Genomic DNA, 53,519 nt, shown 5'->3' with positions numbered 1-53,519 from the left:
CGTCGCGAGCGCCGTGCCGTACGCGGTGGCCGCGCCGACGCTCACCGTCAGGACGTGGTGCACGCTCGCCACGTGGCGGCATTGCAGTGCCTGCACCGCCGCGCGAATCTGCTCGCCGATGCACCGCGCGCCGGCCGAGTCGGTGTCCGGCAGCAGCACGGCGAACTCTTCGCCGCCGTAGCGCGCGGCCGTGTCGCCGGGGCGCCGCACGTTTTGCGCGATGCAGCGCGCCACGCCGATCAACGCTTCGTCGCCGGCCGAATGGCCGTACAGGTCGTTGAAGTCCTTGAAGTTGTCGACGTCGATCAGCAGTAGCGAGAGCGGCCAGCCGTTGCGCTGCGCGCGGCGCCATTCCTCGCCCACGTGTTCCTCGAACGCGCGGCGGTTGTTCAGCCCGGTCAAGCCGTCGGTGCGCGCGAGTTCGCGCAGCTCTTCCTCGGCCGCGCGACGCAGGCGCAACTGGTACGCGAACAGGATCGCGAGCGCGATGATCGTTACGTCGAGCCCGGCGATCAGCGTGCCGATGATCCACGCGCGCCGCCGCCATTGGACGTAGATGTCGTTGGTCGACAGCGCGACGTCGAGAATCAGCGGATAGATGTCGATATGGCGGAACGCGTACCAGCGCTCGACGCCGTCGATCGCCGCCGTGCCGAAGAAGTCGCCGCTCGGCTGCTGGACGAAACGGGAATAGTTCGCGGTGCCGGTCAGGTTGATGCCGATCGTTTTCAGATCGTAAGGACGGCGCATCAGCATCGTGCCGTCGTTGAGCATCAGCGCCATCGAGCCGCTCGGCCCGAGCTTCATGCCATCGAACAGGCGGTGAAAATACGTGAGGCGCATGGTGCCGACCACCACGCCGCCGAAGCTGCCGTCCGGCTGCGTGATGCGCCGGCTCAGCGCGATGCGCAGGTCTTTATCGCTGACGCTACCTTCGGGGCCGAACGGATGGCTGATGAAGAGGCCGGCATCCGGCTTATCGCGATGCACCTTGAAGTAATCGCGGTCGGCGAAATTGCCCGGCTGCGGCTCGGTCGTACGCGAATCGAAGCGCACGTTGCCGCGGGCGTCGAGCACGAACACCGAGCCCATGTCCTTCGCGCTGATCGAGCCGTCGAACAGCACCATCTGGCGAATCGTCGGCGGCAGTTCGAGCACGCCCGGCTGTTCGAGTCCGTCGATCACCGCGCGCAGCGACAGGTCGTAGATCTCGAGATTGCGCGACACGTCGCGCTCGACCAGCAGCGAGACGTTGTCGACCGAGTCCTGCGCGCGCCGCAAGGCGTCGTCGCGCATCTGCGCGAGCAACCAGACGGCGATCGCGAGAATCGCACCCGCTAGCACGATGCTGATCGCAATCACGGCGTTCGGTCGGCGCGTCACCATTTGCTGTTCGTTTTAAACCTGCGCTCGACCACGCGCGTGAACGGTATTGGCCGCGTCCCGCGCGAATCTCCGGAGTACGCGTCCCCTGAACCGGTAGGGTAGCAGACGCGAGCGCCCGCCATGACGCGAAGACGCATGATTTTGCGAACTGGCGCCGGGGCCGGCCGTGGGCGGCAAGCGCGCCAAGCCACGCAAAGGCCGTGCAAGGCCGCGGCGGCCCGCCGTCGGGGGCTTCGGGCGACCGTCGGGCCGTTTTCGGGCCGTTTTCGGGCCGTTTTCCGGCGCTCGCCCCGCCACCTTCCAGCCGCCTGACTGAGCGCCTTCCGGGCCGCCCGCGCGCCTGTCCGGCCGCCGTCGAATTATCCGGATAGCGAATGCAAATTGGCCGGATAGTTCGCCTCGCCACTTGGGTATTCAATCGAGCCTGTCACGTTCAAACGATTGGACACAAGGAGAGAGACCTCATGAGCGAAAAGCGTAGCGCCAGCCAATGGCGCGAATTCGTTAGCGGCTGTCTGGACTTCCGCCCGGCGGAAGGCGTCTACCGGATTGCCCGCGAAATGTTCACGGAACCCGAGCTGTTCTCGCTCGAGATGGAGTACATCTTCGAGAAGGCCTGGATCTACGCGTGCCACGAAAGCGAAATTCCCAACAGGAACGACTTCCTGACGATGCGCGCGGGCCGCCAGCCGCTCATCATTTCGCGCGACGGCGCCGGCAACCTCAACGCGATGATCAACGCGTGCCAGCACCGCGGCGCCACGCTCACGCGCATGACGAAGGGCAACCAGTCGACCTTCACGTGCCCCTTCCACGCCTGGTGCTACAAGAACGACGGCCGCCTCGTGAAGGTGAAGGCACCCGGCGAATACTGCGACGACTTCGACAAGTCGGCGCGCGGCCTCAAGAAAGCGCGTATCGCGAGCTACAAGGGCTTCGTGTTCGTGAGCCTCGACGTCGACGGCACCGACACGCTCGAAGACTATCTCGGCGACGCGCGCCTCTTCTTCGACATGATGGTCGCGCAGTCGCCGACCGGCGAGCTCGAAGTGCTGCCCGGCAAGTCGACCTACACGTTCGACGGCAACTGGAAGCTGCAGAACGAAAACGGTCTCGACGGCTATCACGTGAGCACCGTGCACTACAACTACGTGGCGACCGTGCAGCATCGCATCGAATCGAATGCGAAGAACGGCGGCAGCGGCGAAAGCGCGAGCGGCACGCTCGACTACAGCAAGCTCGGCGCCGGCGACCACGAAACCGACGACGGCTGGTTCGCGTTCAAAAACGGCCATAGCGTGCTGTTCAGCGACATGCCGAACCCCGAAGTGCGCCCCGGCTACGCGAGCGTGATGCCGCGCCTCGTCGACGCCTACGGCCAGGGCAAGGCCGAATGGATGATGCACCGGCTGCGCAACCTGAACGTCTACCCGAGCCTCTTCTTCATGGACCAGATCAGCTCGCAGCTGCGCATCGTGCGGCCGCTCGCCTGGAACAAGACCGAGATCATCAGCCAGTGCATCGGCGTGAAGGGCGAGTCGGCGAAGGATCGCGAGAACCGCATCCGCCAGTTCGAAGACTTCTTCAACGTGTCCGGCATGGGCACGCCCGACGACCTCGTCGAATTCCGCGAGCAGCAGCGCGGCTTCCAGGCACGGCTCGAACGCTGGAGCGACATCTCGCGCGGCCATCACAAGTGGGCCAGCAGCGCGACCGCGAACACGACGCTGCTCGGCATCGCCCCGAACCTGACCGGCACCGAACTGACCCACGAAGGGCTCTACGTGAACCAGCACGGCACATGGCGCGACACGATCCTCAAGGGCCTCGACCAATCCATCGCATCGCAGGGAGAACAGGCATGAGCCAGCTCCAGCACGCCATCGAGCAGTTTCTGTATCTGAAAGCCGATCTGTGCGACCGGCAGCAATGGGACGACTACCTCGAACTATTCGATCCGCAGAGCGTGTTTCACGTGCCGCAGTGGGATTCGGAACACGTCTACACGACCGACCCGAAGCAGGGCATGTCGCTGATTTACTACTCGGACCGCTCCGGTCTCGAAGACCGCGTGTTCCGTCTGCGCACCGGCAAGTCGGCCGCGTCGACGCCGCTGCCGCGCACCATGCATCAGATCAGCAACGTGCGTCTGAGCGAGCGCGCGGATGCGGGCGTCGAGGCCAACGTGAACTGGTCGACGCTCTACACGCGCCACGGCTCGACCGACTACTTCTACGGCCGCGCGGTGTACGACCTGCGGCCGTCGGGCGATAGCTGGAAGATCACGCGCAAGCACGTGCTGCTGCTGAACGACCACATCAACGCGGTGCTGGACTTCTACCATCTGTAAGCGGGAGCACGACGATGAAACATAAAGTCGCATTGAGCTTTGCCGATGGCAAAACCGCGTTCTTCGACGTGAGCCCGAACGAGCTGCTGCTCGATGCGGCACTGCGCCACGGCGTGAACATTCCGCTCGATTGCCGCGAAGGCGTGTGCGGCACCTGCCAGGGCCGCTGCGAATCGGGCGACTACACGCTCGATTACGTCGACGAGGAAACGCTCAGCGAGGCCGACCTCGACGAGCGCAAGATCCTCTCGTGCCAGACGCGCGTAAAGTCGGACGCGTCGTTCTATTTCGACTTCGATTCGACGCTGTGCAAAGGCGCGGGCACGAGCACCGTGTCGGCGCGCGTAGTCGGCGTCGAACTCGTGTCGGCGACGACCGCGGTTCTGCGTCTCGATGCGAGCGCGCATGCGCGTCAGCTCGATTTTCTGCCGGGGCAATACGCGCGCGTGAAGGTGCCCGGCACCGAGGACTGGCGTTCGTACTCGTTCGCGAATCATCCGAATACGCGCAACGATTTGCAGTTCCTGATTCGCCTGCTGCCCGACGGCGTGATGAGCAACTACCTGCGCGAGCGCTGCAAGGTCGGCGACACGGTCGAATTCGAGGCACCGCTCGGCGCGTTCTATCTGCGTCAGATCGAGCGTCCGCTCGTGATGGTCGCGGGCGGCACGGGACTCTCCGCGTTCCTCGGCATGCTCGACGAGATTGCGGCGAAGCGCAATTGCGCGCATCCGGTGCATCTGTACTACGGCGTCACCAATGCGGCCGACCTGTGCGAAACCGGGCGCATCGACGGCTACAAGGCGAGCATCGAGGGCTTCGCGGTCGAAACGGTCGTGATGAATGCCGTGCCGGAATGGTCGGGCAAGACGGGGCTGATCCCCGAACATTTCGACCGTTCGTTCCTCGAAGCAAATGGCTTCGACATGTACGTGTGCGGCCCGCCGCCGATGGTCGAAGCGATCAAGACCTGGCTCGCCGAGCAAGGCATTCAGGACTACCGGCTGTACTACGAGAAGTTTGGCGAGAGCAACGCACGGTAAAGTGCGTGATGTGACGCGGGTTCTTCCGTCGCGCTCCCGCTGCGGCTCTGTTTGCAGTTGTGTTTGAGTGTGTGTTTCTTTTGCGTCCCGTTCCGTCGTCGCAAGGCGATCGGACGGGACGATTCCATTTGGCAAAACGCTGACGGCGAATGCGCGAGTGTCAGGCGAACTCGCGGCCGGCGAATCAGCCCCGCTTCACTGGCACGCGCGCCGCGCGCTTGAGCGTATCGGACGGCGACTCGCCGAACATCACCTTGTACTCGGTCGAAAAGCGGCCGAGATGCGACATCCCCCAACTCAGCGCAACCGATGAAATATTGCGCACCGAACGGTCTTCGAGAATATCGCGCCGCACCGATTCGAGCCGGTAGCGCTTCAGATAGGCAATCGGCGCACAGCCGAAATACTGCCGGAATCCGTCGAACAGCTTGAAGCGCGACACCCCCGAGGCGCGCTCGATCTCTTCGAGCGTGATCGGCTCGCGCGCGTTGTCGTGAATGAACTGGCGCGCCTTGATCAGGTAATGCGGCGGCGTCACGGCCGACGCATTGGCGAGTTGCGCCGAGTAGTTGTGCGGCTGCGACAGCAGCAGCCCCTTGAGCAGCGTCAGTTCGAATTCGCTCGACATATAGAGCTGCCCGAGCGCCCCCGCGCGTTCCATCTCGCCGGCGAGAAACTTGACCATGCGCCACCACGTGCCCTGCTCGCCGGCCGCCGCGTCCATGTCGGGCTGGAACACGAGCGGCGCGTCGAGCGGACGTTGCAGCATCGTCTGCAGCACCTGCTGAAGCGCGGCGCGCGGAATCGCGACATGCAGCTTGCGGCAATTGCCGGTGATGGCCAGGTCCTGCGACTCCTGCGGACTGACGATCAACCCGCAGTCCTGATCCGACAGCCATGTCTTGCCGTGCGCGGCCAGTTCCTGCTGCCCGACCATCGGCAGGCTCACGCTATAGCAGTTCAGCGGACTGTTCTCGCGCACCGCGACCGTGACGTCGGTGCCGTACTCGACAAAGCCGAGCGTCGTCGCCATCGACCGCAACACGGTGCCCGACTGGTGAAACCGCAGCCGCTCCGGCCGGCTGACCTGCAGACCGTGCGGACCGCAGATCGAAGCCATCCATTCGCGCGCGCCGTCCAGGTCGCTTAGCGCGGCGCGAATATCTCGACTGACGGAATCCGGTATTGATCGCATGGGTGGAAACGAACTAGCCGGCATTCGCGCAGCGACGGGTTCGTTCGTCGGGAGGCAACCACAAGCGCGCGAAACCGGGGAACGAGGGGTTTCAGCAAGACTACCTCAACCTCGGCCGATCGGCGTAAACGAACACAAACATTGTTCCTGGGCAAAAGAACACAAACAAACGCTGCACGGCGATGGAACCGGACGAAGCCCCCGCGCTCCTCGACTTCAACGCCCGCCCCGCTGCAATCAGATCGAAAGGTCGGGTTTTCATCATGCGCCTAAATAGAAGCAAGGCCGCACAATTTTCCACCTCCTTCAGCCATCGCGGGCAAGCGTGCGCAAAAAATTCCGATCTCTATCAAGTCCGGCGGCATCCGATCCGATAACCGGTAAATGGGATGCCCTCGCCGGTCAGCGCTCACGCGCAATGCCTGCCGGGGTATGACGTCAAGCCGTCGGGAAGTACGGCGTCCTCGTAGAAACGTTCCCATGTCCGGACCTGAGAGTCCATACGAATCGCTCGATGTTTCGTTATTGGAGAGAATAAAAGTGATCCTCAATCGCCTCACCATCAGAAGCAAGCTCATTGCCGGCTTCGGCATGCTTTCCTTGATCGTCGTCGCCGTCTCCGGGCTTTCGCTGAAAGCGCTAAGCGACTCGACCGATGGTTTCACCAACTACGTGCACGGCATCAATGCGCGCGCGGACATGGTCGTGCAGGTGCGAACGGCGATCGACCGGCGCGCGATCGCCGCGCGCAATCTCGTGCTCGTGACCAAACCCCAGGACGTCGAAATAGAAAAGGCCGACGTGATGCGCGCGCACGAAGACGTGCAGGCGCACCTGAAACAGTTGAACGAGATGATTGCGAACGCGACCGATACGTCGGAGAAGGCGCGCAGTCTCGTCGCCGAGATCAATCGCATCGAGGCGGCGTATGGTCCGGTCGCCACGCGCATCGTCAATCTCGCGCTCGCCGGCAAGCGCGACGACGCGGTCACCGACATCGACGACAACTGCCGCCCGCTGCTCGCCCAGTTGATCCGTGCGACCGATACCTATGCCGACTACACGCGGACCCGCCAGGAGCAGTTGATCAACGACTACGCCGAGCACTATCAGAATCAGCGCAATCTGCTGATCGCGATCTGCCTCGCCGCCATCGCGCTCGCGATCGTTTCGTGCTGGCTGATCTCGCGCGCGGTGACCGGACCGCTCGGCTTTGCGATCGACGTCGCACGCACGGTGTCGCAAGGCGATCTGCGCACGCGCATCAGCGCCGACGGCCACGACGAAACCAGCAAACTGCTCGGCGCGCTACGCGAGATGAACGAGCGGCTCACCATCATCGTCACGCGCGTGCGCGACAGCAGCACGAGCATTGCCGGCGCGGCACGCCAGATCGCGGCGGGCAACATGGACCTGAGCCAGCGCACCGAACAGCAGGCCGCCTCGCTGCAGGAAACGGCGTCGAGCATGGAGGAACTGACGTCGACGGTCAGACAGAACGCCGATAACGCGCAGCAGGGCAGCACGCTGGCGGCGAACGCGTCGTCGGTCGCGCAGAAAGGCAGCGTGGTGGTCGGCCAGGTCGTCGACACGATGCAGCAGATCAGCGATAGCTCGACGAAGATCGCGGACATCACCGGCATGATCGAAGGCATCGCGTTCCAGACGAATATCCTCGCGCTGAACGCGGCCGTCGAAGCGGCTCGCGCGGGCGAACAGGGACGCGGCTTCGCGGTGGTCGCGAGCGAAGTGCGCAGCCTCGCGCAACGCTCGTCGAGCGCGGCCAAGGAGATCAAGGATCTGATCGCGAACTCGGTGGACCGCATCCGCGACGGCTCGGCGCTCGCCAGCGAAGCGGGCAAGACGATGAGCGAAGTCACGCAGGCCGTCGCGCGCGTAACCGACATCATGGCGGAGATCGCGGCAGCATCGAGCGAACAGAGCCGCGGCATCGAGCAGGTGAATCTCGCGATCACGCAGATGGACAACGTCACGCAGCAGAACGCCGCGCTCGTGGAAGAAGCCGCGGCCGCATCGCGCTCGATGGAAGATCAGGGGCAGCAGTTGAGCGAAGCGGTGGCGTTTTTTCAGGTGGTGAATAGCGGCGGGATGGGGGCGGGTGCTGCGGCTCCGGTTTATGGGTCTGCGCATGCGTCCGGTCATGTGTCGGCTCATGCTCCGGCGTTGGCTCAGCGTAGCGCGATGCCGAGGCGGGAAGCGTTGGCGACAACGCAACGGGCCACGCGAGCGACGGGCGTGGCGCCGGTCGCGGCATTGGTGGGGGCGAATGGTGTGGGGAGTTCGGTTGGGGTGTCGGCGGTGTCTGTTGCGAGCGCTGATGACGGGTGGGATAAGTTCTGAGTGAGGTTTGCCGCGCGGTCTGCCTGAGGAGTTAGGGATCGGTGCGGCTCCGCGGCAACGCGTTGATAGGCGGTTGCCGATTTCCGTGTGTAGAAGTGCAAAAACCGGCGCGAGGCCGGTTTTTGCACTTAAGGAGGCGATGGAGAAAATGCCCCCGGCAGTCGACGGAACTCATGATTCCGGAATGGAAACAAAAACCCCGCGAGCCTTACGCTACGCGGGGTTTGCGGAATTCTACGTGAGACACGAAGCAATTTCTTGCACTCAGTTCGAACCTTCTTTTTGCACCCCAACTACGGTAGAACAGGGGATCGAACTAATTGAGGAAATACACCGGGGAACCAAGTTTCTGCACTTTATCGAGCCAAGCCAGATTTCGTTGCACTTTGTTCCTGAGAGTCATACTCCGGGTCGTCGGACGACTGGATTCGCGGAAGTGGCCCGCGATTATTGAAGCTGTTCACAAATGCGAGCGTGCATGCGGGCCTGCTGACGTGGGGCTCGTTAAAGTGCGTCTGGCATTCGTGTCGAGAACAGGGAAAATCTCCGTGGGTGGCTCGCGCAATTGCGTCCGGCAGAGCTTCTCGAGGCATCCTGCCGCGTGAAATCGCCCCAGATCTGCGCCAGCGCCGTCCATCACGGTCATCACGCGGAGCCTAGTCATGAAATCGGCTCGAACCTGCGCCGCCTGCGGAGCGGCGTTCACCCCTCTGCGGCACGTTCCCAATCAACGGTACTGCTCAGCCGAAGCCTGTCAGCGAGCTCGCCGACGCGCGTGGCAGCGTCAGCGCCTTCGCACGGATTCTGACTACCGCGACAACCAGGCCCGGGCACAGGCGGACTGGCTGGCCCGGCATCCAGACTATTGGCGCCAGTATCGTGCGACCCATCCAACGTATTGCGAGCGCAATCGCGTCATGCAGCGCAAACGGAATGCGCATCGGTTTTGCCAGCCAATTGCAAACATGAACGCGTTGCAGCCCTCGCGGCCACTCACGTCCGGGTTCTACATACTGCGCGACGCGGTAGAAGCCGGCATTGCAAAGATGAACGCGTGGACAGTGCACATCGCTGTGCTATCGGCGCCGAAGCTTGTCCCCACATAATTGCAAAGAGATGACCTGATCGACTTCGGTTTATTGCCTGCTACCTTCGTTCTGTACCCGCGCATTTGATCGTCGTGGCGCTGCGGAGAAACCATTTTCTGCCGGACCGCAGCGATCCCTCTGACCGACAGTGAACGCGAGCGGGGAACAAATGACGGCGTCAACGCTGGCTGGAGCAGGACCGTGGCACTCGATCACACAGACGACGCAGACAACGCACAGGCGCAACCGCTGCGCGCAGCCGAATACGTGCGCATGTCGACTGAACATCAGCAGTACTCGACCGAGAACCAGCGCGATCGGATTCGTGAGTATGCGGCCCGACGCGGACTTGAGCTCGTGCGCACCTATGCCGATGAAGGCAAAAGCGGCCTGCGGCTCGACGGTCGACAAGCCCTGCAGCAGTTGATTCACGACGTCGAAAATCATGTCGCGGATTTTCAGGTCATCCTGGTCTACGACGTCAGTCGCTGGGGACGTTTTCAAGACGCCGACGAAAGCGCCTACTACGAATACATCTGCAGGCGTGCCGGCATCCAGGTGGCCTATTGCGCCGAGCAATTCGAGAACGATGGATCGCCTGTATCGACGATAGTCAAGGGCGTCAAGCGAGCCATGGCCGGCGAGTACAGCCGTGAATTGTCGACGAAAGTGTTCGCAGGTCAGTGCCGACTAATCGAGCTTGGCTTCCGGCAGGGTGGCCCAGCTGGTTATGGAATGCGACGCGTGCTCGTTGATCAGCATGGCCTCATGAAGGGCGATTTGCAACGCGGAGAGCACAAGTCGCTACAGACGGATCGCGTCATTCTGATGCCGGGGCCGCAAAGTGAGATCCGGATCGTCAATCTCATTTATGACTGGTTTATCGACGAATCGTTGAATGAGTACGAGATCGCTGCGCGCCTAAACGGCATGCGCGTCCGTACCGACCTCGATCGTGAATGGACCCGCACAACTGTAAGGGAGGTGTTGACCAACGAGAAGTACATTGGCAATAACGTCTACAACCGCGTGTCATTCAAGCTTAAGAAGGCGCGGGTGGTCAATCCGCCTGAGATGTGGATCCGCAAGGACGGCGCATTTCAGTCGATTGTGCCGAGCGAAGCGTTTTACACTGCGCAGGGCATCATGCGGGCGCGCGCCCGGCGCTATTCATGCGAGGAACTGATCGAGCGCCTGAAAAACCTGTATCGTAGCCGTGGCTTTCTCTCCGGTGTCGTGATCGACGAAACAGAGGGAATGCCGTCTTCCTCCGTCTACGCGTATCGGTTTGGCAGCCTGATCCGAGCATACCAGACCGTAGGCTTCACGCCTGGCCGTGACTATCAGTATGTCGAGGCGAACCGGTTTCTGCGGCAGCTTCACCCGAAAATCGTCGCTGAAACTGAAAACAAGATCACGGACCTCGGTGGAGCTGTAACCCGAGATTCAGCCACAGACCTTCTCACCGTCAACAACGAGTTCACCGCCTGTATCGTCCTCTCCCGTTGTCAGGCTCACGGCGATGGTCGCAATCACTGGAAGGTGCGCTTCGATACCAGCCTACTGGCAGACATCACCGTAGCGGTTCGACTCGATCACGAAAATTCGGCGGCGCTCGATTATTACCTTCTGCCTCGCCTAGATTTCGGCCAACCCCGCATACAGCTGGCGGATCACAACCCGATCGAATTCGAAAGCTATCGCTTCGATACGCTGGATTACCTGTACGGAATGGCGCAGCGTGCTCGCCTGAGGAGAGCAGCATGATCCAGCATCAGTCGTCAGGTGAAGTCCGTATGATTCCCGTTGACCAGATCGAAGTCATCAATCCCCGTGACCGCAATAGCCGAGTCTTCGACGAGATCGTCGGCAATATAAAGATCATCGGCCTGAAGAAACCGATTCTTGTCACGCCGCGTGCGACCTCCAGCGGTATTGAGAAATATCTGCTTGTGTGTGGCGAAGGAAGGCTCAAAGCGTATCGCTCCCTTGGTGAATCAGCGATTCCTGCCCTCGTTGTGAATGTGAGCGATGAAGACGCGTTCATCATGAGTCTCACTGAGAACATCGCACGCCGGCAATGCCGGCCGCTGGAGCTGCTTGCCGGCATACGGCAGTTGCAGGAGCGCGGCTACGCGCCGAAGACGATCGCGGAGAAGACGGGGCTCACGCAACAGTACGTACAAGGAATACTGACGCTGCTGCATCACGGTGAGGAACGGCTCGTTATTGCTGTCGAAAAAGGGCAGATTCCACTGAATGCTGCTCTCACAATCGTCGGCGCCGGCGACAACGATGAGGCGATTCAGGGTGCTCTTCAGGAGGCGTACGAATCAGGAAAGCTTCGAGGCAGGCAGCTGATGGACGCACGTCGCGTGATCGAGCGACGAAAAACGCTTGGGCGCTTGGCCAATCGGAACATGTCGCGCAGTGTCACCTGTGTCACGACTTCGAGCCTCGTACGCACTTATCAACGCGAAGTGGAGCGGCAGAAGGCGATGGTCAGAAAGGCCGAATTTACGCAGCAGCGACTTCTCTTCGTGGTGGGAGGCCTCCGGCAACTTTTGGCCGACGAGAATTTCGTGAACCTCCTCCGCGCGGAAGGACTGAGCACGCTGCCTAAATATCTGGCTGAACGCGTCTGGCCCGGTGGGAGCGCAGCATGACAGGCGTGACGTTGGGCTTCATTCCCGAGCCGCTATCCGTTTCAGTCACCAACATACTGCCGTCGCGTCGAACGCCGACCGGCGTGGTCGAATCGCGGAAATTCAAACAGATCAGAGCCTCAATCCAGGAGGTCGGCCTCATCGAACCGCTTTCCGTGACCTCAGCCGATCAGACTTCAGGCCAGCATGTACTGCTCGACGGACATCTTCGCCTGATTGCGTTGCAGGACCTTGGACAGACCACGGCGAGCTGCCTCGTATCCACGGACGATGAAAGCTATACGTATAACAACAGGATCAACCGGCTTTCAACGATCCAGGAGCACTATATGATCCGGCGTGCGGTTGAGCGCGGTGTCTCACCGGAACGATTGGCAAAAGCCCTCGCAGTCGACGTGTCCCAGATCATTAAGCGAATGACACTTCTGGACGGCATATGTACGGAGGCAGCATCGCTTCTCGGTGACCGCCAGTTCTCGCCCGAGCTTGTGCGCGCCCTTCGAAAAATGAAACCGACGCGACAACTCGAATGCGTCGAACTGATGGTCGCAGCGAACAATGTCAGCGTGTCGTATGCAGAAGCGCTGCTCGTTGCAACACCGGCTTCGCGTCTCGTCGAAGGTAAAAAGCCCGCAAAACTGACGGGCGTGAGTCCAGAGCAGATGGCGAAGATGGAACGCGAGATGAGCAATCTGCAGGGTCAGTACAAGATCGTCGAGCAGACCTACGGGCAGGATGTCCTGAATCTCGTGCTGGCCAAGAGCTACCTCACCAAGCTTCTGGAAAACGAGCCCGTCCGTCAGTACCTGTTGCAGAATCAGGCGGATCTGCTGAAAGAATTTCAGGCTATCGTCGAAACGGTTTCCTTGGACCAGCCGCAGCTTGCCGTCGCCGCCTAAACCAGGCCAATGCAAACGTAATGATGGCGGCACTACTCCGTAGGTGGCGTATCATCTCTTCACCACCTTCGACGCGGGAAGGGTGATGAGGAATCGCTACGTAAGCCTGTCGAGTGCGCAGTCCGGCATCGAGCGACTGGTCACCAAGCTGACTGCCAAACGCAGCTTCGTTGTCTGCCGCGCGGGCAGGCCTGTTGTGAAGCTCGTACTTCCTGAACCACCTCGACGACAGGCGCGCCGCGTAGCTAACCCGCGGCGACGGAAAAGGCAACGGTAGGTCGCGTCATATTGGCCGTCAGTTCGAGCACATTTGCACGCTGGTGGGTATTGGCAAGAGGGAACCTGTATGAGCAAGACCCCAACAGGAAAGGATTCCGGCACTAGCGACAAATCATTGCCGACGGTTGTGGTCCGCCGAGGACGATCACGTGGCATGCCTGCTATCACGCCACAAATGAAGGAGCGCTTGCGTGCCGCAGCAAAGATCTCAAAACGAAAGACGTTTCCCGAACTGCCGGACTGGCGCATCAAGCCATAGCGAGAGGTGCAAGCGCAGGTTTTCATGTTGACTTGCACGGAGGCCTGATCAACGTGCGCCGCGACCCAGTCGAAAATATCTTCTCGGCGTCTAGGCTCCGAAAGCGGCATTGTGCCGATGAGGCAAAGATAAACGTCTCTGCCCTTGCCGACTGCCTGTCAGGCACTGGAGGCTCGCAAGGCGATGGCACAGCGTGCGCCGCTTAAGATCGCAGGCGTGCGAAGCTGCCGCGCGCATTTATAAATTCTGAGCCGTCCATTGTCTGCCTGACGAATGGCTTTCGCGTAGCGAGCGCGATGTCGCACGCCGAGCCGGTCGCGTCTCTCCTATAAGGCTTCGCGGGCTGCCAGGAATGCCTCAATCCTTTCGTAGCCAAGCGCCCAAGGTGTCCCTCGCGCGCGTACGCGGTCGCCCCCATGAGCTACCGATCAGGCTTTGAATAAGGCAACAGCACTTCCAGCGACACGGCACGCCGCTCGCGCATTGGGGGGGCACCGATCCTTCACATGCGAGATGAAAAAAGCAGAAGGCATTCGGAGCTTTCTGAACGCTTCGCTTTGGACGGTCCTTGCAGAACCGAAGGCGTGGCTCGTCCCTCCCTCGCACTCAGACGTTCCACGGCATGCTATGAAGAAACGTCTCTCGCTCCTCCTTAGAATGGAGAGGAACGTTTGCATAGATAGCGTGAGACATGTTGCTCAGAAACTCCCGAGCTTCTTCCTTGGATACACGACCAGGATCGAAACCGGCTGCACGCAGCTGTGCCTCCACGTCGCGCTTTGGACACCTATCCGAGAATAGCTTCGCGTTAATCTGTGCGGTGTTGAGCTCGACGGTCAAAGCGCTGAAGTCAAGTTCGATTAATTCCTGGAGTATTTTCTGTTTCTTTGACGGCTTCCAATCCCTAAACGTGAAGTTATATAGCGGCTTGAAATGCGAGATCAGAGCCGCTTCGGCTAGACTAATTCGGTTCCTTCGACTCGTCATAGCATTTTGCACAGATGAAAAATGGGCCGACTCTTCTTCATCTGTTGCTTCTGGTGTCAACGAGAAATCCCCAGCAGTACTGATGATATTTCTTTGATATTCACACTTAAACAGCAGCGTAAGAATTTCCTGGTCAGGACAGTACGCAAGCGTATCCGCTAGTATCCGTTGCAGCGTCGTATGCGCAACCAGCCGATGTATCGCATGGCGCTCCCCCTTTCCTCCCCAACTTTGTCCGATATACAGCACGTCAAGGTCCAGCTCTTTCGCAAGCGAATGGCTGCATTCGCCAATCCAGCGATATATCGGCATATCAAACTGCCCCCATTGCCCACCGATGTGTACCATTGTTCCACCGTCGCGAGCCAAGACGGCGGTCCCCTCCGGGAATCTTTTTTTGCTCGCGAACGGAGTTCTCTCATAGTCGAAACCGTTGTGCACCCTGAAATCTCCGTATATGTGACCGTCACTGATCCGCAGCGTCATAGGATCGCAGGTGATCCTCTGGCGCCTGACAATCGCATACAGGTTGCAGCCTTCGAGCAAAGCTTGAAGGTTCGGGTCTGTCTTTGACGTTTTCGCTAATTGATGTAAGTGGGATGGCGCCGTCACGGTGGCACCAGTCGAATAGAGATGCAGTCCGGCTTCTGCCAGGTATTTTCGTCTCGACATGGTCCTTAATGGGTGGGGTTCGAGCGCTCCAAACGGAGCAGCTCAAAAGAATGTTGGGCTAGTGAAGCAGGCGGCTTGGACGAGGGACACCTTGATGGCTCCGCCGTCGCACGGCGCGTTTCCCGCAGTGATTAACATTCTTACGGCCACTTTCGTATGATCTTTAGGGCCGAGCGCTAAAACGGTGCTCTATCAATAACGCGGCAGAACGACACCGGCTGCAGCTTCCCTCCGCGAAGGAAAGTGGGCGGCGCCAGAATGCGGTTCAGATCGTACTCAGCCGAGCCTGAAGCCACTGCGCCAACGTCGCAACACGCTGCCGACAGAGATCGGTACAGCCTGCTAAAGACTGCGCTGCAAATTGCCGATAACCCGTTATTCCACTCGGGGAAATCGCATGCAAGTTGGAAAACCCGGCCTATTGGCATTCGTCACATTTGCAGCTCTATCCGGATGTGCATCTTCGCCACCGCCGTCCGCTTACGTCGGAGGGCTTTTCTCGGCCCCATCAAACGATCCGGCCACCAAGCGCCTGAGTACTGCGTACAACGATCTGGTCCCGGCCGGACAAGCGAGTATCGTCACACCTGGCCTTTTCACGATTCGAGAATGCAACGCCGGTCGATGCGCAGAAGGTGTTGTCAAGCCGGTGATCGATTTGACGGTCGAAAAGATTGCGCAAGGCAAGGCGACCGTCCGGGCCTTCGTGCACGGCGACATTGGCAAAAGCCAAGTAATCAGGTCGCAAACCCCTGTATCGACCTCGGAGATCACTCAGACAGTTGACAACGGCGTACCGCTAATCGTTGACCAATTTTCGGTTGTCCGTGTAGTGACGGTCACTCTCGGTCAGATTCATCAAGTTCCGTTGCCGCACGATCTTCGTGCCCACATTTGCGTCTCCGTCCAAGGTGAGAACGGAATGCACGTTGGCTGCGATTTTTCTCGATTGCAAACAGATGAGAATTTCGAAGCTTCTACGCCGATGCTGTAGATCGTCGCAGAGCGGATGATAACGATCGAACAGTTGCCGACGAAAAATTCACCAACTGGAGCCCGTTACATTGATCAAAGATGTCGGTCTATCCGCAAGGCCACCTCTCAGTTTGCGTACGACGTGTGGCGACGCGCTCCCTGATAGCGTCAACGTCGAGATGGAAGACGGATGCGGCCTATCCCCGGTATCACATAACGCCCGGCGCTGAGACGAGAAAAAAGAGAAGCGACGTGCATTTTCGCGGCAATGCGCCAAGGAGCAGAGCCTCGCAAGACATAAATGCGGCCGGTCGCCAGTTGCACGCAGTAGCCATAAGACCAGTTTTCACTCGGAACGTCACGACCGACAACCAAGCTCAACACGCACATTGATCGGCCTTTTACCGGAACCGGGTAGTCGATCCACGCCCGCGTCTGATAGTCCCCCACGCGATCAATCCAGGTTACCACGCCGGTCGAGTCAAAGTATCCTACTGAAAGAACCTCCATGTCGTAGGAGCTATCGTTATTGATTCCCAACGCAATGCAGTTGAACTCCACCGGCGTTATCTCTAAGCGAACGCGATGAGCGTCCTTTCTGAAGGTAAAGTAAAGGGACAGGAGTGATATGCAAAGCGCAGCTGAAGAAAGAAAGATTGTCATGATCTGATTTGACAAGACCTACTATTTTGTCTTTTAGGGCCCTGACCGCTGCATCAACAGTAGTTACAACGGGCGGACTATCACCCTACAACCCGCGATTGGCGTCCATTCGCAACATCGCGGAGGGCACGACTGCCGAAGACAGTGACACGGAAACCCGATACCTCACATGCCGTCGCGATCGACATCTCGACCTAGCATGCCAAGTGGGCCGACACTATCAGAGAAGTATGCCGAACCGCCCCCAGAAATAAAAGCCGCAGACTAAAGCCATCTATTGCAATGAAGATGAATGGCCTTACAAGACGTCGCGCGGCATGAGTTGGCTCGTTTTGGACGGCGTTCCGACGTCGATCTTGCGCCGGCCGAGCTATCGTTTCACGTCAGTATTCTCGGTGCGCGCCACATAAAGCGCAGAGGTTCGCCTGTACGTGCGAAGTGGGCCCGCCACGCACACGCGGAGCCTGGTCATCGTGACGCCGACCCGCGCCTGCCGTTCATCAAATTCATATCCTCGACGGAAATCGGCCTAGCTGGCGCCGCGACGATGCCCTTGAGCGCTTTGATGCGCCGATTGGCAGGAATGAGCTCATAGCGCCCGGTTTCATCGTTCCGGACGAAGTCGATTCGGTCGCCAGCGGCAAGTCCGAGTTGGCTGCGGACTTGCCGAGGAATCGTAACCCGTCCTTTCATCCCCACAGTTGCGGATGCCATACCACCTCCAATAGTTGCGTTTATTACCATACGCTGTTTTTAGATAGGCGCTCATCTTGCGCCCGTGATCGGGCAAGAGTGCGTCAGCGATCAGCTCAGACACAAGTCAGCGCCAGAAAAGGCTCCGAATCGCTTCGTCGCTCAGTTCACCCGTTTGACCATTCACCTCCCTGCATACTTGCGGAACGTATTCGCTGCGGTCCTCTTTCACAAGCGCAAAAAAGCGAAGTTCAGCACTCTCACCTCACAAGACAATTAAAATTATCAACCGGGGTGATTTCAACTCCATCACTATAGTTTGAATCAGGCCCCTCACTGATTTAAATTAAAAAACGCTCAATAATCGACCAAACCCTTTACCATCAATGGTTCCGAGCCCTTCGACAAGTTCAAATCCAAAAAAGGTTGACGTGTTGCGCTCGGCCATAAATATCCGCTAGATTTGATACCTTCGCTCCCGCGAATAATGTAGCGGGCACCAAACACTCCTGAATGGAGGCGTCTATCGCGATAGCAAGTTAATCTGGCCCCATTTCGAGAGGCAGCCCCGATACGGGACGGCTGAGGGTTGCCGAAATGCAAACGGCCCACGCTCCTGGCAGAGCGCGGGCCGTTTTGGGAAAAATGCGTTGCCCTAGGTCGGGACAGCTCATTTATCCCGCGTTTTTTCCTGTCTGTCAACAGGAATCTCTTCGTTCGTCCGTTTCCTGCCGGATTTCCGTCCTGCAGCGGACTTCTTTTATCTTGCTGTCCCCAATGGCTCCTTTAACAGGTACCAGGGGACAGCTACGCCGGAGAAACGCAAATGAGCTGGTTTAGTCAAATCCGTCGCACCGAAACCGCCAGTAAGGGGCAGACCCGCATCGCGCTGAGCGGTGACCCTTCCGCATTTGTCACCGCCTTCGGGAGGCCCGCATGCTGACCGATATCGAACTTCACGAGCTGTTCGAGCGACTCGGCACACAGGAAGCCCATCGACGAAAAATCCAGTGGATCCGAACGAACGCGCCTGTTCGCGCCGTTGACGGCGGCCGCCGAAGCCACCGTGTTCGCTATGCCAGTCACAAGATGGGGTTCGTGATCGAATGCGAAGCAAAGATCACGGAGTACTCCGCAGCCGTCACGTGGGACTTCGACGACGAAACACTAGAATTCTATGGCCAGCCTGCGTTCCTCCAATTGACGGCTCAATTGCCAAATGGCCGGCGGTCCAGCTGGACCTACACGCCCGATTTTTTCCGGATCACCCGGAGCGGGTTTGAGTTCGTCGAATGCAAGACCGGCAAAGAACTGTCGGGGTTGGTCCAAAAGCGCCCTCACGCCTACTCGATCGACGATAGAGGTGACTGGCGCTATCCACCGGCTGAGGAGCATGTCAATAGCGACTACGGCGCGTCTTTCCGAATTCGCCCCGCGAGCGAAAACAATCTTGTTCTGATCGAGAACCTCGAGTACCTGCGCGACTACATCCTCAAGCCTGCCCAAAGTGACCCTGTACAGCAAGCTAGGCTGCGCGATTACCTAGCCGCACGGCGGTGGGCCACCGTATCCGACATATTAAGCGACAACCCAGACATCGCAGATACCCTCAACGCCGATGTTGTCGAGGGCCGGATCAATTTCGATCTCACGGCCCAACGCATCACCGATCGCGAGCATGCACTGGTATTTCGCGATGCGTCGTGCGCTTCGGCATACCGAGTGTTCGCCGCATCGCAGACGAACAACCCGCGTGACCACGTCATTCTGTCACTAATGCCGGGAACTGGCTTCGGCTGGGACGGCAAACGTTGGGAAGTCATCAATCGCGGGGACACAGAGATCGCCTGTCGTTGCGTCGATCCGGACGTCATTAATGACAACAGCGTCATCGTGCTGCAGCACGGCGTATTTGACGCGCTTGCAAGGAAAGGCCAGATCGTTCCGATTGAACGAACACAAGATGACGATGCTCAAAAAAATGCACTTAACATACTACAGCAGGCAAGTGATGCTCAGCTCAAGGTCGCGTACGCACGTTACAGCATCTTGTTCTCACCGAACATCTCTGCATCTGCCCGGCAGTACTCACGACGTGCACGCCAATATTGGCTCGCAAGCTATCGCAACGCTGAACGTACGACAGGATACGGGTTCCTCGGTCTGGTTCCAAACTGGCAACACACACAGGGAAACCACGAGAGAAAGATTCACACCGATGTTCTCGGTATTATCGCCAACGTCTTCCATACTGGTTGGGTCGACCCCAGGCAAAAAACCAATTCCGCATTGTTCGGCAAGGTGATTGTCTTGTGCGAAGAGAAAGGCTTGCGGGCGCCCAGCCGCAACACCTTCGTCCGCGAGATTCAAAGACTGACAACCCGATCTTCAGTGATGAAGCGGTTCGGTGGGCGAGTAGCGTACGAGATGGCGCCGATCCCGACTATTCCCGACGGGCATCTAACCTACGCAACGCCAAGACATGGCACACACCCGTTCCACATCGGCCACATCGACCACACGCCCCTTCCAATGCGTCTGAGGTCGATGGACGGAAAGACCATCCGCCAGAGCGCGTGGCTAACACTCCTTCTCGATGCGTATTCCCGTAAGGTGCTTGCGTTCTATGTGACGTTCGACTCGCCCTCGTACCGATCGAACATGATGCTTATCCGTGACTGTGTAAAACGGCACGGCCGTGTTCCCCAATTCATCGTTGTTGATAAAGGAAAAGATTTCCAGTCGATCTATTTCGATCAGCTTCTTGCCGCTCTCCGATGTCATAAGCTTGATCGCCGTACATCTCAACCACGCGATGGCAGCGTTATTGAAATCATTTTCAACGTCAGCCAAAACGATTTCATCTATAACCTTCGCGGCAACACCCAGGCCGATCGCGAGTATCGCAAGAAAACGAAGTCTGTAGATCCAGTTGCGCTTTCCGTGTGGACGCTCCATGAATTGATCAGCCGCCTTGGCCAATATTTCGATCAGGTCTACCAGCGGAACCATCACTCGACTCTGGGTTGCAGTCCAGACGAAATTTTCGCGCACGGTCTAGCACTATCTGGCACACGCTCTCATGCAAGGATCCCTTACTCGAAAGCATTCATTTTGCTGAGCTTGCCATCGACCAACAAGGGAACGGCTAGGGTGACTACACACGGAGTCAAGATTAACTACGTGTATTACTCATGTGTCGCCCTGCGCCTTCATTCGGCCCTCGGGCAGGTCGTCCCAGTTCGGTATGACCCATACAACATGGGAATCGCATACGCCTACATCAACCATCGTTGGCACGAATGCCAATCGGAATGCTATCTGGTATTCAAAGACCATTCGGAAAGGGAAATGCAGATCGCGTCCGAGTATCTGCGGGCGAAACACCGTATGGCCGGGCACCACTACCCAGTCAACGCGAAGCGACTCGCGAACTTCCTCACCACGACCGAAGCGGACGAAGTGCTCGGACTGCAACGCCTACGCCAGCGCGAGCTGGCTGACGACCTTGCGGAGCGAAACAATGTCATTGAACCAGAAAGCGCTGGCGCATCCACATGGGAAGAAGGTCTGGACGCGAGCGACACGGAATTCGATACGTATGCTCCTCAGCTTCTGGGGGACCTGTGATGAAGAATTACTCCCCCGACACACCTGAATCCAGGATGATTGACGAATTCAATCGCAAGCGGGTTCGCCATCTTCGGGTTGAAGATATGTTCAGCACCCTGAACAAGATCTGCACGGCAGGTTGCAGCGACTCGGTTGTCGCGGTTATTGGGTCCACCGGAGTGGGCAAATCTGCGCTCCTGCGTCATTTCGTTTCAGCGGTCAATGCAGCATACGCGGCAGCATTGGAAAGAGATCCCGCCATGGTGCCCGCCGTGTATCTCGAACTTCCCACGCCCATCGCCGGAGACGCTAACTGGAAGGATATCTTTATCAGACTGCTCCATGCCATGGAGGAGCCACTGGTCGACCGCAAAACTGTTCATGCATTGCATCCCGACAGTTCGCGAAGAACGATGAGCTATCCCCCACGCGGCGTTGCTGAAGAACTGCGTCGCTCGTTGCTGAACTGCGTGCGCAACCGGAATACAAAAGTGATTGTCCTCGATGAGGGCCGGAACTTGTTCTACTCGCGCTCCAGCCTGCGCCACTCGTTGCAGCTCGATCTCGTGAAATCACTCTCCAACGACATAAAGATCCCTATTGTTATCGGATCATCGTACGATCTCCTTAATACGGACAATTTTCATGGACAGCTTGCACGACGTACGAGAATCCTACACTTCGAGCGATATTCGGAAACGGATTTGGTGAAGGACAATCCATACGGAGCCTCCTTCCGAAATGTTGTCTTTTCGTTATTGAACGCCATGCCGGTGGAATGGGATCTGGATCTTCTGAAACACACCGACTACTTCCTGATGTACTCCGTCGGATGTGTCGGTATCCTGAAGAATTGGCTCGAACGTACCCTCGTCGATGCACTAGATCTGAAGCAGCCTGTCAACGCAGGCCTAATCGAGAAAAATAGGTTCAAGCAGAAAGATCTTCGATTAATTCTCGAGGAGGCGAAAAGCGGCGAAGAACAGATGGCTGACATTTCCGACGACGAGTTCGCGCGAAATTTCTCCTTTACGCAACGTCCCTCACTGACCCTTCCTGCTGGTCAGCCATCTCCATCAGAAAACAAACAGCCTCGCGCTCGTCAAAAGCCTGGGGTGCGGGGCCCCAGCAGAGACAAAGTGGGAGCCGACCTATGAAAAATACCCTTTTGCCGCTATGGAACGAGAATGAATGGCTTTCACCCAAGCGAAGCCGTTTGTACTCGATCTCCCCTCAGGCGCGGGGCACTCCGATGGTCGAGGCCCTCCATAGCCTTGTCATCCGTCTCGCCCGGGCGCATAACGTCAAGCCACATGTACTCGTCAAGGAGGAAGTCTTGCGCGATTGCGAAATCAACTACACCAAGCATAGCGCAAAATTCGTAACAACCTACCTGAGCACGATGAATGGGTTAGGAAAGTATGCACGCGAAATCAAGGAAAGCCTCGAGTCGCTCACCATGCAGTCAGGGCTCGACGAATGTACCTTTATGAGGTGGGACGATCTTTTCCAGTACAGGTCACGTCGCATATTGCATTCGCATCCACACTGGTGTCCGGTCTGCTTTGCGGAATGGCGGAAGACGGACGTCGAACCGTATTACCCCCTTATCTGGCAATCGGTCATCGTGCAACACTGTCCGGTACATCACGTTCCCCTTGAACAGAACTGTCCGGCCTGCCTAAAGACTCAGCCATTCATACCGCGCCACTACTATCTGGATCACTGCTCATATTGCTACGGGCCGCTCGCACAACCTGACGGTCAGCCGACTGAACCTAGGGAACAGCTCATGCCAAACGATGCACAACAAGCAATCGACGCCATCACCGAGATGGTCATGCTCGATCAATCGGCGCAGTATCTGCTGAACGCCGAACATTTCTGGGAGCGGCTGAAGGAGACGGCGGACAGATTTTGCGATGGGGAAATCAAGCCATTCGAAAAAGTTCTTGGCTTTTCCGAAGGCACATTCAGTAACTGGAAGCTGGGACGCCACAAGCCGTCATTCCCCGCGTTTTACCGGTTTACACGAAGCCTTGGTACCACGCCGGTGGCATTTCTAACGAACGGCGCGATTGAAACCTTCAGTCCTCACAGCATTACGTCAAAGCCCCGAAAGACACGGCGAGCACATCTGAAACGCCCGGAAAAAGATGAGATCAGCAAGGCGCTGCACGCCATCATTAATCAGGGGTACTCCGAGCTGCCAATGCGAGAGGTAGCCGCTCGCATTGGCTATGCCCATCGCTATCTCATCTACTGGTTCCCAGAGCCGTGCCGACAGATATCGCAGTTGCACAGGAATTGGGTGAATGAGCAAGGTGAACAGCGGGCCGGCGAGCGTGGCGCTCTGACAGTGGCTACAGTCAGAGACCTGTATGCAAGCCATCTGCGTGTCACGCGCGGGCTTGTCCATACCGAACTGCGGAAACTGGGACTATCGCTGAAAGATCCCGTTGTTCGAGATGCTTTCTATGATGTCCGGGCTGAGCAAATGACGCGGAGGAGGGAGCTGGTCAAGGCGGATTAACAGACTCTGCCCACCGCTGCGCAAAGCCGCTGGGCGTGACGGCGGGTGACGACAATTGGTGTCGACTGGTGCCGGTCGCTGTCGGATTAGGAACGGAGACGACTGCCGTGTCGTGCCCTGCGCTTCAAGCGGCCACTGTGGGTCCGATATTGTCCGCCGCTGATCGCGCGGACTGATTCTCCTTCCATCAGTTCCGCGCGCTCCCGTAGAACACATTAAGATGTCAAGTTTGCACGGGAGCGCCGACCATGGGTGCTCATGGATTCGGTCGCACCACCGTTCAGCTTTGGTCGGACAAGAGCTTGAAATGCCCCCTCAGGTCTCCCTTTCCTTCCTTCAAAACACCAACATTACGCGCGAGGTACACGCATGCCCGATTGACATCCCAAGGGACTTCGTCGAGCCGTTCTGCGAGTGCAATGAAAGCCTGCCACTGCGCGGTGCATATCTCGAGCACACGCCGGCGCAATTCGGCTTCCTCCTCAACCACCACGTCTCGATCCCCTTCTGCGCTCTCGCACCAGACGATAGTGTGATTCCAGATGATAAAGTGGCTCTGGCATCCGGTATCACGCCAAACTGACGGGAAAATCGATATTTGGTTGCGCTTCTTGTAGTAACGCCATGCCTTGTCGGTGCGCGGATCAAGGTTGATGGCCAGCTTCTCGCCACAGCCATCCGGGCACACCATCACAAACGAGCGTAACACTCCACGTTCGACGAGGACGAAGTCTCCTGGGCGTTCAAGTAGGCTGTCGGCTTCATGCCTGCGTGCAACTTTCCCTCTATCGCGAATTCGAGTTGCCTTCATCTACTCTCTCCCTGATCTGCGCAATAAGTTTTGCGCCAAGCTCAAGCGCAACAACGCGCCTCCCTTTGTCAGCAGCAGTCTTCGGCTCGAACTTGCAATATCGCCACAGAGCAATGACGAGCGCGATGGGATATTCGAGATCATCGCTTTGTTCGTAAGTGCCAAACGAACGAATTCGCTGCAAGCATCCGAACAACCACGAGTCGGGTGTCGGTGCCGCATCGATACCGGGCGCAGTCAGAATCGCGTCAAGGTCGTAGAAAGGAGCGATTTGCCGCTCCCACCCCGGTTGCTCGAAGGGGTCACCACTGGAATTGCCGTTGTTCGGCTGGTCGAAGACAAGCGAGACTTCAAGCGTCGCCACGTCAATGCACAACGGCGCGCCATCCCCGTTTTCTGTTGTTCCTCTTACCGCGCCTAGGTCAATAAGAATGGCGTCGTCGCCTCGTACGCGAACGTTGTCTCCGTGAAGGTCTCCGTGAATAGTTGCTGCGCGATAGCCGAATTTGTACTCGCATAGCGAAGCCCATAACTTTTGGACATCGAAATTTTGCCGTCGAATTCGCTCGGAAGTCAGATACGCTCCGTCAATCCAATCCGGCGATGCGACGCCAAGCCGCACTGCATCTTCAGCGGGTGAGCCGAAGTGCTTCGGAAGCTCTTTCGCTCGGTCTCGCCAACGCTGCAAGGTGCGGTTGAACAAATTCGAAATCGCCGCTTCGCCACGCCCCTCTCGTGCTGCCTTGAGAAGCGACTCAGACTTGTCGACGAAGTCCGCGACATACACGGACGTTTTCAGCCCTTCAACGAACACCTCGAGATTGGGCCGGAGTTCGAAGGGTACATATGGCGAGACCTCTTTCATCGCGCCGACCTCGTCGCCCAACTTTTTGCGGTCGCCAACCTTCACAAGCCGGGGCTGCGTCCAGTGCCCAAACGAAGCGTGCTCTTCGCGACGCCTCTCGTACGCCATGAACACCTTGGAACCAGAACGTCCGCCAGAAAGCTCCCTGAGGTGCAGTTCGTCTGCGCGCTGAAACGCACGAGCGACAAGCCGTAGCTCTTCGTCCCCAAGCTTCTCGAAAGGGCCGATCTGCTCAATCTCGATATCGTGCCACCTGCGTCCCGGCTGACAGTTAACGATGAGGTCGAAATTCACATCCTTTAAGTCAGGCCGAATGTACACGACTTTGTCCCACGCGTACGTCTCGTCGAGCGTATTCAGGCGAGTCTTCCGGATATCAAGAGCTTGCTCAGCAGTCGTGCCAAGGATGATTACCCGGATATTGTGGTCGACGAATGCAGCAAGATGCGAAAAGCCAGCTTCTGCTGCCGTACTGTATCCGTCTTTGTAGCTCAGAACGGCAACGAGGGTCGTGGACAGCAATGCGTCATGCACCTCGGTCGTGGCAAGATTGAAGAGTATCTTGAATCCCCTCAGCTCGAGACGATCCAGCTCCCCGGCCAACGGGCGGGCTCCGTACCAGAGTATTGTATTTACAAGCTTCATGCACGCTCCGCCGGGGCGAAGGGTAAATCGCGCGCCGGTCCTTTGCCGGTCGGGCCTTCCGGCCCGCAAGTTCCGCAGTCGGGCGCACTGTTAGTAGAAAGGAGCCTGACCGCGCCTTTGAGGGCGTCATAAGACTGCCACCGAGCGCCGACCGGCACTGCGGTAAATGCCCCAAGCAGCATCGTGACGGCCAGCGATGCCATCGTGCTGTTAATGGAAATCACGGCGGGTTGCTTTGCTCCGCCTTCGTTGAAGTAAGGATCCGCAGCACGCTCCTCGGGTGTCATGAGCTCTTCGCGAATCCGTGTGGCGCTCAATGCATTGCTGCACCACAAGCAAGGAAGTCCCGGGGCCAGCATCTGCGTGCGTCCCGTCACTGCCTGCACTTTGCCTTCGTGCGCGTTGATGGAAACGCCAATGTCGAATGACGGAATCATGTATTGGTACGCAAGTGCGGAAAGGAACGCGCGACTCGAATGGGAATCCGTGCAAATGAAGATGCAGTCCACAGTACGCAACAATCTCGCGGCTTCGGCGGTCATGACGGAGCCAGCGTGGGAGCGCACGATTACGTCTTCGTTTATGCGGTGGATCATGTCCGCCGCGACATCGATCTTTTGACGGCCGACAGACGCCACGCCAGCACCAACAACTCGGTTCAAGTTGGTGTTTTCTACGGTGTCGCCATCCACAAGCAGGAACTGACGAATCCCGAGATATGCCAATTGCTGTGCAGTAACCGAACCCGTACCGCCCAAACCAACAATTGCGACGTTGAGTGCCCGCAGAATAGCTTGCCCGTCTTCGCCGAATGCACGCACTTGCCTGTCGTAACGCTGCCCCCCTTCTCCGGCCAAAACAGCGTCGTGAAAGACGACCCTTGAGCCGACCTCGCGTACCGCGACTCGCTTGTCTTCACCGAAGCGCCGAGCGATCAGGCGGCCATCGCACAGAACCAATGAGAAGCAGGGACGTCCGTCACTTCTGCCACTCAAGAACTCAACGAGCATCGCTTCCGTCGCGTCGTCCACCGGCGAAAAGCCGAGAAACCCACTCGGATGCGTATGCAGCAGCGCGAAGCAACGCTTTGTCTGGCGGGCATGCCGGGTCACTCGCGTCAAAAAATGCGGAGCGAACGTGATTTCAGTGGCGCTGGCAGCGGCACAATCGTCGGTCTCGGCGACTACGACCTCGTCGACGAGATAACGGTCGCTGACAGGGTCGTGATTCAGATAGAGCGCCGCCCCCCTTTCAACATCGGAAGCGAGTGCGTCGACAAGGCCAGCGAGCATCGAACCACCAATGACAATTTCGCTCATTGGACCGCCTCGAAGCGTCGACGAATGACATTCACGTACGTCATCAGAGTGCAGTTCGACGGATTCCACGGAGTCTGGAGGTGCCATGAGAACCACAGCTTGCCAGGATCCGGCTGGCCCGAGTTCGCCTGTCCGATCTGCGCGTTTTGTGGCATGGCGTTGCTCGACAGGCGCAACGACGGATCCGCCCAAAAGCAGTCTGGGGCGGCAAACGGGTAGCCGTTCGGAACAACGAATCGGACTTCCGTCGTGGCCTGGTTCCAGCCAGCCGGGAGAGGCATCACAGGGATGAGCACCTGATGCACCCCATTTCCCATCGCCGTCAGTGATGCATCCAGATATGCGCGGAGCACGTCAGCGAACTGCTCGTCGAGAGATTTCATACGCGGCCAAAGGTAGCAGGAGGAACGATTGCGAACTGCGCAGGCGTGGGACGCCCCTTGAACTCAACCACCGTCGTCGGATGGATCAACTCGTCCTGCGAAGAATCTTCGCTTTCGAGCACGAGCGAGTTCGCAGGATTCCAGTCCGGCACGCGCGCGGTGATCTGCGCTCCAGTCAGGCTTGCGTGTTCGGTCGTGTACTCGACACCCTCTACAAAATACATGTACACAGTCGGTGGTGCCTCCCGCTTGTGGGTTCGCAGATGTTCAACGCGCGCGCTTTCGAGGGGGAACGCACCATTGAGCGGCAGCTTCTCGTTGCCCTCTTCGTCCCGAATCCAAAAAAGATCTTCATCTTCTGCGACATTGGCGAGCCGGCGAATCTCGCTGAGATCAATGGAGGGTTCACCCCACCACACCGAGTGGGTATTCACCATCACCTCGTAGGTCACGCCGCTCGGGAAGGCGTAAAACTCCGTCCTCTGAGTCTCAAGATCAATCTCGTCGTCAGTGCTCAACACCCGCGAACCGTGAGCTGTCCGCTGGATCAGCACGTAATCGTCAGCCGGCTCGTAGCCCGCGTCCGAGAGCAGCCGCAAAGACTCCGGCGTACGGTCAGTCGTGTACGCGTCTTTCCCATTAATAAGGAATGCGAATTTCATGCTGTGTTCGTTGCCCATATTTCACCCGTCTGTCTTCAAGTTTGCCAGCGTGTTGATATACCCGTCAGCGCGCGGGATTAAAGCCCGCGGTTCGGCTGCCGGGAGGTACAATTAAGATGATACACCAAAAAAACACGCACCATCAAAGAAACTTGATACATGTGATCCGACATGCCTGAACACATTGCAAAAACCCGCCGGGGCGTCGAGCAACGCCTTGAATTTATTGACTTTGTTCTCTATTGGGACGGCGAGATCAATCGGTCGCGCATCACTGACCAGTTCGGTGTGTCAGGGCAACAAGCTTCCAATGACCTTACACGCTATCAATTGGTTGCTCCTCAAAACATTCGCTATGATCTGAGTAGCAAGCGCTATGTGCCGACAGAAGAGTTCCGCTGCCAATTCATCAAGCCTGATGCCGAGAAGTATCTTGGACAACTGGACGCGCTATCGAGCGGGGTAATCCGGAAAGAAGACACGTGGCTCGCCATGAGCACAACCGCTGACTCACTTCCGATTCCCACACGAAAGGTTGACCCGGAAATACTTCGCGCAATGTTGACTACTATAAGGGAAAGAAAATCAATCGAAATACACTATCAGTCATTTAACAATGCGACACCAGAGCCGGTTTGGCGACGCATAACTCCCCACGCGTTTGCTTCGGATGGGTTGAGATGGCATGTGCGCGCGTTCTGCCACAGCTCTGGCATATTTAAGGATTTCTTGTTGTCGCGATGCCGTGGAACCCGCGATAAGCAGGCTATGGAAGCCAGTCAAACAGAAGACGCCGAATGGCATAGCTACTTTCAGGTGAGGCTTATCCCCAATCCCCGCCTCAACCTTTGGGAGCGCAAGGCAATCGAACTCGACTATGACATGCACGAAGGCGAGGTCACAATTCAAATACGACGTGCCCTCCTCTACTACTTTGACAAACGTTTTGGTACAGAGTTTGAATGTCGAACGCCATTGGACTTCGCGCAGGATCCGAAGCGAACACCCGTTGTAATTTCCAATCGAGACGAATACCTCTGCGCTATAAAAAGCATAAGCAGTTGGTAGAAGTCTGAGTGCAGGCGGGCTGACATATGCGCCTGCTGTCAAGAATCACTGATCTTAGAACTGCTTGAGGTCCCTAAGGCGGGACTTCCGGGGCGCCATGCACAGCCGCTTTGAACCCACGGCTCGTTGAACGTTGAACTACTCGCGATTTTGTTGATTCAACCTTGAACTTCGCGATGCCGGCCTTGGACTTCTGCCAGAGACCCCTGACCTGCTGTCGGCGTTCGCGTTACTTTGGACCGACCGCGCCCGTGTAAAGCGGTTGCACGGCCGACCAATGCAAGCAACTCTGAACCTTCCGGTAGCACCCTGATACTCACATTTGTCCCACGGATCCGACTGGAACCCAGAACCTTCGCGCACGTGAGTGCTCCGACACGCTACTCCTTTTCGAACCCACTTCCCGCAACAAACTTCAGTGTCCTGCTGTTCTCCGTCACCGTACGAACTACCTGATCTGGAGCTCCGTCCGGTATCTCGGCATCCACCTCGATTGTTACCGTCACCGTCGCGCCTACCAAGCCGGCGAGGTGCGAAATGACCTCATCCGCAATTCGGCTAGCGTCACGGCCGACGCGGGTCGTATCGAGGACAGCGGTACCGTGGAAGCGTTTGGCTCTTCCGGGTGCCGGCGGATTCCCATTTGGCGGTGTGGGTCCTGGTCCTTTGTCATCGTCATCCCTTGATGACTGTCCGGGTTCAACAATCGGTTCCGGCACAACGCGTTCGGCGTCGAGCTGTCTGCTCGCGACATCCGGCTTTACTACCAGTTCGGGTGCGTGAGCATCGGCAAGCGTCACCATTTGTCCGCCGCGCAAACCTCTGTAACGACTTGCTCCTGCATCGAAGCTGTCGGCATAGCCGAAGCCTTCCTGTGCCCAGGTCAACAGACTCACTCCGTCTCGGATCGCATCCAGCAGCACTGTGGAATTGCTGAGCCGGGGCAAGTAGAGATAGCGCGCAAAGTCCTCGACCAACTGTTTCACGGGCACATGATCGCCACGCCAAAGGGGAATGCGATCAAGCTCCATGCGCAAGCGGGTCGGAGCAAAGCTGGTCAGATAAAGCTCATCCGTGCGCAGCTTTTTGCTGGCACGCACGGCCAGCGCATCCTGCCCCGACAGCCGCAACGCCTCCCAGGTAACGGCGCCCTGCGGTGTGGTTTGCATTGGAACCAGCAGCCACTGGTATGTCTCAGGAAGTCTCGCCGTTACCGCGCTGTCGGCTGCAGTCTTCTGGGTCTCCGCTTGGGTCACCTGATACGGAGACAGGTTGAGCTGTTCCTTCTCGGCCAGTATCGACGTCCACGCCAAATACTTGCGTGCCGCCTCGTCCAAGTCTTGCAAGCGCGTCTTGTCCGCCGCCAGAAAGACCAGGGTATTCCGGAACAGGCGAGGCGTGCTCCCGCGCGATTCCAGAATCGCCTTGGCGGCAATCTCGGCAGCGCTGTCCGCCTCTTTGCTGTACGCGTGACTTACGCCAAACACCACCAGACGCGCATCCAGGTCATCCGGCACATCCGCTGCCGATTGCGGCATGGGGTGGATGCGGTTAAAGTCACCCGTCCGCATCAGGTCCTTGCGCAGGCGCTGCTCCAGCTCGTGCGCCACCTTGTCCGGGTCTCGCTTAAACTGCTCGGCACGATCCTCTGCAAGCTTCGTGACCGTTGGCTGGGTTGAGTACCAATAATGTGGCCCGTCCTGATAGAGATAGGTTGCCGCACCGGCCATGCGGCGCAAGGCATCGCCAAAAACTGCGGGGGATTCCCCCGGCATAACGCAGCCTAGCTTCACTCGTCGATCCTCGATACCTTTGTGGGCGGCCGCAGTGGTCGGTGCCGATCCCATATAGATGGCGCGCGCCACACGACGACAAGCCGAAAGCTTACCCAGATTGGGCACCTCGCTGTCTAGTCGCAACGGCAGGGAACTCGGGCCATCGACATCTTTCTCGATCACCGGCACCCAGTTGTCCGAAAGATAACGCGTCAATTCGGACTGCACGCGCGGGTCATCTAACGCCACGTTACCCGGCAGTATGAGCGGATTGCGGTCGCCTTTTTCCCACAGGCTGTGAATCACCGCCGCCATCAGGCGCAGCACGCCACGCGTACGCTGGAACTTCACCAACGTGGACCAGTCGGTGTAGAGGCGATCGAAAATTTCCGGGTGAATCGGATACGCCATCTTGATACGCTGCTCGTATTCGGACTCCCTGCATTCCGGCGGAAACTCGGCTTGCTGGGTGGTATAGAACTCAGCGAAAGCTCGAGCCACCACGTCACGGTCCCGGAATTGCGCAGGGTCAGACAGTGGCTGAAACAACCGCCGACGGACGATCTCGAAGCCTTCTTCAGCAGTGGCCGGCCGCCATGAAGATTCGACGCGTCCCACCACGTTGCGCAACCTGTCCAATGCCTCACGTCCGCGCGTCCCGCCCACCTCAACGTCATCCGCTTGGGTGTGCGGAGAACCGGACGTGTCTGAGGCCGGCAGGCTGATCACCAGCAGGCAGTTCCTGGCCAGCTTGGCTGATTCGGTCAGTATCTGGGCAAAGGTGAATTGCGTCTCAAAGCCGCCGGCCGGCAGGTCACTTTGGTCATGGAGCTGGCGTGCATAGGCTACCCACTCGTCGACCAGAATCAGGCAAGGACCATACTCGTTGAACAGTTCGCGCAGCACGTCACCGGGACTTGTGGCATTTTCATCATCAGCTTTGATACGGGAGAACGCTTTTTTTCCACCCAGTTGCCAGGCCAGTTCGCCCCACAGTGTTCGCACCACAGTACCGTCAGGTTTAGTGGTCGGATTTCCCGGAGAGATTTTGTTGCCCACCAGCACCACCCGGCGCGCCGAAGGAATCTTGCTGACTCCGGCAGCTGCCATTACCGTATCGATGCCGGCTAGTTCGGCCGGCGCGATCCCGGAAAACAAGTGGTAAAGCGCCAGCATCGAGTGTGTCTTGCCGCCGCCAAAGTTTGTCTGCAACTGGACCACAGGGTCGCCACCGCCCGCCGTGAGACGTCGAACCGCGCCTGTCAACATCTCCTTTAGACTTTCCGTCAGGTACGTGCGGCGGAAGAATTCCATCGGATCGCGATATTCGGGCGTGCCTTCGCCCAGATGTACTTGCCAGAGATCGGCGGCGAATTCGGCCTGCTGGTACCGGCCGCTGGCTACATCTTCGTGCGGCATCACGACTTCACGCCAAGGTTTTAGGGTGGCCGTCACGCCGCTTTCGATGGCGATACCTGCTGACTTGCGCTTGTCACTGCGTGCTTGCTCGTCAAAGCGCACCCGCAACAGTTCCATCTTCATCTTCTCAACCTCATCCGCCTCACCGGCAGAAATGGAAGAGAGCAAACGTCCTGCCGAATCGAGGGCGCGGTAGGCATCATCGCTGGAGAAGGGTTCTTGATGCGCCCAACTGTTGCGTACAGCCTGAATCTCGTTCACCAAACTACGCTCTGTCTTACCGAGAATCTGGCGAAAAACATCGCCCCATTTGCGATCCATGATCACCAGCAAGACAGCGACGTCATTGAGCGATTCATTTTTGCTCGCACCGAGGCGGGTATCCGACAACACGTCCTTAACTTCGAACGCCCAGTTGTTCCCGTATTTTGCTTTGAATTCACGCTCGACAAACGGCCCTAGGCCTGCCTTTAGGAGCTCCAGTGCCTTGCCGACGCGTTCGTGATTGGTAGTGGCCATGGTTGCTTATTCCTGATCAAACATATCGTCGGTACCCGGCGCCACGACAGCAGGGGGTCTTTCGCTGGCAAGACGCGTGATCTCCGGCCAACTTTGAACCAAACCGTTGTACGCCATGGCTTCATTTGCACGCTTCTTTCGTTCGCACAACGTATAAAGACGGTAACAAAGTTCGCGCGCGATTTCGGCTTGGCTGCCGAGCTTGATTACCAGCGCGGCCGCCGCACTTTCCCCACCGGCTTCGAGAACGCGAATCAAATGATGCACCATCTCCCAAACGGAGAGACGCGTATCAGTTGAAGGGTCCCAGTTATCGGGAAGTTCGGCGGGCTTGAGCAGGCGCACTTTTCCAGACTTCGATACGATAATGCCCCCATCAACCAAGCCGGTTACAGCGGTGTTCTTGGACTTAGAGAGTTGCTCGGCAACTCCGTACTCCCCCTCCGCAAAGCCGCTCTGCTCGAACCAGGTCAATGCCCATCGGCTGTCTGCGTCAAAGTCCCCTTCCTGCTCGGTCAACGCTTCGTCGAGTGTCTGGTTGATCAGGGCCAGCGCGGCGCGCACCGAGAGCGGTTTGCCTTCGGCATCGAGCACCTTGGCGTAGCGGGTGTAGACCCCCATGCCTGGGCCAATGGACGCTTGGGCAAGGTCAACAGGCGCGATATTGCCGGCTTGCAGGTGTGCCAGCGCCTGCGGCAGCTCGGCCTTGAGTGCGGCGACGAACTCGCGGCGGGTGGCAGTCGGAGCATGCTTCGAACGCTGACGGCAGACGAGGACAATGCTGGAAGCGAGCGCGTTGGTGCCGGAACCGATCATGCGGTTGCCCATCTCGGTCCGCATCGGCCAAGTGCCACTGATAGCGAACCCGGCCTCGATCACGGCTGCCAGGAAGGTATCCCAGCCTGTATTCGTGGTGCCGTCATCGCCATCGCTTTCGGCCTGCTTGAAAGCGTAGTAGATAGTGACTGGAAAGGCAGGGTGTGCCTGCTCAGCAAGCCGGTGCATCGCTTGCGTCATGCCGTCGAGGAAAAACGCCTCTGCTTTTTGCTTGCTCCCATGGCGATAGGGCGTGGCCACTAACTCTTCCGTCTTGGGAACAGCGAGCGTGGCAAAGAGATCGGGAAAAATGGATCGCACTGACCGACGTAGCCAGACGTAGAAGAAGTCAGATAGGTCGGCGTAGCCGATATTGTCGTAGTAAGGTGGATCGGTCGAGACGACACAGTCCGACGACACATCCTGTGTCTGCGCGTCGCCTTGCACGGAGAATCCTTGAACTCCTGCAGGGAACATGCACAGTGCCTTCGTTGCCCATTCGATGCCGCTAGATACGTTCCCCGACGACTCAGAAAATATGTTCGTTTCTACATAGTCCCAAGTCATCGGAATCGCTTGACGCCCAAACGTGTTGCGTATCAACTCTTTGCTTGAGTGCCACGTACAAACCGTTGACCAGTAGTCGGCAGCCTTATCGATCGAAAAAGACAAATAGACTCCGACCGACTCTGCATACGCCGTGGCACCAACCCCGCCTTGCTCCAAGGTTTTGCCATCGTCGGATACGCCGGCTTCGATCGCGTCACTCATTACCCGCGCGCGCGCTTCCTGCACCAGGTCGGAGAACGTCGTTAGTGCCACCAGCTGGCGAGGGGTGAAGAGGTCACCGTAGGTCTTCAGTCCGTAGAGAGGCGGCGAGAACCAGCGCGGGTTCTCGGGCATTGCGACCTCTGGGGTCCATGTTGGCTCGGCGGTCAGGGCAATTGCTTCCATCGCCGGTGTCGGAGCAAGATAGACTCGCCCGCGCTCCCCCTCGGCAACAATGGCCATCAACCGCGCGCCCATGCGTCCGGCGTTGGCCTCGCTATAGATATGGCTTGATGCTATTGGCGTTCCCGACATTAGGCACTTGAAGTTTGCACCGCGGGCCAGCTTGGTGCCGTTCTTCGCCGCTTCCTCGTCCTTCGGCTTGCCTGCCTTAACCGTAAAGCGGTAGCCCCCGTTCTCGATCACAGGTTCGACATAGGCTTCCTTGCTGGCCTTGGTCGATAGCATGAAACTTGAGGCGAGCGGCACATCCACGCTGGCAAAAGCTGGGTTTGGGCTTTTCACGGTGCGCGCCCACAGCCAAGCGATGACGGTCAGTGTCTGGCCAACATATTTCTTTAGGTCGGGCCGTTCCAGCGCCATTGCCGCCGTGACCTCGACTTTGGGATAGAGGCGACCGATGCGCTTCTCGGCTTCCTCGCGCATCCATTGGCCGTAGTACCGTACATCCTCGGCCAGCCCATGCGCTCCCGTCCAACTCTGGTCCATTTGCGCTCTTTGCTTCTGCGCATCGGGATTAACTGGCGACCTGCCGGCAAACTTAGGCGGAATCTCGATCATCGCCTTGTTAATTAGCACGGCGACAGGATTGAGGTCGGACGCATAGCTCTCCAGCCCGAGGCGCTGCGCCTCGAGCGGCAGCGCACCGCCGCCCGCGAAAGGATCGTGAAAAGCAGGCAGCTTGTGGCGGTCGAATAGTTCCTTCGCGCGCGGATGGTCGGCGTTCTCGGCGCACGTGTATCGCCAGCTTTGCCATATTTCATCACGCGCCTGCTGTAACACCGTCTCATTGATAGTGTTATCCCACTTCACCAGTTCCTCAATGACCCGGAACAACCGCTGTCGCTCCAGCTCTTGCGCTTTTTCAGTTTTGAAGATGTCCGGATGCGCCGATGGATCGTCCACCATCTGAGCAAAAATCACCGCACGCGCAGCCGCCAAAGGCCTTCGCGCCCACCACAGGTGCAGTGTGGACGGATGGCCGTGCCGGATCGATTTTTCGCGGGCGCTGGCGACATTAATAGCCTCCAGTGGCAACGCGACTTCGATGAGTTTCTTCTTATAGGTCATGATGGGGCATTCGATCTGGCTATTAGTTCTGAAAAATCGTAGTTCACGCTGGTCACGCCGAAGTCTGGCTCGCGCAGGAATGGCTGACGCAAGTAGTGAACTTGATGCGTGTCTTCGGCGGTAAATTCGACGATGGCGAGAATGAAATCTTCCGGTTTGTTGAGCGAGTAAAGGATCTCGTTGCGCGTGACCGTGATGGTCGGGGCGCCGGACTCGCGCCCCTTAACTTCGATGAATCGCAGCTTGCCGGTGCCGGGAATGCGGCTTTCGATGTCATAGCCGAGCTTTTCAAATTCCCGGTCTGTAGGTTCGAAGCCGAGAGTACGTTCGATCTCCATGACGATGGCGCGCGCACGAGCGGCACTGATCTGGGTATCCACCGGCGCTTTTGGCATGCTGGACGCAACGATTGCCGGTTCAGTCATTGCTTCGATCAACCCAATCGGTACCACCAGTAATCCGCCCAGTACCACGGGCGGTAGAGGCGAGAGCTGTGCCTCGAGCTTCAGTTCTTCCAGACGCTTTTGCAGCCTCCCCTGCAGGAGGTCGGCGCGCTTGCGCGCTTCGCCGGAATTGAGTTTGGCATTTGGTTTTCCAGCCTGCTCCTGCAGCTTGAGCTCTTCGGCGCGATGGTCCCAGTAACTGATTTCCTTGGTGAGTCGTTCTTTAACGGCTGCCACAGTCTTGGCGATGAGTTCAAGCTTGTGCCCACGCACCTCAGCCAGATGTTCCGGCACAACGTTGGCGATCGCATAAACCTGGGCCTTTTGCTCGAGATCGCGACTTATCCATTGGCATTCTGGCCGGTCGAGGATGGACTCGATAACCGGTTCGCTCGCCGTCAAGGGGCGGTAATCAAGATATGGCGCGTAGTGCACGTGCCGCGTAGTGCCTTGAGCATCCTGCTCGACATAAAGCATGCGCTTGGAGACAACACGCCGTTCGCCAGAACGGGCACGGCCGGCATCTTGAATGACGTGCTCTAGGTAGAAAACTACCCGCGGCGAGGTGCCGTGGTCACGTTCATCTACCAGCACGGTGCCACGTTTCAGGAGATCGCTATTGCGCTCCAAAGTGAGATCGATGACGGCATCAAGCAGTGGGTGACCAGGGCAAACAAAGGCCGCAAGCGGCTGGCCCTGAGGCGCCACGAGGGACTTTTCAAAGGCGATGCGTTCATAACGCGGCAGCACAGGTTCGCCAATGCCGATGAGGCGATCTCGGTTACGCACAGGCGCGGGAACGTGGGTGATTTCATAGCGTCTCGTTTCGCGCTGTTTGGCGGTACCGCCGAGTCGCTTGAAGGCCTCATGGAAGAACGATTCGATGTAGTGCGGTTGCAGACGCCGTGCGTCGGCGCGTTCCATGTCTTCGCGGATACGCTGTACTTGGCTCACGTCCATGGCGTCGCGAGCCAGTGCGCCGTCGTCGAGAAGCTCCTGGAGATGTTTGCGATCGAGCGCGGCATTGAGCACGGTTGTGAGGTAAGCCTTCACCTCGGGCTTTTCCCCGTGACGGATGGCCTCGATCAGCAGATCGCGCAACGATCTACCCTCGAACTGAAGCTTGCCTAGCACATCAAACACCTGGCCACCCAGCGCCTGACGCGCCTGTTCAAGCTTTTCCAGAAGCCTGAGATAGACGTCGCCTTCACGTGTGCCGTCTGCTACCAGATTCCACAGATGACACACTTCGGTCTGGCCGATACGATGGATTCGGCCGAAGCGTTGTTCGAGCCTGTTTGGGTTCCATGGCAGATCGTAATTGACCATCAAATGCGCGCGCTGAAGGTTGATACCTTCGCCTGCTGCATCGGTGGCCAACAGGACTTGCACCTGCGGGTCGTATTTGAAGGTTTCCTGCACCTTCAAGCGCTCCTCACGGCCGACGCCGCCATGGATGACGACGACCGACTCCTTACGGCCAAGCAACGTCGTAATACGCTGTTCCAGGTAGTTGAGCGTGTCGCGATGCTCGGTGAAGATGACGAGCTTTTGGTGCGGAGACGGCGTGGGCGGCGGAATTTCGTCTGCGCCACATTCGGCGATATGCGGGCCAATAGTCCCCGCAGCAAAAATTTCCCCAAGCAGACCGGCAAGTTCACGCCATTTGGTATCAGTGCCGCTACGGCGGACTGCCATGGCATGGCCTTCCAGTCCCTTCAGGGTTTCGATTTCTATACGCAACTCGGCAATGGAGCGTGCCGCAGTAGCCTGATCGAGGATTTCCTCCTCCGCGGCTTCGACTTCTGTGTCGGGTGCTTCTTCCAGGTCCTCAACGTCCTCATTATTGAAGGCTCGCAATGATGAGGCCAGGACAGGCACCACCTGTCCTCCGCGATGAAGGACTTCCAATTCTCGCAGCCGGCTCTCCAGACGCTCACGCCTACGACGCAGCGATTGATAAATTGCCTCGGGTGAAGAGGCAAGCCTCCGCTGCAGGATAGTCAGCGCGAAACCGACGGTGCCGGCGCGCTTGTCGTTTTCCAAGGCTTCGACGCGATTGAATTCCTCACGTACGTAATCTGTGACGATTTTGTAGAGGTGGGTTTCTGCAAGCGACAGCCTGTACGGCACAGTGTAGGCAATCCGCGGAGGGAACAGCGGCGTGCCATCGAACTTGAGCAGACTTTCCTTGACCATCCGGCGCATGAGGTCGGACACGTCAGCGGTATGCACGCCGTCTCGGAAGCGCCCCTCGAATCGATCGCCGTCCAGCAATGCCATGAAAAGCTGGAAGTCCTCTTCCTTGCCATTATGCGGTGTCGCCGACATCAAAAGAAAGTGTCGGGTCAGGGTCGAGAGCAGTTGACCGAGCCTGTAGCGCTTCGTGTATTTGGTTTCACCGCCGAAGACAGTGGCAGACATCTTATGCGCTTCGTCGCAGACCACCAGGTCCCAGCGGCAATCTGGTGCCTCGAGCTTCGCTTGTACCTCTTCGTTGCGCGACAGTTTGTCCAGACGCGCGATGACCAGGCTCGTTTCGAGGAACCAGTTGCCTGTACGCGCTGCTTCGAGCTTGTCGTTGGTCAGGATTTCGAACGGCAGGTGAAAGCGCCGATAGAGTTCGTCCTGCCACTGTTCGGCGAGACTGCCGGGGCAGACGATTAGGCAGCGTTGCAGATCGCCACGGGCAATCAGTTCCTTGATGAGCAGTCCGGCCATGATGGTCTTGCCCGCCCCAGGATCGTCCGCCAACAGGAAGCGTAACGGCTGACGTGGGAGCATGGACTCATACACAGCTGTGATCTGATGCGGGAGCGGGTCGACAACGGACGTGTGCACCGCCAGCACCGGGTCAAACAAATGTGCAAGCCGGATGCGCTGGGCTTCAGACACCAGTCGGAAGAGCGCGCCATCACCGTCAAAGCTCCACGGCCTACCTTGTTCCACCAATTCCAAGCGCGATTCATCGTGTCGATAGAGCAACTCGTTGGCAACCTTGCCGGATAGCGTTTTGTAGGTAAGCTCCAGCGCCTCAGAGCCGAACCACTGGACATTGACGACCGTCACCAGCGCATCAGGGACGATGCCGCGTATGGCGGCATTGGGCTTCAGTTGTTCGAGCTTCATCATCCGCAGGTTTTCGTCATTTTTTGGATTTCGGGCCCGCTTCGTATTTTGGATAGCGAATGAGGGTCCAATGGCCGGTCGCGATTTTCAGCAACTGACTGGTTGCAGCCCGGTTGATTCTGTCTCCATAAAATCTATTGCGACCGGAGGTCAGTCCAACATCTCATCAGGCCATTGCGGTGCGCCGTGCAGCACGCGCGGGTATTCAGACTGTGTCACCTGCAATACGGTACGCTGCGATATACGGCGTGCTGCCAATGACCAATTCGCGTGTGCCTTCAATTCGACCACGGCGACCAGGCTCGGGTAACTGGAGCCGCTGCCGGACCTGCGAACGAGTCCGATCGTCTACATCAACGGCAGCACGCGTGCTGTCTTCTTCGATGTAGTCGAAGATCCCGTCTCGGTCCTCCAGCGGACCACTCAAGCCTCACGCGTTGCCCTTGTCGGCCTTACGAAGGGCCGCCGCGCGACGTTTGGCGAAGTTGGCTTCCACCTCATCGTGAGGAATTGCCGGCCCAAGATCGGCCAATGCTTCCTGCACCTTCGCGCGGAACCAGGCGTCATGTGCAGCAGGGTCGGCCGCAAAGGCGAATGGCAGCGCACCTTCGTTCGCGACGCGTGTCAGCAGAATACGAACCGCATCCGAGACGGTCAGCCCCATGTTATCGAGCACCGCCGCCGCGCGCTCTTTCAGCACGGGATCGATGCGCGTCTGTACCAATGCACTCGCAGCCATGACGGGTACTCCTCTCGGTAGCTTAGCCCTATTATTGTAATACCAATGCATTACGCTCGGTGTAACCTGGGCGATATTCAGTCCGGGCGGTTTATATGCGTGCAGGGGACATATGCAGACTCCCGGACCAGACAGACTACGCAGCGGGGCCACCCGATTACAGGCAACGTCACCGGAGCGATGCTTGCGATGCAACGGTCAGACTTAAGCGAATCGGTTCAAGGTTGAGTGAATCTCGGCACCGTCATCATGAAATGGCAGACCAATATACGCTGAGCCCGTCTCACGCGGTGTCCGTCAACTATCGCTCCGTCCAAACTTACGCCCATGGGCGCCTGAACAAGCCCTCAACGTCGCAACATTGGTCACGTCTAACGTCTGACCGAACTCTCGGTTGCAAATGCAGGCCGTCGCGACAAGAAGCACGTACTTGATCGGGGACACTGAACGAATCCATTTCAGAAGTGAATCGATATAACAACTGGTCCGCCATCAGATTGAGAGCATGGCGCGTGTTAGGTCACACATCCCGAGCACGAAAGTACACTTCGTACGCGGCAGCCCTAAAGATTCGACGCAACAAGGCCGTTAATGCGAATACCTAAACCTATAGTGATATGGTATCTTGACTTGGCCGGTGATACATCCTACAATCGCCCGCCGAACCGGGCGAACAATGGTTCCGAATGATCATTGTTCGCTAGCACACTTATTGCTTGAAATCGAACACTTGAGCATCCAGTTTCGGAAGAGTTGCCTCCCGAACATACCCGTCGAGGGATGCACTATATTTTTAAGTGGAGAAGTACCGCCGTACGCAGAACTTGCCGGAGGCGTGTAAAAAATGCTGAAAAACTTGTTTGACGAGAAGAAAGCTGCGGAGGCTGCGGCTTATTTCTTATTTCGTGCAAGGTCTCCTCTGACCATCTTGAAGCTGATGAAGCTCCTATATTTGGCAGAGCGCACATCATTCGCACGGTTCGGCGAGCCCCTCATTGGCGATCGCCTGGTGTCCATGGACAACGGTCCCGTTCTTTCGCTGACGTACAGCCATATGAACGGCGAGGTCACGTCGTCTGAAAACGGCTGGGACACTTGGGTCGCGGATCGCGCAGCGCACTTCATCTCGCTCCGCAAAGGCGTTCGCGTCACAGACCCCGATCGTGACTTGCTGGAACTGAGCGATGGTGACTTGGAAGTTTTGAGAGCCGTTTGGCAGGAATTCGGCGGCCTTGATCAGTGGCAGTTGGTCGAATACACGCATACTCACTGCCCTGAATGGAAAGATCCGAAAGGATCGATGATCCCCATGAAGCCAGAAGAACTACTTACGGCAGTGGGATATAATGCCGAGCAAGCAGCGGAGCTTGTCGAGCAAATGAAGACTCGCGCAGACATGAGAGCGGCGCTGCAATCCCACTAATCACACAAAGAAAATAACGATGGCTTGGACGCCCCTTGAGGGAGCGGCCCTTCACGTTCCCTCGGGGCCTCACCTGCATCTGTTTGTTGTTCTGAACGATCCCAAGCAGTTGCCCGGCTATGGTCAACTGCCGCAGGTCGGATTGGCAAACTTCAGTACCGTTCCGCACAATGCGCCGTACGACAACACCTGTTGCTTTCAAGCAGGTGCGCACCCGTTTATTCAAAAAGACAGCTACGTTTATTACGGCGACCTGCGGATTTACTCGGTCGCAGATATTGTTTCGCTTGTAACCAACGGGGTTTTTAAGCCTCACCCGACCAATTTCACCCAAGCCGAAGTCACGCGCATCAAGAACGGCATTGATTTCTCCCCTCGCACGAAAAGGGCCTTCAAAGGCTTGGGCCTGTAAGTCATTCTAGACTTCGCCACTTCCGCATTACCCCCATCCTAAAGCTCGGGTGCACTCTGAATTGGCTCGGCGATCTTAATCGCTCGCGGCCCAAGCCTGTCGAGCTACATACTAATATGCTTCGCTCGCGCAAACATGCAGTTGCGCTTCACGAATAACCGCCGTGCGACTTCGGCCCGCAGCGCGCTCCCATGTTGGCCGCACCAGAAACAACAAAGCCGACTTGAAGTCGGCTTTGTTGTTGAAGCATAAACTTGCTTTTTGTGAACGGAAGCATATCGCTGCGTCTAGCGCAAAAATATCCTTCCAGTCTCATACGGAACTGCCTGGAATATCGAGTGGTGGAGAGGAGGAGGATCGAACTCCCGACCTTCGCATTGCGAACGCGACGCTCTCCCAGCTGAGCTACCCCCCCAACATTCAAACAATTCTAGCACAGCCATTTTCCCTTTTGCCAAGCCTCACCGCTCGGGAAAACCTCATCTGGACGGCGCGCCCGCCAGCACCCAGTCGACCACCGCGCGGATGTCCGCATCGCTCATCGATTGATGCGCCGGCATCGGAATCATGCCCCACACGCCGGAACCGCCGTCCTTCACCTTGCGCGCGAGTTTGGCCGGCGCTTGCTCATCGCCCTTGTATTTCGCGGCGATCTGCTGGAACGACGGGCCGACGAGCTTGCGATCCACCGCGTGGCAACCCATGCACGCATTCGCATTGGCGACCAGCTGGCCGCTCGGCGCGTCAGCCGCATACACGGCCGGGGCCGACACGCTCGCCAGCGTTGCCGCCGCGCCCAGCATCAGCGCGATGCGGGCGCGAGCCATCGCGCGCATCACGGCGTCGCCTTCGGATTACCCGGATGCACCGACGTCGAGTTGCTCACCGGCGCCGGCGCCTGCTGGTCGAGTGGCCGTGCGCTCACCGACGAATCGGGAATCGCGCCGACCGTCGGTTCGCTCGCGTCGGGCTGCGACGCGACCGCCGGCGTCGCCGCGGCGGTGGCCGCCGCCGCGGCTTCCTGCGGCTGGATGTACTGGAACACCTTCACGACCTGCACGACGCCCGGCACGCGGCTCGCGACGTCCGCACCGCGATTGCCCTCGTCCATCGTGACGAGGCCCATCAGATACACGTTGCCGCGCTCGGCCACCACCTTGAAATTGTTCGCCGAAATGTTCTTCTCGGCGATCAACGCGGTCTTCACGCGCGTCTCGAGGTAGGTGTCGTTGGTGCGCGACGAGAACGAACTCGCCGGCATGATCGCCAGTTCGTTGACGATCGTATTGACGTTGTTCAGACCACGCACGATGTCCTCGGCGCGCTGCTTCGACGCATCGCCCGCGACCTCGCCGGTCAGCAGCACGCGGCGGTTGAACACCGCGACGTTCACATGCGCGCTGTCCGGCAGATTCTGGCTGATCTGCGCCAGCGCCTTCACCTGCAACTCGCGATCCTCGGTCTGCGCGCCGAGCGTGCGGCGGTCGGTCGCCATCAGCGCGCCGCCGCCCGCGGCAGCCCCGACGGCGAGAAAACAGCCTTGCAGCGTCGCGGACAAACCCGCCGCGAACCCAACCACCAGCACGGTTCTCACCAGTGTCTTCTTGACGCGGAATGCGCTCATCAACTAGCTCTCCTTCGGAATCGGTCTCAGTCTTCGCCGAGCAACATGGCATCGATGCCGTCGCACAGGCAATGGATGGTCAACAGGTGTACTTCCTGGATACGCGCGGTGCGCTCTGACGGCACGCACACGTGGATGTCGGTGTCGCTCAACACGTCCTGCACGCGTCCGCCGCCCTTGCCGGTCAGCGTGACGACGATCATCTCGCGCTCATGCGCGGCTTCGATCGCGGCGAGCACGTTCGCCGAATTGCCGGACGTGCTGATCGCGAGCAGCACGTCGCCGGGCTGGCCGAGCGCCCGGACCTGCTTCGAATAAATCTGCTCGAACGAGTAGTCGTTGGCGATGGCGGTGAGCACCGAGGTATCGGTGCTGAGCGCGACAGCCGGCAGACCCGGCCGTTCGCGCTCGAAGCGGCCGATCAGCTCGGCCGCGAAATGCTGCGCGTCGGCGGCCGAACCGCCGTTGCCGCACGCGAGGATGCGATTGCCGTTGGCCAGCGCGGCGAACATCGTGTCGATCGCCGCGGCGATCGGCATCGACAGGGTTTCGAGGGCTTCGAGTTTGACTGCCGCGCTGTCGCGGAAGTGTTGTTGAATGCGTTCGACTGACATCGAGTCTCTATCTTCTACCGCGAATGGACCGCACGATGCGGCCGTGTTGTGAAGTCGTATTGCCGGGCTGCGCGCCGCTCGCGTGCCGACGCGATGCCGGCAGTGCGCCACGGGTGTGCGTCCGGCGACATACCGCGCGGGCGCGGAAAACATCATGAAACACGCTGCTTCCCACATCGCACCCTAGGTTGCTCCGGCTGCCCGTCTCGCGGACGGCGCCTCGTGCGCGCAACCGCGAGCGCAAGTTTATCGCACTCACGCGTGTTGCCCGCGCGAGCCGTCAGACGTCGTCGGCGCGAAACGCATCGCGCAACCAGACGAGCCGGCCGCCGTCGAACGCGATCACGTCGAAACGGCACGCGGGCTGCTCGCGCGAACCGTGGCTTCTCGCGGCCTTCGCGGCGCTCGTCGCGAGATAATGCCGCGCCGCGCGCACGATGCGCTGCCTCTTGTGCCAGCCGATGCTGGCTGCCGCGCCGCCGTAATGACGCTGCGCTCTCGCGCGAACTTCGACGAACACGAGCGTGCCGTCGCGATCGCTCATCACGAGATCGATCTCGCCGCCCCGGCACGCGACGTTGCGCGCGACGAACCGCAGGCGCTGACGCTGCAGAAACTCTTGCGCACGCGCTTCGAAAGCCGCGCCGACCGTTTTGGACCCGCGAGGTGCGGAAAAGTTGTGCGGGGTGGCGGCCGCGCTTTTGGGCTTCGAGGACTCCGCGGCGATTCGCGGGGCGTTTGTGGTCGTGCTGATTGCGGCGGTTGCCGTGGTTGCCGTGGTTGCCGTGGTTGCCGTGGTTGCCGTGGTTGCCGTGGTTGCCGTGGTTGCCGTGGTCGCCGTGGTCGCCGTGGTCGCCGTGGTCGCAGTGGTCGCAGTGGTCGCAGCGATTCGCGGCGCAACTGTCCACAGCCGGTCTCGCGCCTCGCCGTGCACCGCATCCTGCGTCTTCGCCGCCGCGCACACCCGCCCCGCTCCACCGGGCCCACGCGCCCCCACATGGCACAATGGCGGCCTCGTTCCGTCTGTTTGCGTCTTCTGTCTCATGACTCCTCTCTCCGAACTTGCGCAAGGGCAGCAATACCCTGCCGCCGCGCTGTATGTGGTGGCCACGCCGATCGGCAACGTCGCCGACATCACGCTGCGCGCGCTGCACGTGCTCGGACTCGCGGACCGCATCGCCGCCGAGGACACGCGCAACACCGGTCAACTGCTCGCGCGCTACGGCATCTCGAAGCCGCTCGTCGCCGTGCATCAGCACAACGAGCGCGCGGCGGCGCAGCGCGTGATCGAGCATCTGCAAGCGGGCGAGCGTGTGGCCTACGTGTCCGACGCAGGCACGCCCGGCATCTCGGACCCGGGCGCGAAACTCGTCGACGCCGTGCGCGAAGCCGGCTTCGCGGTCGTCCCGCTGCCCGGCGCCAGCGCGCTCGCGACTGCGCTAAGCGCGGCCGGCGACTGGGTCGCGACGTTCTCGTTCCTCGGCTTCCTGCCGCCGAAGCCGAAAGCGCGCGCCGCGGCGCTGCAATCCCTCGCGAAGCATCCTCATGCGATGGTGTTCTACGAAGCGCCGCACCGGATCGTCGAAACCGTGCAGGCACTCGCCGATGCGTTCGGCGGCGCGCGCGGGCTGCTGATCGCACGCGAATTGACGAAGTTACATGAAGCGCTGCACCGTGGCACCCTGGCCGAAGGGCCAACGTGGCTCGCCGCCGATCCGAACCGGCAGCGCGGCGAATTCGTGCTGGTGGTCGAAGGCGCGGCGCCGGAAGCGGCGGGCGAGCACGATCACGACGCCCTGCTCGGCATCCTGCTGGAAGAGTTGACGGTGAGCAGCGCGGCCAAGGTCGCGGCCGCGCTCACGGGCGCGTCGCGCAACGCGCTGTACACGCGGGCGCTGGCGCTGAAGGAAGAGAAACCCGAGGCCTGATGCCCAGAGAAGTTCGAGGAGCCTGATAAAAGAACAAGGCCGCACCCTGAGCTACACCCCGCAAAGTTGGACATCGTCGATCCAAGCGTTTGCGAGAGCGCGGTTCATGGTGCGGCCCTGCGTTTTTCTATAGCCCTTCTTGAGGCGGGTGTGCCGGCTCCTTAAAGCAACCTCGACAACCGCCCCATCGTGCGGCGGCACGCGCCGCGCTCACCTGCATTCACCCGCGTATTACTTGCTCGCGTCCGAATCCGAGTCCGACGCCAGCGTCTCGTTCATCTCGGCGCGCGCTTCCTGCTGCGTGAGCCCGACGATCTGCACGCGGGCCGTACCGCTGTGGCGCATGTCGAGCGCGGAAGCGGCCGCCATCGACAGATCGATCACCCGGCCACGCGCATACGGACCGCGGTCGTTGATCCGCACGACGACGGAGCGCGAATTGGCCGGATTGGTCACGCGCACGTAGGAGCCGAGCGGCAGCGTGCGATGCGCGGCCGTCAGCGCATGCATGTCGTAACGTTCGCCGTTGGCGGTGCGGCGGCCGTGGAAGAAGCGGCCATACCACGACGCGCGTCCGGTCTGACGAAAGCTGGAAGCGTCGACGCCATCGTCGCCCAGCGGCTTGGCGTCGGCGAGCGGCGTGCTGGCCGCGCTTGGGCTCGAAGCCGGCGCGCTGCCGAACGATTGTGGTCCGAGCGTGGTCAAGCGTGCGGTTTGGGTACTGATCGGCGTGTCGCTTGCGGACGTGTCGCCCGCGCCCGGAGGCGTGGCACAGCCGGCCAGTACAAAAAAGGCAAAAAGAGTCCCCAGACCACGGGATAACCGAGTTTTCATAAGACGTGCAAACACAATGTCGAGTCGCATCACGCGATAAGCGAGGCGTGTGTTGCCTGCGACTCCGGCGGTAGGGACGACGACGCGCCGCGCGAATCGGCGCAGTACGTCAAAGCCCGGATGCGGCTCACTGAGCCGCTACCGCACGGTTAATTTTCACGTCTGGCGCAACCTGTCCCCGGCAGCCTGACCAGACCCCACATGCCGCCAACTGAACGTGGCAAACACGTTCTTGCGCGCGCAACTCAGCGCGCAGGAACGGCGGCGTAGGCCCCACCCAGCGTCACGGAAGTTAGGTCCGTAGCAGGCGCGCGGCGCCTGGCTGGGCAAGACGTGTGCATCGAACGCATCGATACTGGATGGCCGTCGACAAACCGACAGCCCTTACTTGAACGGCGAGCGGCGTACCCTTTTTCGCCAGGAACGCATCGCCTTGTGGCAGCACAAACTTCTGTGCATGGGCGGCATTATACCGAAAACCCGGCGAGCGGGCCAAAAGTCACGCAAATCATTGATTAATCGTCACATTTAATGCAGGAATGGGTAGACGAAAGCACGCCCCGAGCCCTTGCTGGCGGCGCTTTCCGGCGGCACCGGCGAGAGCCGGGAGACCGGTACAATCAACGTTTTCCCGCGCGCCGCCGAGCCCGTCCAGCCATGAAAGTCACCCTGATCCCCGTCACGCCGTTCCAGCAGAACTGCTCGCTGCTCGTTTGCGAAGCCACCGGGAGGGCGGCCGTCGTCGATCCGGGCGGCGATCTGGAAATCATCCGGGGGGAGATCGCGCGTCAGAACGCGACGGTCGAAAAAGTTTTCCTGACGCACGGACACATCGATCACTGCGCGGGCGCGAAGACGCTCGCCACGCATTACCGCGTGCCGATCGAGGGCCCGCATCCCGACGAGCGCTTCTGGCTCGACCAGTTGCCCGCCCAGAGCACGCGTTTCGGTTTTCCGGCCGCCGGCGCGTTCGAGCCCGACCGCTGGCTGCACAACGGCGAGACCGTGGCGTTCGGCGACGAAACCCTCGAGGTCTACCACTGCCCGGGGCACACGCCGGGTCATGTGGTGTTCTTCAGCCGGGCGCACCGGCTCGCGCTCGTCGGCGACGTGCTGTTCGCCGGCTCGATCGGCCGCACGGATTTTCCGCGCGGCAACCATGCGGACCTGATCCGCTCGATCCGCGAACGGCTCTGGCCGCTCGGCGACGACGTCACGTTCGTGCCGGGCCACGGTCCGACCTCGACGTTCGGCGCCGAACGCCGCACCAATCCCTATGTTGCCGATGGGGTCAGCGCCGAGGTGAACCCATGAGCCGGGAAATCTACGTCAGCACCGACGTCGAGGCGGACGGCCCGATCCCCGGTCCGCATTCGATGCTGAGCTTCGCGTCCGCCGCGTACACCGAAGACAAGCAATTGATCGGCACCTTCTCGGCGAATCTCGAATTGCTGGAAGGCGCGGCGCCGCATCCGGTGCAGGAAGCATGGTGGAAAACGCAGCCGGACGCGTGGGCCGCCTGTCGCCGGGACCTGCAAACGCCCGCCGCGGCGCTCGCCGCCTACGTCGACTGGGTCGAGGCGCTGCCGGGCAACCCGGTGTTCGTCGCGATGCCGGCCGGCTTCGACTTCACCTACATGTTCTGGTACATGATGCGCTTCGTCGGCCGCTGCCCGTTTTCGTGGTCCGCGCTCGACATCAAGACGCTCGCGTTCGCGATGACCGGCCTGCCGTACCGCAAGAACATCAAACCGCGCTTTCCGAAACACTGGTTCGACGATCATCCGCATACGCACGTCGCGCTCGACGACGCGATCGAACAGGGTGCGCTGTTCTGCAATATGCTCAGGGAATTGCGCGCGAGCCAGCTGGCACTGACTGCGGGCACGAGGAATGACGGGGACGACTCAGGGCAAAATGCCGCCGTGCAACCGGCAAATTAGGTAATCTGCCTCGCGGGAACCGTTTTACATTGCGTTTCGTTTTCGCGCCCTCTACCATGCGTTGATACGGCGACGCTAACGGAGGCGCAGTTGACACTCGATACGTTCTCACAAAAGATCCTGCGCCTGCTCCAGCTCGACGCACGCCGTTCCGTGCAGGAAATCTCCGACCAGGTCGGCCTGTCGAGCACGCCCTGCTGGCGGCGGATCAAGGACATGGAGCAGTCGGGCGTAATCCAGCGCTATACGGCGCTGCTCGATCGCGAGAAGCTCGGCCTGCACGTCTGCGCGCTCGCGCATATTCATCTGACCCGTCACACCGAGGGCGGCGTCGAGCAGTTCGAGCGCGAAATCGCGACTTGCCCCGAAGTGACCGAGTGCTACAGCACGACCGGCGAATCCGACTACATCCTCAAGATCGTCGCGCCCGACATCAAGGCGTACGACAGCTTTCTGCACGAGCGCATTTTCAAGATTCCCGCCGTCGCGCAGGTGCGCACGAGCGTTGTGCTGCGCGAGATCAAATTCGATACGCAGTTGCCGTTGTGAGAGGCTAATGCGGCGGAAACGCCGCGAAGGGCTCGGGGCTCGGGGCTCGGCAGGAACCGAAATCAGTCGGCGTGGTGAGGTTCCGAGGCTTTGGCCTGATCGACCGCTGCACTGCCCGGCTTCTGCGCCCGCGCATCATCCGGCGCCACCGCCACGTCCCGCTGCAGCAGCACATCCAGCTTGCGCGCGCCCAGACGGCGCTTGAGCGCGTCGAGATCGACCCGATCGAGCGCGTGCGCATCGCGCTCCAGCGCACCGGACGCAACCGCCGCACTAGCACCACCCACACTGCCGGACGCCGCCGGCAAGATCACCTCGACATCGAGCCCCGTGCTCAGGTAGTGAAGGTTGATCGTCGCGGCCTGCAAGCCGCCGGCCGCGAGCGCCGCATTGACCTCGGCGGCCACGCGCTCGCGCGGCGGCAAACCGACAGGCGGATGCGCAACGGCATCGTTTTCCGGATCGACGTGGATCAGCGCGTCGAGCACGCGGTTGTCGCTGAGCACGCACAAGCGCGCCGACTCCGCGATGTAATGCCCTTCCGATACCGAAATCAGCGGATCGACCAGAATGTGCGCATCGACGAGCGCAAAGTCGCCCATCTTGCGCGTGCGCATTTCGTGGACGTCGCGCACACCGGGCGTCGAGAGCAGCAACGCGCGCATGTCGGCGGTGGCGGTTTCGTCGAGCGCGCGATCGGACAGGTCTTGCAGCGCGTCCCAACCGAAGGTCCAGCCCATGCGCGCCACCATGAAGCCGACGATCGCCGCCGCAATCGGATCGAGCAGCCGCACGCCGGCGAGACTGCCGACCACGCCGATCCCCACCACCAGCGACGACGCCGCATCCGAACGCGCATGCCACGCGTTCGCGATCAGCATCGCCGAGCGCACGCGATTCGCCTCGCGCAGCATGTAGCGAAACAGCGCCTCTTTCGAAACGAGCACGAGCACCGCGACCGCGAGTGCGCTCACCTGCACGGCGGGAATGTTTTCAAGATTGGCCAGGCGCGTACCGGCACGCCATAACATGCCGACGCCGACCGAGATAAGCAGCGCGCCTAAAAATAATGAAGCCACCGTTTCATAACGGCTATGTCCGTAATTGTGATCCGCATCGGGCTTTGCGCCGCTATGCCGATTGGCAATCAGCACGACAAAATCGGAAATCAGATCAGCAAGGGAATGGACGCCGTCGGCAACGAGCGCCTGCGAGTGCGCCAGCGTTCCGATCGCGACTTGCAGCGCCATCAATACCGTATTGACGGCAATACTCGCAAAAGTACTTTTACGCGCAACGCGCTGTTTCTCAGTCGATTGGGCGATGTCAGCGGACGGCATCTTGAAAAAGGAGAGGTTCAATCTCTTTATTGTACCCGCCAACCATCGAAGCACGTCGGGAATAGCGAAAAAAGTCCTTTTGAATCAGCCGCTTATCTAAACGAAAAGCATTCGTGTTCCAGTTATCTGCGACACCTGCGACAAAAAGCAGCAGGTCTGAATAGCAGAAAGCCGCGCCCTGAATTGGTGCGCGGCTTTCCGAGATTATGGCAACGCGCAATAAGCGCTGCTCATTACCGATATTCCTATTACTTATGGACCGGAAGGATTTACTTTCCGGCCCATCGCATTATTTCTCGATGAGGAATTTTTCTCGATCGAGACCTGCGATCCAACGCGGCGGCTTGCCGCGGCCCGACCACGTGTTGCCGCTTTCCGGGTCGCGGTATTTCGGCGCAACGCCCGCGCGGGGACGGGCGGCCTTGACGCTTTTCGCCGCACGGCCACCGCCGAGTTCGCTCAGCGAAATACCGTAATCGACCATTTTCTGCTTGATCTCATTCAAGACTTCAGCGTATTCGCGTGACTTCGCTTCTTCGATCTGCTTTTCGAGCTTCTCGCGCTGTGCGAGGAGTTCCTTGTAGGAAGACATAGGTTCCCTTGTCGTATGGATAAATGACCGCCGATCTTATGTCGGCTCGTTCTTTGAGGTTTCAGACCTCGGAATTTTGGCGAGATTAACACAAAATAGAAAAACTGCAAAAGCACTCGCCGCAAATATTTTAAATTCGTTTCAAAAAATTTCGGCACCGTAGCGGTATCCGCACGATTAGCTTTCAATTAGCTGATTTCGCATGTTGCTGAAAAATTCTCGGCGAAGCGCATATTTATGCGATTAACTAGCAGCAAATGCTATTTTGAGATCGCGAATTCGCATCAACATTTCACGCCATGAGAACTTTCATCGTAATAAGCGCTTCTATTGAGATAGAGCCGAAGACAAAAGCAGTGGCCGATGTCCGGGGTTTTCCCAAAAACAATAATGCTTAATGCGCATATCGCTCGATGCAAACTTCGAGCGCCGCATGCAATGTTTCAGCGTCCAATCGCGCGCCGTCGAATGTGCAGCGGCGACGCATACCCGCCTGTTTCAGATCGACGCCATAGCGGTCGATGCCTAGAAATTCCACGCCTTCCGTGCCGCTCAACCGGCGGCCGAATTCGTCGAGCAGCGCGTTCTCCTCATCGGCGCCGAGCGGCGGCAGCGCATCGAGTTCCGCCCCGTCGAGCCAGCCCATCGCGCCAAATCCGCCGATATACCGCAGGCGTTCGATCTGCATCGTCCAGAACGAGAAATCGCCGAGCATCAGATAGCGCTCCGCTTCCGGGTGATATCGCAGGTAGCGCCGCACGAACTCCGGGGCCGGCTCGAAGGTGCCGAGCAGCGTGGCGCGCTGGCCGCCGAGGACGTCGCCGTCGGGTGCGTCCACCGCCAGAAAGCCGGCGCGCGGGTCCGCGAGCAGGTTATGCGTGTGCTCGGCGAGCCGGCTAATGAGAATAGTCGGACGATGCCGCGCGTCCGGCGCGAACGGCAACACCGACGGATACGGAAAGCCCCCGGGCCCGCGCGCATGCGTGGCGAGCGTGCCGACGGCGGCCGTGTGCAACAGGTGCAGCGGAGCATGAGCGGGAATGTTCAAGTCGACGTACCTCGATGAATGGGCGACAGGCGGAGCGGCGCACGAAGACGGCAGCAAGCTCGCGGAACGCCGTGGCAACCCGCATGGACGGCACGCCTGCCACGACATTGCGGCAAACGGCATGACACGGGCAAACGGCCGGCACATCGCCCATAAAAAACCTGGCGACGCACTCTGCCGCCCTGCCACACGGAGCTCGCGCCATCGTACGTGCCCGGCTCCGGCCTTCCAAGCATAGGACAGCATGCTTCGATAAAATCTCAAGTCCGCTTTCAATGCGCCTTCATACGCGCCCCCCGTTTCGAGACCTTCGTGCCCGACCAACCCGCCTCCGAATTCGCCGTCCTGCCCGCTGCCCATCGCGACCTGCCCGTCACCGCGCGGCAACGGGCCCGCGTCGCCACGATGGCGCTGTTTTTTATCGCCGGCATGATGTACGCGTCGTGGGGCGTGCACGTGCCGACCGTGCGCGACCGCTTCCATCTGAATGCGGCCATGCTGTCGTTCGCGCTGCTGGCCGTCGCAGGCGGCTCGATCGGCGCGATGGTGACCAACGGATCGTGGATCGCGCGCGTCGGCACGCGCCGCGCCTGCCTTGCGGGCGGCCTCGCGATGGCCGCCTGCGCGGCGCTGATTCTGGTCGTGCCGTCGTACGGGCTCCTGCTGGCCGTGCTGGCGATCTTCGGCGCCGGCATGGCCACGCTCGACGTCGCGATGAACGCCGAGGCGAGCGCCGTCGAAAAAGCGCTCGGCAAGCCGATCATGTCGTCGCTGCACGGCATGTTCAGTCTCGGCGGGATGTTCGGCGCGGCCGTCGGCGGGGCGCTGCTCGCGCGCGGCATGGCGCCCGCCCTGCACCTGCTGCTCGCGGCGGCGGTG

General features: G+C 59.3%; 43 protein-coding genes and 1 tRNA gene. 20 read left to right on the top strand and 24 right to left on the bottom strand.

The genetic code is table 11. The features are described 5' to 3' along the window. Window positions 1-1,386, bottom strand: a 1,386-nt coding sequence (locus GXB81_RS14075) for a sensor domain-containing diguanylate cyclase (RefSeq protein ID WP_205989454.1), incomplete at its 3' end; no start/stop codon positions are given. 464 nt (window positions 1,387-1,850) lie between these two features. Between GXB81_RS14075 and antA the strand changes: the two genes are divergently transcribed. From antA to antC, 3 genes are read left to right on the top strand one after another with little or no spacing between them, the layout of a single operon-like run. Further along, window positions 1,851-3,251 carry an anthranilate 1,2-dioxygenase large subunit gene (gene antA / locus GXB81_RS14070; RefSeq protein ID WP_167042272.1) on the top strand — a complete coding sequence of 467 codons (1,401 nt, stop codon included), beginning with the start codon at window positions 1,851-1,853 and terminating at the stop codon, window positions 3,249-3,251. Then, a complete protein-coding gene (antB, locus tag GXB81_RS14065; protein WP_167042270.1) occupies window positions 3,248-3,736 on the top strand; it encodes an anthranilate 1,2-dioxygenase small subunit in 489 nt (162 codons plus the stop codon). Before antA ends, antB begins: the two co-directional genes overlap by 4 nt. 14 nt (window positions 3,737-3,750) lie before the next feature. Continuing rightward, entirely contained in the window at window positions 3,751-4,779 is a 1,029-nt protein-coding gene (gene antC / locus GXB81_RS14060; protein WP_205989453.1) for an anthranilate 1,2-dioxygenase electron transfer component AntC, read from the top strand. Between the two features lie 184 nt (window positions 4,780-4,963). On the opposite strand, the gene GXB81_RS14055 is transcribed toward antC, so the two are convergent. Beyond that, window positions 4,964-5,899 (bottom strand): AraC family transcriptional regulator, encoded by a 936-nt coding sequence (locus tag GXB81_RS14055; protein WP_240158937.1) that lies wholly within the window; start codon window positions 5,897-5,899, stop codon window positions 4,964-4,966. Between the two features lie 615 nt (window positions 5,900-6,514). Here GXB81_RS14055 and GXB81_RS14050 point away from each other — a divergent pair. From GXB81_RS14050 to GXB81_RS14030, 5 genes are all read left to right on the top strand, one after another. Next, entirely contained in the window at window positions 6,515-8,335 is a 1,821-nt protein-coding gene (locus GXB81_RS14050) for a methyl-accepting chemotaxis protein (protein WP_345889840.1), read from the top strand. 1,289 nt (window positions 8,336-9,624) lie between these two features. Next, on the top strand, window positions 9,625-11,190 hold the full coding sequence (locus tag GXB81_RS14045; RefSeq protein ID WP_346777794.1) for a recombinase family protein: 1,566 nt from the start codon (window positions 9,625-9,627) through the stop codon (window positions 11,188-11,190). Then, window positions 11,187-12,089: a plasmid partitioning protein RepB C-terminal domain-containing protein gene (locus tag GXB81_RS14040; protein ID WP_205989452.1), complete on the top strand. Its 903-nt coding sequence runs from the start codon at window positions 11,187-11,189 to the stop codon at window positions 12,087-12,089. The genes GXB81_RS14045 and GXB81_RS14040 overlap by 4 nt, the downstream gene beginning before the upstream one ends. Beyond that, a complete protein-coding gene (locus GXB81_RS14035; RefSeq protein ID WP_205989451.1) occupies window positions 12,086-12,988 on the top strand; it encodes a plasmid partitioning protein RepB C-terminal domain-containing protein in 903 nt (300 codons plus the stop codon). Before GXB81_RS14040 ends, GXB81_RS14035 begins: the two co-directional genes overlap by 4 nt. Before the next feature lie 346 nt (window positions 12,989-13,334). After that, entirely contained in the window at window positions 13,335-13,526 is a 192-nt protein-coding gene (locus tag GXB81_RS14030) for a hypothetical protein (RefSeq protein WP_205989450.1), read from the top strand. A 606-nt stretch (window positions 13,527-14,132) separates the two neighbouring features. On the opposite strand, the gene GXB81_RS14025 is transcribed toward GXB81_RS14030, so the two are convergent. Next, a complete protein-coding gene (locus GXB81_RS14025) occupies window positions 14,133-15,185 on the bottom strand; it encodes a hypothetical protein (protein WP_205989449.1) in 1,053 nt (350 codons plus the stop codon). A gap of 397 nt (window positions 15,186-15,582) precedes the next feature. On the opposite strand from GXB81_RS14025, the gene GXB81_RS14020 reads away from it, so the two are divergent. Continuing rightward, entirely contained in the window at window positions 15,583-16,179 is a 597-nt protein-coding gene (locus tag GXB81_RS14020) for a hypothetical protein (protein WP_205989448.1), read from the top strand. Window positions 16,180-16,328: 149 nt separating this feature from the next. Here the strand turns inward: GXB81_RS14020 and GXB81_RS14015 are convergent, their stop codons facing one another. Both GXB81_RS14015 and GXB81_RS14010 read right to left on the bottom strand, forming a co-directional pair. Then, on the bottom strand, window positions 16,329-16,823 hold the full coding sequence (locus tag GXB81_RS14015) for a hypothetical protein (RefSeq protein ID WP_205989447.1): 495 nt from the start codon (window positions 16,821-16,823) through the stop codon (window positions 16,329-16,331). A gap of 468 nt (window positions 16,824-17,291) precedes the next feature. After that, window positions 17,292-17,537, bottom strand: a complete 246-nt coding sequence (locus GXB81_RS14010) for an AbrB/MazE/SpoVT family DNA-binding domain-containing protein (protein WP_205989446.1) — start codon at window positions 17,535-17,537, stop codon at window positions 17,292-17,294. A gap of 915 nt (window positions 17,538-18,452) precedes the next feature. Here GXB81_RS14010 and GXB81_RS14005 point away from each other — a divergent pair. Genes GXB81_RS14005 through GXB81_RS13995 form a run of 3 tightly spaced genes read left to right on the top strand, consistent with a single transcriptional unit; the run spans window position 18,453 to window position 23,661 of the window. Then, a complete protein-coding gene (locus tag GXB81_RS14005; protein WP_205989445.1) occupies window positions 18,453-21,146 on the top strand; it encodes a Mu transposase C-terminal domain-containing protein in 2,694 nt (897 codons plus the stop codon). Then, window positions 21,146-22,285, top strand: a complete 1,140-nt coding sequence (locus GXB81_RS14000; protein ID WP_205989444.1) for a TniB family NTP-binding protein — start codon at window positions 21,146-21,148, stop codon at window positions 22,283-22,285. Before GXB81_RS14005 ends, GXB81_RS14000 begins: the two co-directional genes overlap by 1 nt. Further along, window positions 22,282-23,661: a TniQ family protein gene (locus GXB81_RS13995; RefSeq protein WP_205989443.1), complete on the top strand. Its 1,380-nt coding sequence runs from the start codon at window positions 22,282-22,284 to the stop codon at window positions 23,659-23,661. The genes GXB81_RS14000 and GXB81_RS13995 overlap by 4 nt, the downstream gene beginning before the upstream one ends. Before the next feature lie 280 nt (window positions 23,662-23,941). On the opposite strand, the gene GXB81_RS13990 is transcribed toward GXB81_RS13995, so the two are convergent. Genes GXB81_RS13990 through GXB81_RS13970 form a run of 5 tightly spaced genes read right to left on the bottom strand, consistent with a single transcriptional unit; the run spans window position 23,942 to window position 28,346 of the window. Continuing rightward, window positions 23,942-24,472 (bottom strand): DUF6527 family protein, encoded by a 531-nt coding sequence (locus GXB81_RS13990; protein ID WP_205989442.1) that lies wholly within the window; start codon window positions 24,470-24,472, stop codon window positions 23,942-23,944. Beyond that, window positions 24,447-25,982: a hypothetical protein gene (locus GXB81_RS13985; protein WP_205989441.1), complete on the bottom strand. Its 1,536-nt coding sequence runs from the start codon at window positions 25,980-25,982 to the stop codon at window positions 24,447-24,449. The genes GXB81_RS13990 and GXB81_RS13985 overlap by 26 nt, the downstream gene beginning before the upstream one ends. Further along, window positions 25,979-27,301: a ThiF family adenylyltransferase gene (locus GXB81_RS13980; RefSeq protein WP_205989440.1), complete on the bottom strand. Its 1,323-nt coding sequence runs from the start codon at window positions 27,299-27,301 to the stop codon at window positions 25,979-25,981. Before GXB81_RS13980 ends, GXB81_RS13985 begins: the two co-directional genes overlap by 4 nt. Further along, window positions 27,298-27,684, bottom strand: a complete 387-nt coding sequence (locus GXB81_RS13975) for an E2/UBC family protein (protein WP_205989439.1) — start codon at window positions 27,682-27,684, stop codon at window positions 27,298-27,300. Before GXB81_RS13975 ends, GXB81_RS13980 begins: the two co-directional genes overlap by 4 nt. After that, a complete protein-coding gene (locus tag GXB81_RS13970) occupies window positions 27,681-28,346 on the bottom strand; it encodes a hypothetical protein (protein ID WP_205989438.1) in 666 nt (221 codons plus the stop codon). Before GXB81_RS13970 ends, GXB81_RS13975 begins: the two co-directional genes overlap by 4 nt. Window positions 28,347-28,517: 171 nt before the next feature. Here GXB81_RS13970 and GXB81_RS13965 point away from each other — a divergent pair, with 171 nt between their 5' ends. Beyond that, on the top strand, window positions 28,518-29,414 hold the full coding sequence (locus GXB81_RS13965; RefSeq protein WP_205989437.1) for a WYL domain-containing protein: 897 nt from the start codon (window positions 28,518-28,520) through the stop codon (window positions 29,412-29,414). A 380-nt stretch (window positions 29,415-29,794) separates the two neighbouring features. Here the strand turns inward: GXB81_RS13965 and GXB81_RS13960 are convergent, their stop codons facing one another. The 5 genes from GXB81_RS13960 to GXB81_RS13940 form a co-directional block, all read right to left on the bottom strand. Continuing rightward, window positions 29,795-33,127 carry a Swt1 family HEPN domain-containing protein gene (locus tag GXB81_RS13960; RefSeq protein WP_205989436.1) on the bottom strand — a complete coding sequence of 1,111 codons (3,333 nt, stop codon included), beginning with the start codon at window positions 33,125-33,127 and terminating at the stop codon, window positions 29,795-29,797. Window positions 33,128-33,133: 6 nt separating this feature from the next. Next, on the bottom strand, window positions 33,134-36,022 hold the full coding sequence (locus GXB81_RS13955) for a DUF1156 domain-containing protein (protein WP_205989435.1): 2,889 nt from the start codon (window positions 36,020-36,022) through the stop codon (window positions 33,134-33,136). Then, window positions 36,019-39,597 carry a helicase-related protein gene (locus GXB81_RS13950; protein WP_205989434.1) on the bottom strand — a complete coding sequence of 1,193 codons (3,579 nt, stop codon included), beginning with the start codon at window positions 39,595-39,597 and terminating at the stop codon, window positions 36,019-36,021. The genes GXB81_RS13955 and GXB81_RS13950 overlap by 4 nt, the downstream gene beginning before the upstream one ends. Before the next feature lie 202 nt (window positions 39,598-39,799). Continuing rightward, window positions 39,800-40,021, bottom strand: coding sequence for a type II toxin-antitoxin system RelE/ParE family toxin (locus GXB81_RS13945; RefSeq protein ID WP_241016359.1), 222 nt, complete (start codon window positions 40,019-40,021; stop codon window positions 39,800-39,802). A gap of 3 nt (window positions 40,022-40,024) precedes the next feature. Beyond that, a complete protein-coding gene (locus tag GXB81_RS13940; protein ID WP_205989433.1) occupies window positions 40,025-40,333 on the bottom strand; it encodes a type II toxin-antitoxin system RelB/DinJ family antitoxin in 309 nt (102 codons plus the stop codon). 844 nt (window positions 40,334-41,177) lie between these two features. Between GXB81_RS13940 and GXB81_RS13935 the strand changes: the two genes are divergently transcribed. Continuing rightward, a complete protein-coding gene (locus tag GXB81_RS13935) occupies window positions 41,178-41,756 on the top strand; it encodes a Panacea domain-containing protein (RefSeq protein WP_205989432.1) in 579 nt (192 codons plus the stop codon). 19 nt (window positions 41,757-41,775) lie between these two features. Continuing rightward, the gene (locus tag GXB81_RS13930; RefSeq protein ID WP_205989431.1) at window positions 41,776-42,168 is read left to right on the top strand and encodes a hypothetical protein; all 393 of its coding nucleotides are present in this window, start codon (window positions 41,776-41,778) and stop codon (window positions 42,166-42,168) included. 339 nt (window positions 42,169-42,507) lie between these two features. Here GXB81_RS13930 and GXB81_RS13925 read toward each other — a convergent pair. The 5 genes from GXB81_RS13925 to GXB81_RS13905 form a co-directional block, all read right to left on the bottom strand. Continuing rightward, window positions 42,508-42,583, bottom strand: a tRNA-Ala gene (locus tag GXB81_RS13925). Between the two features lie 64 nt (window positions 42,584-42,647). Then, window positions 42,648-43,004 (bottom strand): c-type cytochrome, encoded by a 357-nt coding sequence (locus GXB81_RS13920; RefSeq protein ID WP_167042262.1) that lies wholly within the window; start codon window positions 43,002-43,004, stop codon window positions 42,648-42,650. Beyond that, window positions 43,004-43,792, bottom strand: a complete 789-nt coding sequence (locus tag GXB81_RS13915) for a BON domain-containing protein (protein ID WP_167042259.1) — start codon at window positions 43,790-43,792, stop codon at window positions 43,004-43,006. The genes GXB81_RS13920 and GXB81_RS13915 overlap by 1 nt, the downstream gene beginning before the upstream one ends. Window positions 43,793-43,818: 26 nt before the next feature. Further along, entirely contained in the window at window positions 43,819-44,406 is a 588-nt protein-coding gene (locus GXB81_RS13910; RefSeq protein ID WP_167042257.1) for a phosphoheptose isomerase, read from the bottom strand. Between the two features lie 280 nt (window positions 44,407-44,686). Next, window positions 44,687-45,133: a YraN family protein gene (locus GXB81_RS13905; RefSeq protein ID WP_346777795.1), complete on the bottom strand. Its 447-nt coding sequence runs from the start codon at window positions 45,131-45,133 to the stop codon at window positions 44,687-44,689. A gap of 316 nt (window positions 45,134-45,449) precedes the next feature. Here GXB81_RS13905 and rsmI point away from each other — a divergent pair, with 316 nt between their 5' ends. Then, window positions 45,450-46,334: a 16S rRNA (cytidine(1402)-2'-O)-methyltransferase gene (gene rsmI, locus GXB81_RS13900; RefSeq protein ID WP_205989430.1), complete on the top strand. Its 885-nt coding sequence runs from the start codon at window positions 45,450-45,452 to the stop codon at window positions 46,332-46,334. A 231-nt stretch (window positions 46,335-46,565) separates the two neighbouring features. On the opposite strand, the gene GXB81_RS13895 is transcribed toward rsmI, so the two are convergent. Continuing rightward, entirely contained in the window at window positions 46,566-47,198 is a 633-nt protein-coding gene (locus GXB81_RS13895) for a septal ring lytic transglycosylase RlpA family protein (protein ID WP_167042253.1), read from the bottom strand. Window positions 47,199-47,825: 627 nt separating this feature from the next. Between GXB81_RS13895 and GXB81_RS13890 the strand changes: the two genes are divergently transcribed. From GXB81_RS13890 to GXB81_RS13880, 3 genes are all read left to right on the top strand, one after another. Beyond that, window positions 47,826-48,482 (top strand): MBL fold metallo-hydrolase, encoded by a 657-nt coding sequence (locus tag GXB81_RS13890; RefSeq protein ID WP_167042251.1) that lies wholly within the window; start codon window positions 47,826-47,828, stop codon window positions 48,480-48,482. Next, window positions 48,479-49,111: an exonuclease gene (locus GXB81_RS13885; protein ID WP_205989429.1), complete on the top strand. Its 633-nt coding sequence runs from the start codon at window positions 48,479-48,481 to the stop codon at window positions 49,109-49,111. Before GXB81_RS13890 ends, GXB81_RS13885 begins: the two co-directional genes overlap by 4 nt. A gap of 90 nt (window positions 49,112-49,201) precedes the next feature. Beyond that, window positions 49,202-49,660: an Lrp/AsnC family transcriptional regulator gene (locus tag GXB81_RS13880; protein WP_012431468.1), complete on the top strand. Its 459-nt coding sequence runs from the start codon at window positions 49,202-49,204 to the stop codon at window positions 49,658-49,660. Window positions 49,661-49,722: 62 nt separating this feature from the next. Here GXB81_RS13880 and GXB81_RS13875 read toward each other — a convergent pair whose 3' ends face one another. The 3 genes from GXB81_RS13875 to GXB81_RS13865 form a co-directional block, all read right to left on the bottom strand. Continuing rightward, complete coding sequence (locus tag GXB81_RS13875) at window positions 49,723-51,000, bottom strand: cation diffusion facilitator family transporter (RefSeq protein ID WP_205989455.1); 1,278 nt, start codon at window positions 50,998-51,000, stop codon at window positions 49,723-49,725. A gap of 289 nt (window positions 51,001-51,289) precedes the next feature. After that, a complete protein-coding gene (locus tag GXB81_RS13870) occupies window positions 51,290-51,592 on the bottom strand; it encodes an H-NS histone family protein (RefSeq protein ID WP_167042246.1) in 303 nt (100 codons plus the stop codon). Between the two features lie 394 nt (window positions 51,593-51,986). Further along, window positions 51,987-52,640, bottom strand: a complete 654-nt coding sequence (locus GXB81_RS13865) for a pyridoxamine 5'-phosphate oxidase family protein (RefSeq protein ID WP_167042244.1) — start codon at window positions 52,638-52,640, stop codon at window positions 51,987-51,989. 312 nt (window positions 52,641-52,952) lie between these two features. Between GXB81_RS13865 and GXB81_RS13860 the strand changes: the two genes are divergently transcribed. Beyond that, window positions 52,953-53,519, top strand: a 567-nt coding sequence (locus tag GXB81_RS13860; protein WP_205989428.1) for an MFS transporter, incomplete at its 3' end; no start/stop codon positions are given.

This window comes from Paraburkholderia sp. Ac-20336 (assembly GCF_017105025.1).
Lineage (GTDB): Bacteria > Pseudomonadota > Gammaproteobacteria > Burkholderiales > Burkholderiaceae > Paraburkholderia.
The sequence above is the reverse complement of the archived record's forward strand: the minus strand, read 5'-3'. Positions and strand labels throughout refer to the sequence as shown.

Coding starts and splice junctions, on each gene's coding strand:
- GXB81_RS13985 (WP_205989441.1), bottom strand. CDS start 25,982: ATGAAGCTTGTAAATACAATACTCTGGTACGGAGCCCGCCCGTTGGCC.
- GXB81_RS13870 (WP_167042246.1), bottom strand. CDS start 51,592: ATGTCTTCCTACAAGGAACTCCTCGCACAGCGCGAGAAGCTCGAAAAG.
- GXB81_RS13885 (WP_205989429.1), top strand. CDS start 48,479: ATGAGCCGGGAAATCTACGTCAGCACCGACGTCGAGGCGGACGGCCCG.
- antA (WP_167042272.1), top strand. CDS start 1,851: ATGAGCGAAAAGCGTAGCGCCAGCCAATGGCGCGAATTCGTTAGCGGC.
- GXB81_RS14030 (WP_205989450.1), top strand. CDS start 13,335: ATGAGCAAGACCCCAACAGGAAAGGATTCCGGCACTAGCGACAAATCA.
- GXB81_RS13955 (WP_205989435.1), bottom strand. CDS start 36,022: ATGACCTATAAGAAGAAACTCATCGAAGTCGCGTTGCCACTGGAGGCT.
- GXB81_RS14025 (WP_205989449.1), bottom strand. CDS start 15,185: ATGTCGAGACGAAAATACCTGGCAGAAGCCGGACTGCATCTCTATTCG.
- GXB81_RS13950 (WP_205989434.1), bottom strand. CDS start 39,597: ATGATGAAGCTCGAACAACTGAAGCCCAATGCCGCCATACGCGGCATC.
- GXB81_RS13980 (WP_205989440.1), bottom strand. CDS start 27,301: ATGAGCGAAATTGTCATTGGTGGTTCGATGCTCGCTGGCCTTGTCGAC.
- GXB81_RS14020 (WP_205989448.1), top strand. CDS start 15,583: ATGCAAGTTGGAAAACCCGGCCTATTGGCATTCGTCACATTTGCAGCT.
- GXB81_RS13895 (WP_167042253.1), bottom strand. CDS start 47,198: ATGCGACTCGACATTGTGTTTGCACGTCTTATGAAAACTCGGTTATCC.
- GXB81_RS13915 (WP_167042259.1), bottom strand. CDS start 43,792: ATGAGCGCATTCCGCGTCAAGAAGACACTGGTGAGAACCGTGCTGGTG.
- GXB81_RS13960 (WP_205989436.1), bottom strand. CDS start 33,127: ATGGCCACTACCAATCACGAACGCGTCGGCAAGGCACTGGAGCTCCTA.
- GXB81_RS13910 (WP_167042257.1), bottom strand. CDS start 44,406: ATGTCAGTCGAACGCATTCAACAACACTTCCGCGACAGCGCGGCAGTC.
- GXB81_RS14005 (WP_205989445.1), top strand. CDS start 18,453: ATGCTGACCGATATCGAACTTCACGAGCTGTTCGAGCGACTCGGCACA.
- GXB81_RS13940 (WP_205989433.1), bottom strand. CDS start 40,333: ATGGCTGCGAGTGCATTGGTACAGACGCGCATCGATCCCGTGCTGAAA.
- GXB81_RS13890 (WP_167042251.1), top strand. CDS start 47,826: ATGAAAGTCACCCTGATCCCCGTCACGCCGTTCCAGCAGAACTGCTCG.
- GXB81_RS13935 (WP_205989432.1), top strand. CDS start 41,178: ATGCTGAAAAACTTGTTTGACGAGAAGAAAGCTGCGGAGGCTGCGGCT.
- GXB81_RS13930 (WP_205989431.1), top strand. CDS start 41,776: ATGGCTTGGACGCCCCTTGAGGGAGCGGCCCTTCACGTTCCCTCGGGG.
- GXB81_RS14015 (WP_205989447.1), bottom strand. CDS start 16,823: ATGACAATCTTTCTTTCTTCAGCTGCGCTTTGCATATCACTCCTGTCC.
- rsmI (WP_205989430.1), top strand. CDS start 45,450: ATGACTCCTCTCTCCGAACTTGCGCAAGGGCAGCAATACCCTGCCGCC.
- GXB81_RS14010 (WP_205989446.1), bottom strand. CDS start 17,537: ATGGCATCCGCAACTGTGGGGATGAAAGGACGGGTTACGATTCCTCGG.
- GXB81_RS13995 (WP_205989443.1), top strand. CDS start 22,282: ATGAAAAATACCCTTTTGCCGCTATGGAACGAGAATGAATGGCTTTCA.
- GXB81_RS14000 (WP_205989444.1), top strand. CDS start 21,146: ATGAAGAATTACTCCCCCGACACACCTGAATCCAGGATGATTGACGAA.
- GXB81_RS14040 (WP_205989452.1), top strand. CDS start 11,187: ATGATCCAGCATCAGTCGTCAGGTGAAGTCCGTATGATTCCCGTTGAC.
- GXB81_RS13965 (WP_205989437.1), top strand. CDS start 28,518: ATGCCTGAACACATTGCAAAAACCCGCCGGGGCGTCGAGCAACGCCTT.
- GXB81_RS13975 (WP_205989439.1), bottom strand. CDS start 27,684: ATGAAATCTCTCGACGAGCAGTTCGCTGACGTGCTCCGCGCATATCTG.
- antB (WP_167042270.1), top strand. CDS start 3,248: ATGAGCCAGCTCCAGCACGCCATCGAGCAGTTTCTGTATCTGAAAGCC.
- GXB81_RS14035 (WP_205989451.1), top strand. CDS start 12,086: ATGACAGGCGTGACGTTGGGCTTCATTCCCGAGCCGCTATCCGTTTCA.
- GXB81_RS13875 (WP_205989455.1), bottom strand. CDS start 51,000: ATGCCGTCCGCTGACATCGCCCAATCGACTGAGAAACAGCGCGTTGCG.
- GXB81_RS14055 (WP_240158937.1), bottom strand. CDS start 5,899: ATGGCTTCGATCTGCGGTCCGCACGGTCTGCAGGTCAGCCGGCCGGAG.
- antC (WP_205989453.1), top strand. CDS start 3,751: ATGAAACATAAAGTCGCATTGAGCTTTGCCGATGGCAAAACCGCGTTC.
- GXB81_RS13990 (WP_205989442.1), bottom strand. CDS start 24,472: ATGAAGGCAACTCGAATTCGCGATAGAGGGAAAGTTGCACGCAGGCAT.
- GXB81_RS13920 (WP_167042262.1), bottom strand. CDS start 43,004: ATGCGCGCGATGGCTCGCGCCCGCATCGCGCTGATGCTGGGCGCGGCG.
- GXB81_RS13970 (WP_205989438.1), bottom strand. CDS start 28,346: ATGAAATTCGCATTCCTTATTAATGGGAAAGACGCGTACACGACTGAC.